The 43,478-nt window shown below is 64.6% G+C and carries 38 protein-coding genes, 1 tRNA gene, 1 pseudogene and 1 riboswitch; of the genes and pseudogenes, 24 read left to right on the top strand and 16 right to left on the bottom strand.

All coding sequences use genetic code 11. The features are described from left to right. Nucleotides 1–168: 168 nt before the first annotated feature. From AQZ59_RS07845 to AQZ59_RS07830, 4 genes and pseudogenes are all read left to right on the top strand, one after another. Nucleotides 169–900, top strand: a pseudogene (locus tag AQZ59_RS07845) (N-acetylmuramoyl-L-alanine amidase); the annotation flags it as partial. 512 nt (nucleotides 901–1,412) lie between these two features. Next, on the top strand, nucleotides 1,413–1,622 hold the full coding sequence (locus AQZ59_RS07840; protein WP_062614106.1) for a hypothetical protein: 210 nt from the start codon (nucleotides 1,413–1,415) through the stop codon (nucleotides 1,620–1,622). Nucleotides 1,623–1,668: 46 nt separating this feature from the next. Next, nucleotides 1,669–2,919 (top strand): recombinase family protein, encoded by a 1,251-nt coding sequence (locus AQZ59_RS07835; RefSeq protein WP_062614105.1) that lies wholly within the window; start codon nucleotides 1,669–1,671, stop codon nucleotides 2,917–2,919. Beyond that, nucleotides 2,916–4,487: a recombinase family protein gene (locus tag AQZ59_RS07830; protein ID WP_062614104.1), complete on the top strand. Its 1,572-nt coding sequence runs from the start codon at nucleotides 2,916–2,918 to the stop codon at nucleotides 4,485–4,487. Before AQZ59_RS07835 ends, AQZ59_RS07830 begins: the two co-directional genes overlap by 4 nt. A 48-nt stretch (nucleotides 4,488–4,535) precedes the next feature. Here the strand turns inward: AQZ59_RS07830 and AQZ59_RS07825 are convergent, their stop codons facing one another. The 4 genes from AQZ59_RS07825 to AQZ59_RS07810 all read right to left on the bottom strand — a co-directional run bounded on the left by AQZ59_RS07825 (nucleotide 4,536) and on the right by AQZ59_RS07810 (nucleotide 6,687). Next, nucleotides 4,536–5,165: an ABC-2 transporter permease gene (locus AQZ59_RS07825; protein WP_236698696.1), complete on the bottom strand. Its 630-nt coding sequence runs from the start codon at nucleotides 5,163–5,165 to the stop codon at nucleotides 4,536–4,538. After that, nucleotides 5,162–6,007, bottom strand: coding sequence for an ABC transporter ATP-binding protein (locus tag AQZ59_RS07820; RefSeq protein WP_022866588.1), 846 nt, complete (start codon nucleotides 6,005–6,007; stop codon nucleotides 5,162–5,164). Before AQZ59_RS07820 ends, AQZ59_RS07825 begins: the two co-directional genes overlap by 4 nt. Beyond that, nucleotides 5,994–6,377, bottom strand: a complete 384-nt coding sequence (locus AQZ59_RS07815; protein WP_026420983.1) for a GntR family transcriptional regulator — start codon at nucleotides 6,375–6,377, stop codon at nucleotides 5,994–5,996. Before AQZ59_RS07815 ends, AQZ59_RS07820 begins: the two co-directional genes overlap by 14 nt. Before the next feature lie 236 nt (nucleotides 6,378–6,613). Next, nucleotides 6,614–6,687, bottom strand: a tRNA-Gly gene (locus AQZ59_RS07810). Between the two features lie 199 nt (nucleotides 6,688–6,886). Between AQZ59_RS07810 and dcd the strand changes: the two genes are divergently transcribed. The 14 genes from dcd to AQZ59_RS07730 all read left to right on the top strand — a co-directional run bounded on the left by dcd (nucleotide 6,887) and on the right by AQZ59_RS07730 (nucleotide 21,787). Beyond that, nucleotides 6,887–7,477 carry a dCTP deaminase gene (gene dcd / locus AQZ59_RS07800; RefSeq protein WP_062614102.1) on the top strand — a complete coding sequence of 197 codons (591 nt, stop codon included), beginning with the start codon at nucleotides 6,887–6,889 and terminating at the stop codon, nucleotides 7,475–7,477. A gap of 177 nt (nucleotides 7,478–7,654) precedes the next feature. Further along, nucleotides 7,655–10,921 carry a Na+/H+ antiporter subunit A gene (locus AQZ59_RS07795; RefSeq protein WP_070808066.1) on the top strand — a complete coding sequence of 1,089 codons (3,267 nt, stop codon included), beginning with the start codon at nucleotides 7,655–7,657 and terminating at the stop codon, nucleotides 10,919–10,921. Next, nucleotides 10,918–11,445, top strand: a complete 528-nt coding sequence (locus tag AQZ59_RS07790) for a Na(+)/H(+) antiporter subunit C (RefSeq protein ID WP_062614101.1) — start codon at nucleotides 10,918–10,920, stop codon at nucleotides 11,443–11,445. The genes AQZ59_RS07795 and AQZ59_RS07790 overlap by 4 nt, the downstream gene beginning before the upstream one ends. After that, a complete protein-coding gene (locus AQZ59_RS07785; RefSeq protein WP_062614100.1) occupies nucleotides 11,442–13,022 on the top strand; it encodes a Na+/H+ antiporter subunit D in 1,581 nt (526 codons plus the stop codon). Before AQZ59_RS07790 ends, AQZ59_RS07785 begins: the two co-directional genes overlap by 4 nt. Then, on the top strand, nucleotides 13,015–13,680 hold the full coding sequence (locus AQZ59_RS07780; RefSeq protein WP_062614099.1) for a Na+/H+ antiporter subunit E: 666 nt from the start codon (nucleotides 13,015–13,017) through the stop codon (nucleotides 13,678–13,680). The genes AQZ59_RS07785 and AQZ59_RS07780 overlap by 8 nt, the downstream gene beginning before the upstream one ends. Then, complete coding sequence (locus tag AQZ59_RS07775; protein ID WP_082661232.1) at nucleotides 13,677–14,114, top strand: monovalent cation/H+ antiporter complex subunit F; 438 nt, start codon at nucleotides 13,677–13,679, stop codon at nucleotides 14,112–14,114. The genes AQZ59_RS07780 and AQZ59_RS07775 overlap by 4 nt, the downstream gene beginning before the upstream one ends. Further along, a complete protein-coding gene (mnhG, locus tag AQZ59_RS07770) occupies nucleotides 14,111–14,470 on the top strand; it encodes a monovalent cation/H(+) antiporter subunit G (RefSeq protein ID WP_068538540.1) in 360 nt (119 codons plus the stop codon). Before AQZ59_RS07775 ends, mnhG begins: the two co-directional genes overlap by 4 nt. Before the next feature lie 144 nt (nucleotides 14,471–14,614). Then, complete coding sequence (locus tag AQZ59_RS07765) at nucleotides 14,615–14,854, top strand: DUF4235 domain-containing protein (RefSeq protein WP_062614097.1); 240 nt, start codon at nucleotides 14,615–14,617, stop codon at nucleotides 14,852–14,854. Nucleotides 14,855–15,065: 211 nt separating this feature from the next. Continuing rightward, nucleotides 15,066–15,166: riboswitch (TPP riboswitch) on the top strand. A gap of 35 nt (nucleotides 15,167–15,201) precedes the next feature. Beyond that, complete coding sequence (locus AQZ59_RS09460; RefSeq protein WP_062614096.1) at nucleotides 15,202–16,215, top strand: thiamine ABC transporter substrate-binding protein; 1,014 nt, start codon at nucleotides 15,202–15,204, stop codon at nucleotides 16,213–16,215. 3 nt (nucleotides 16,216–16,218) lie between these two features. Beyond that, entirely contained in the window at nucleotides 16,219–17,841 is a 1,623-nt protein-coding gene (locus tag AQZ59_RS09455; RefSeq protein WP_062614095.1) for an ABC transporter permease, read from the top strand. Nucleotides 17,842–17,878: 37 nt separating this feature from the next. Further along, nucleotides 17,879–18,583, top strand: coding sequence for an ABC transporter ATP-binding protein (locus AQZ59_RS07750; RefSeq protein WP_062614094.1), 705 nt, complete (start codon nucleotides 17,879–17,881; stop codon nucleotides 18,581–18,583). A 727-nt stretch (nucleotides 18,584–19,310) separates the two neighbouring features. Next, nucleotides 19,311–20,105 carry a hypothetical protein gene (locus AQZ59_RS09605; RefSeq protein WP_160326886.1) on the top strand — a complete coding sequence of 265 codons (795 nt, stop codon included), beginning with the start codon at nucleotides 19,311–19,313 and terminating at the stop codon, nucleotides 20,103–20,105. Next, nucleotides 20,045–21,043 carry an isopeptide-forming domain-containing fimbrial protein gene (locus AQZ59_RS07735; RefSeq protein ID WP_160326885.1) on the top strand — a complete coding sequence of 333 codons (999 nt, stop codon included), beginning with the start codon at nucleotides 20,045–20,047 and terminating at the stop codon, nucleotides 21,041–21,043. The genes AQZ59_RS09605 and AQZ59_RS07735 overlap by 61 nt, the downstream gene beginning before the upstream one ends. Before the next feature lie 99 nt (nucleotides 21,044–21,142). Beyond that, complete coding sequence (locus tag AQZ59_RS07730; protein ID WP_062614090.1) at nucleotides 21,143–21,787, top strand: hypothetical protein; 645 nt, start codon at nucleotides 21,143–21,145, stop codon at nucleotides 21,785–21,787. 125 nt (nucleotides 21,788–21,912) lie between these two features. Here AQZ59_RS07730 and AQZ59_RS07725 read toward each other — a convergent pair whose 3' ends face one another. Beyond that, nucleotides 21,913–23,238, bottom strand: coding sequence for a DUF4921 family protein (locus AQZ59_RS07725; RefSeq protein ID WP_062614089.1), 1,326 nt, complete (start codon nucleotides 23,236–23,238; stop codon nucleotides 21,913–21,915). Between the two features lie 96 nt (nucleotides 23,239–23,334). Here AQZ59_RS07725 and AQZ59_RS07720 point away from each other — a divergent pair, with 96 nt between their 5' ends. The 3 genes from AQZ59_RS07720 (at nucleotide 23,335) to mobA (ending at nucleotide 25,944) form a co-directional block, all read left to right on the top strand. Continuing rightward, nucleotides 23,335–24,615 carry an MFS transporter gene (locus AQZ59_RS07720; protein ID WP_062614088.1) on the top strand — a complete coding sequence of 427 codons (1,281 nt, stop codon included), beginning with the start codon at nucleotides 23,335–23,337 and terminating at the stop codon, nucleotides 24,613–24,615. A 90-nt stretch (nucleotides 24,616–24,705) separates the two neighbouring features. Beyond that, a complete protein-coding gene (locus AQZ59_RS07715; protein WP_062614087.1) occupies nucleotides 24,706–25,134 on the top strand; it encodes a cupin domain-containing protein in 429 nt (142 codons plus the stop codon). A 237-nt stretch (nucleotides 25,135–25,371) separates the two neighbouring features. Then, nucleotides 25,372–25,944, top strand: coding sequence for a molybdenum cofactor guanylyltransferase (gene mobA, locus AQZ59_RS07710; RefSeq protein WP_062614086.1), 573 nt, complete (start codon nucleotides 25,372–25,374; stop codon nucleotides 25,942–25,944). A gap of 292 nt (nucleotides 25,945–26,236) precedes the next feature. On the opposite strand, the gene AQZ59_RS07705 is transcribed toward mobA, so the two are convergent. The 8 genes from AQZ59_RS07705 to AQZ59_RS07670 all read right to left on the bottom strand — a co-directional run bounded on the left by AQZ59_RS07705 (nucleotide 26,237) and on the right by AQZ59_RS07670 (nucleotide 36,097). Continuing rightward, a complete protein-coding gene (locus tag AQZ59_RS07705; RefSeq protein WP_062614085.1) occupies nucleotides 26,237–27,175 on the bottom strand; it encodes an ROK family glucokinase in 939 nt (312 codons plus the stop codon). Between the two features lie 57 nt (nucleotides 27,176–27,232). After that, the gene (locus AQZ59_RS07700) at nucleotides 27,233–28,288 is read right to left on the bottom strand and encodes an ABC transporter permease (RefSeq protein ID WP_070808065.1); all 1,056 of its coding nucleotides are present in this window, start codon (nucleotides 28,286–28,288) and stop codon (nucleotides 27,233–27,235) included. A gap of 69 nt (nucleotides 28,289–28,357) precedes the next feature. Continuing rightward, the gene (locus AQZ59_RS07695; protein ID WP_062614084.1) at nucleotides 28,358–28,999 is read right to left on the bottom strand and encodes a TorD/DmsD family molecular chaperone; all 642 of its coding nucleotides are present in this window, start codon (nucleotides 28,997–28,999) and stop codon (nucleotides 28,358–28,360) included. 33 nt (nucleotides 29,000–29,032) lie between these two features. Continuing rightward, the gene (locus tag AQZ59_RS07690; protein ID WP_062614083.1) at nucleotides 29,033–31,180 is read right to left on the bottom strand and encodes a prolyl oligopeptidase family serine peptidase; all 2,148 of its coding nucleotides are present in this window, start codon (nucleotides 31,178–31,180) and stop codon (nucleotides 29,033–29,035) included. Between the two features lie 162 nt (nucleotides 31,181–31,342). Then, complete coding sequence (locus AQZ59_RS07685; RefSeq protein ID WP_062614082.1) at nucleotides 31,343–32,374, bottom strand: dimethyl sulfoxide reductase anchor subunit family protein; 1,032 nt, start codon at nucleotides 32,372–32,374, stop codon at nucleotides 31,343–31,345. Beyond that, the gene (locus AQZ59_RS07680; protein WP_062614081.1) at nucleotides 32,374–33,012 is read right to left on the bottom strand and encodes a DMSO/selenate family reductase complex B subunit; all 639 of its coding nucleotides are present in this window, start codon (nucleotides 33,010–33,012) and stop codon (nucleotides 32,374–32,376) included. The genes AQZ59_RS07685 and AQZ59_RS07680 overlap by 1 nt, the downstream gene beginning before the upstream one ends. Next, nucleotides 33,012–35,669 carry a DMSO/selenate family reductase complex A subunit gene (locus AQZ59_RS07675; protein WP_236698695.1) on the bottom strand — a complete coding sequence of 886 codons (2,658 nt, stop codon included), beginning with the start codon at nucleotides 35,667–35,669 and terminating at the stop codon, nucleotides 33,012–33,014. The genes AQZ59_RS07680 and AQZ59_RS07675 overlap by 1 nt, the downstream gene beginning before the upstream one ends. Nucleotides 35,670–35,833: 164 nt before the next feature. Continuing rightward, complete coding sequence (locus tag AQZ59_RS07670; RefSeq protein WP_062614080.1) at nucleotides 35,834–36,097, bottom strand: metal-sensitive transcriptional regulator; 264 nt, start codon at nucleotides 36,095–36,097, stop codon at nucleotides 35,834–35,836. Between the two features lie 113 nt (nucleotides 36,098–36,210). Here AQZ59_RS07670 and AQZ59_RS07665 point away from each other — a divergent pair, with 113 nt between their 5' ends. After that, nucleotides 36,211–37,872: an FAD-dependent oxidoreductase gene (locus tag AQZ59_RS07665; protein ID WP_062614079.1), complete on the top strand. Its 1,662-nt coding sequence runs from the start codon at nucleotides 36,211–36,213 to the stop codon at nucleotides 37,870–37,872. Nucleotides 37,873–37,966: 94 nt separating this feature from the next. Then, complete coding sequence (locus AQZ59_RS09650; RefSeq protein WP_162839030.1) at nucleotides 37,967–38,122, top strand: hypothetical protein; 156 nt, start codon at nucleotides 37,967–37,969, stop codon at nucleotides 38,120–38,122. A 125-nt stretch (nucleotides 38,123–38,247) separates the two neighbouring features. On the opposite strand, the gene AQZ59_RS07660 is transcribed toward AQZ59_RS09650, so the two are convergent. Genes AQZ59_RS07660 through AQZ59_RS07650 form a run of 3 tightly spaced genes read right to left on the bottom strand, consistent with a single transcriptional unit; the run spans nucleotide 38,248 to nucleotide 42,382 of the window. Beyond that, complete coding sequence (locus tag AQZ59_RS07660) at nucleotides 38,248–39,273, bottom strand: dimethyl sulfoxide reductase anchor subunit family protein (RefSeq protein WP_062614078.1); 1,026 nt, start codon at nucleotides 39,271–39,273, stop codon at nucleotides 38,248–38,250. Further along, complete coding sequence (locus AQZ59_RS07655) at nucleotides 39,273–39,923, bottom strand: DMSO/selenate family reductase complex B subunit (RefSeq protein ID WP_062614114.1); 651 nt, start codon at nucleotides 39,921–39,923, stop codon at nucleotides 39,273–39,275. The genes AQZ59_RS07660 and AQZ59_RS07655 overlap by 1 nt, the downstream gene beginning before the upstream one ends. 14 nt (nucleotides 39,924–39,937) lie before the next feature. Beyond that, on the bottom strand, nucleotides 39,938–42,382 hold the full coding sequence (locus AQZ59_RS07650; RefSeq protein WP_062614077.1) for a DMSO/selenate family reductase complex A subunit: 2,445 nt from the start codon (nucleotides 42,380–42,382) through the stop codon (nucleotides 39,938–39,940). A 246-nt stretch (nucleotides 42,383–42,628) separates the two neighbouring features. Between AQZ59_RS07650 and AQZ59_RS07645 the strand changes: the two genes are divergently transcribed. Continuing rightward, nucleotides 42,629–43,300 (top strand): TetR/AcrR family transcriptional regulator, encoded by a 672-nt coding sequence (locus AQZ59_RS07645; protein WP_062614076.1) that lies wholly within the window; start codon nucleotides 42,629–42,631, stop codon nucleotides 43,298–43,300. Nucleotides 43,301–43,478: the final 178 nt, after the last annotated feature.

Below are 43,478 nucleotides of genomic sequence, written 5' to 3'. Positions count from 1 at the left end.
CAACGCTCGCAATCGAGGTCTGTTGATCAATCACAATCGAGGCCGCATCCCGCCGAAACTCCGGCGTATACGACTTCCTCGTCTTCTTCTCACTCACGAGTCTTCCAACACCCTTCCCAGCCAGACAAGCCAGCCTCATCAAGTGTCAACAAACACAGGGTAACCCCAATCGATAAGGTCATCATCCACCACAACGCCGGAAACCTCACCATCAGGGGCTGCTACGACGTGTGGCAAACCCGTCCAGCTTCCGCCCACTACCAAGTCCAAACCGACGGCACAATCGGCCAGCTCGTATGGGATCGCGACACCGCCTGGCATGCAGGCAACTTCGCCGTCAACACCACCAGTATCGGCATCGAGCATGCGGATGTGTCCTCGAACCCATGGGCAGTATCCGAGGCGTGCCTCGATAACGGAGCACACCTCGTGGCCGCGATCTGCAAGTTCTACGGCCTTGGCCGCCCGGCCTGGGGCAAGAACGTGTTCGGACACAAAGACTTCTCCGCGACCGCTTGCCCAGCGTCTCTTGCTGGTTCCCAGCATGCCGCCTACATGTCCCGCGCACAGTCTTGGTATGACCAGATGAGCGGTAGCGCACCAGCACCCGCTCCTGCAGCACCGAACATCGACGCATTGGCTGACGCTGTCATTCGCGGTGATTACGGGAACGGGGAGGAGCGTAAGCTCCGCCTCGGAGCCAACTACGCCGCTGTCCAGCAGCGAGTGAACGAGAAGCTCTCTGGCAACACGCCGACGAAGCCAGCAGGGCCCAACATCGACGCGCTTGCCGACGCCGTGATCCGTGGCGACTATGGCAATGGTGAGGAGCGTAAGCGCCGCTTGGGCAACCTCTACGCCGCTGTTCAGGCGCGCGTGAATGCCAAGCTCGGCTACTAACCCCACGTTGCTCCGGCGAAACTTAGCCCCGCTGCTACCCGTCATGGGTGGTGGCGGGGCTTTTCGTCGTTTCATGGATGGATTTAACAATCGGGGGTTTGTCGGCAGTGAGGTGAAGGGAGTGACCCCACTGTGAATGATCTTGATGAACAACGTATCCGCAACCTGCGCACGGCGGGCTGGGGGTATAAAGCGATTGCCGAGTTTTGCGCCCTGACTCGTGACCAGGTCCGCTCGTACTGCACAACCCGAAACCTTGACGCCGCTCCGGTGATGGCCTGGCAGGTATGCCACTGGTGTGCCAGCCCTATACAGGGAGGGGCTCGGGCTCGGTTTTGCTCGCCCGCCTGCAGGCATAAAGCGTGGCGGCATCGACAGAAAACCGAGCCTGTGCGCGAGCAGACCTGTACGCACTGCGGACGCCGCTTCGCGATCGTGGACAAACCAGGTCAAAAGTTTTGCTGTCACGCCTGCTATGTACGTGCTCGCTTCGGCACGCGTGGCGGACGACCATGAACACGCTCGCCGCTCCTGTTGATCAACTGGCCCAACCTGACGTGTTCGCCCGAGAACTCGCCTTCATCACGGACTCTCACACGTTGAGCGTGCTGGCGGGGCGGGGCGTGCTCACACCCGCAGAGTATCAGCGTGCTCACCGGTTGTTATGGAAGGCGTGGACGCCGATCTATCAACCACAGATTGTGGGCGAAACGACTGGATAAACACCGCCTTTAGAGCGTGTATAGACCTAACGCGAAAGGAGAAAACGTGGCACACATCAGTGTGGTGACACCGATGCGGCAGCCTGCCCCGAAACTGGTCAACGTGGCGGCATACGCGAGGGTCTCAACCAACGCCGTCGAGCAGTTAGCATCCCTATCGGCGCAAGTGTCGTATTATTCGCGCCTGATCCAGTCCACACCCGGATGGGCCTATGCGGGCGTGTTCACCGATGAGGGTATTACTGGCACGTCAACAAAATCCCGGCAAGGCCTGGCCGACCTGATGGACACAGCCAGGAGTGGGGGTGTCGATATTGTGTTGTGTAAATCAATCTCACGCCTGGCCCGCAACACAATCGACCTGCTCGCTACGGTCCGTGAGCTCAAAGACCTGGGCGTGGCCGTGCGATTCGAACGCGAACGCATCGACACGCTTAGCGCTGACGGGGAACTGCTGTTAACCTTGCTGGCCTCGTTCGCCCAAGAAGAATCACGCTCACTATCCCAGAACGTGAAATGGGCAATCCGGAACCGATACAAGAGCGGTGGCACGAACTCCTTCGTTGTCTATGGATACCAATGGGCAGACGGCCAGTTCACGATCGTCGAAGAAGAAGCCAAGATCGTGCGCTTACTGTTTGCCAATTATCTCGATGGGATCAGCCCGGAGAAAACCGCGACGATGCTCAATGCTGAAGGTAAACGCTCTCGAGGAGGGGGACGGTTCTACGGATCCGTGTTTCGTCGCATGCTCGAAAACGAGCGGTACAAGGGCTGCCAAATGCTACAGAAAATGTACCGCCCCACAATCCAAGCACCCACACGCTCCTTCAACGACGGGGAGATGCCGCGATACTGGGTCGAGCAAGCCCTCCCAGCGATCATTGATCAGGCGATGTTTGACACGGTGCAAGCAGAAATCGCGCACAGGCGTGAGGCGGGCCCGGCTGCCACCCCGTCAAAGAACACGGGCGTATTCACTGGGCGGATCTGCTGCGCGGCGTGCGGGAAGAACTATCAACGCAAAACCCGCACCTACAAGTCTGGAACCTCATACAAGTTCTGGCGCTGCTGGAGTGCCTGCACCGGGAACGGCAACCCCTGTAGGGGGCACAACCTGCGCGAAACACTCCTCGAACAAGCCTGCGCAGACATGCTCGGCACCCAGGGTTTCGACCCCGTCCAGGTTGGCGAGCAGATCGTGATGATCGAGGCCTTCGAGCATCAGCTCACCTTCCACCTCGCGGATGGAACCATGACACCAGTGGGGTTAACCAGTGAGGGGAGGCTGGCATGAACCGCACCGTCACCGCGATACCCGCAACAAAGAAGCTTCGATCTGCCGCAGCCTCATCTGGCGCACCGGCACGCAGACGGGTCGCCGCCTACGCTCGCGTCTCTACCGAGATGGAAGAACAAACCTCCTCGTATGAGGCGCAAATCGACTACTACACCACCTATATTCGCTCACGTAATGATTGGCAGTTAGCAGGAATGTATTCCGATGAGGGCATCTCTGGCACCTCTATGAAACGTCGCGAAGGTTTCCAAACCATGATCGATGACGCCCTGGCAGGCAAAATCGATCTGATCCTCACCAAAAGCGTCTCCCGGTTCGCACGCAACACGGTCGACTCCTTGACCACAGTCAGGAAACTCAAAGAAGTGGGAGTGGAGGTGTACTTCGAAAAGGAAAATATTTACACCTTCGACGCCAAAGGCGAATTACTCATCACGATCATGTCGAGTCTGGCGCAAGAAGAATCCCGCTCGATCTCCGAGAACGTCACCTGGGGACATAGGAAGCGTTTTGCCGATGGAAAAATCATGGTGCCCTACAAATCCCTACTCGGATACAAGAAAGGCGAGGGTGGCAGCCTCGTCATCGATGAGACGCAGGCACCAACCGTCCGGCTGATCTACCAGCTGTTCCTTGACGGGATGGCGATCAGTGAGATTAAAACCGAGCTCGCTGCCCGCAAGATTCTCACCCCGCGTGGGAAAGAAGTGTGGTCAACCTCGACAGTGCGCTCCATCCTGTCCAACGAAAAATACAAAGGCGACGCCCTGCTTCAAAAGACGTTCACCATCGATTTCCTTACTAAGAAGATGAAAGTCAACGAAGGTGAAGTACCCCAATACTATGTATCAGGTAATCACGAGCCGATCATCGAACCGCGTATTTGGGATCAGGTGCAATACGAGCTCGCCACCAGACATGGCAACATTTCTTCAGCGAAGGTCGGCTTGTTCTCCACCCGGCTGAAATGTGCTCGGTGTGGGGCGTGGTATGGGCGTAAAACGTGGGCGTCGAACACGAAATACAAGTACACAGTCTGGCAATGCAACCACAAATACACAGACGAACATCCCTGCAGCAGCGCGACGGTGAAAGACGAGCAGATCAAGGATTCTTTCGTCCAAGCGCTCAACCAACTGATCGCTCGCCACCGGTACGAAAGCCACCTACCGCAGATACTTGGCGATATGTTCGATACGAGCCGTTTGGAAGAACAAGCCGCCGCCTGCCAGGCGAAAATCGTGGAGCTGACCGAGCAAATCGAGGCATTGATAGCGGAAAATCAACGCCACGCACTCGACCAGGACGCCTACCAAAACAAGTACACAGAGCTCGATACTGCCTACCGTAAGACGCTCGCACGCAAAGCGAGCCTAGAGGCAGATATTGCAGCGGACACCGCCAAGCACGCCGCCATCACCACAACCCTGAATGATCTGGCAGGGGAACCGGTGAGCGAGTTTCACCCCGCACAATGGAGCGCACTCATCGACCACGCCATCGTAGACGAGGATACGATCCGGTTCATTTTCAGAACCGGGAAAGAAATAACGGTGGGGCTTTGAAAAGAACGCAGGGCGCTAACATTGGATGCAAAACCGGGCTCTACTAACTTAGAATTCTTTGCCTGCCATGATCTTTCGACTTATCCATAGGGATACTGCGGTAAGTACGATCGTCACGGTCAGTAGTATTCCTGCGTTTGTGAGTGGGGGTAGGGTTATGGCTTTTGCTACCCATTGGAAGATTGCTTGTTTGTTGGAACCAACAAAGGACGATCCGGCGAATACCACGATGAATACGGCGACCAGAAAAAGCTTGGCTTTTTCTGGACCGAATTTGTAAAACAGCGGTAGCTGAATAATGGTTAAAAGCAAAGTGACCGCAAAGGCACAGCTGGCCACCAAAACGGTATTTTTCCAAGGCATCTCAACCATTAAATAGGCAAGAACACCTGTAACCGCGAAAGCCACTATCCCAAGAGCGAGTGTAATCAGAAAATTTAAATTAACGAGTTCGTTTCTACTGATAGGTCCGGCAAGAATCGTTCGGTTCACCTTGGATTCAGCATCACGAGCAAAGGTGGCCGTAAAATAAAGCATCCCAATCATGCCAAAAATAAACGGAAAGATGATCAACTGGTTTGCATAAATCCCCACAGCGCTGATCGCAACGAGCACCAGAGCTAGAACAGCTATATATGTACGATTGGCAATAAGGTCTTTATAAAATGCAGCTCTCACTGATCTTCTCCTTTAATCGTGTAGACCATGATGTCCTCAATCGTGGGTCTACCAGCTTGCACACCAGCAGGAACTGCCCCGGTGCGGACGATTACTTCTTGACCAAAATCATGACGGCGACGCCCTAACACTTGCGTGGAATCAAGCTGGTTTGCCTGCTCATTGGTCAACGCTACGATTCGCCAAGAATCTAAGAGCTCGTCTTTTTGTTCCATGAACTTCAACTTGCCCTCACGGATGAAAGCAACGTAGTCGGCGGCTTTTTCAATATCGGAAACGATGTGGGAGGAAAATAGAATCGAGTGGGTCGGATCTTCGATAAATTCGAGCATAATATCAAGCACCTGATCACGAATCACCGGATCTAAACCACTGGTGGCCTCATCAAAAATCAGTAAATCTGCTGCATGGGAAAGTGCCATCGCTAGTCCCAGCTTCATCCGCATACCGCGAGAGAGTTCACCAACTCGCTTAGACGAAGTAAGACGAAAACGCTGCTGGTAACTAGCGTATGTTTGCGCATCCCAACTCTTGTACAGGCGCTTGCCGAACTCGCCAGCATTCTTAACAGTAAAACTATCTGGCAGGCTAATATCGTCAAATACTACCCCCACTCGTTCATGCGCTTGTGGGTGATCTGCACCTGCAGGCTGCCCCAACAGGTTTATTGTCCCGGCATCGGGGTGAGCAAGACCTAAAATCAAACGCAGCGTAGTGGATTTACCGGCACCGTTCTCGCCCACGAAACCCACGATTGCCCCCTGGGGAACTTCAAGGTTGAGCGGACCGAGCGTGAATCCCGGATACTTTTTCACTAGTCCGTTGGTTTCAATCACATTCATCGGATCCTCCTAATAAATCAATCAGCTCTTTCAGATCAGAAACAGACAAGCCAGCAACCCGAGCCGAGGCGAGGGCGGATTTCAAATAGTCCTCGACTTTTTTACGCTGCTCTTCCTTGAGCAATTCAGTGTTTTTAGAAGCAACAAAGCTACCTCGCCCCTGTACGGAATCAATGAAACCCTCTAGCTCTAGCTCGTCATAGGCACGCTTAGTAGTAATCACTGACACGCGAAGCTGTGATGCCAAACGCCGGATCGACGGCAGCTTGTCGCCGGGCGCTACCTGATCGTTGATTATTGCCGCCTTGAGCTGATTCTTAATCTGAGCGTAAATCGGATCAGAACTTGCATTACTAACGATGATATCCACGAACACCTCCTAGTGTTTATAGTGTACATGAACACTAGGATGAATTAAGTAGAACACTCCACATTCAGAGAAACATTTCAAACGCCATTGCGCTCAACAGGAAAAAGGCAGGGTCAGTAGTATTTCCGCAAGTCAGAGCTAACGCGCTATACACTCGCTAACGGAAGGGATTTTCTTGACCCCCTTGGGGCATACCCGCTAACGCAAACGCCTACTTATCATTTTCGACGTCATAGTGGAGCGGGCGACGGGAATCGAACCCGCCTCTGCAGCTTGGGAAGCTGCCATTCTACCGATGAACTACGCCCGCGAGGGTGACCCCATCTTATCCATCCATCGCCTCCGACGCCAATCGGCCCATCCCCGTCTCCGCCTCCAAGCCCTCCGGTCGCGTTGCTACCGCCGCACGGGCCGATCCTGGACCGCAGACCGTCGCCCGCCCCAAGTCCGCGCCCACCCACTTGGTGAAATCCGCCGCCCGCCACCGCGGGCCGTGAAAGAATTGGGACATGCTTCTTTCTGATCGTGACATCCGGGCCTACGTCGCTGACGGGCGGATCGCCATCGACCCGTGGGATCCGGAGATGGTTCAGCCGTCGTCGGTGGACATCCACCTGGACCGCTTCTTCCGCCTCTTCGACAACCACAAGTACCCCATGATCGACCCGTCGCAAGCGCAGCCGGAGCTCACGCGCCTGGTGGAAGTCTCGGCGGACAGCAGCCTGGTCCTGCATCCGGGCGAGTTCGTGCTCGGCTCCACCTACGAGCAGATCACGCTTGCCGACGACGTCGCCGCCCGGCTCGAGGGCAAGTCGAGTTTGGGGCGACTCGGGTTGCTGACGCACTCGACGGCGGGGTTCATCGACCCGGGCTTTTCCGGTCACGTGACACTGGAGCTGTCGAACACGGCGACCATGCCGATCATGTTGCTGCCGGGGATGAAGGTGGGGCAGTTCTGTTTCTTCCAGCTGTCGTCGGCGGCGGAGGCTCCCTACGGTCAAGGGGCGAGGGGCTCGCGTTACCAGGGCCAGCGCGGCCCGACTGCCTCCCGCTCGGACCTGAATTTCCACAGGATCGACGTCTCGGACCACAACTTTTAAGGCCAGCCCAAGAGCGGGCCTGCTGCACCGGCGGGCGGGCTCACGCCCGCCCGCACCCGCTGCCCACATCCCTACTCCGGCTTTGCTCTCAGGCTGCACCGCGACATTTCTTATTTCTTTCTCTAGGATTAGTAGGGGAGAAAAGCACCTGTTCGTTGCCATGGTCTGGGGAGACGTATGCTGATTTTGTTGGCCGCTTTCGCGATGGGTGCGCTCGCGGCGCCCGCGATCATGAAGGCGGGCCGACGCGGCTACGTGTACCTCGCGGCGATTCCGGCGCTCTCTTTCGTCTACCTTGCCGCCCAGGGCCCGGCGGTGATGCGCGGTGACTTCCCGTCGGAGAATTACGCGTGGGTGCCGCAAGTGAGCCTGGAGTTGACCTTCCGCCTCGATCACCTCTCGTGGATGATGTCCCTGATCGTCACGGGCGTGGGTACAGCCGTCCTTTTCTATTGCGCCCGCTATTTTTCCGCCTCGGCCCACGGCATGGGCCGTTTCGCGGGGGTCTTCGTGGCGTTTGCGGGCGCGATGCTGGGCCTGGTCACCACCGACAACACGCTTGCCCTTTACCTTTTCTGGGAGCTGACCTCGGTCTTCTCCTTCCTCCTCATTGGCTTCCAGTTCGACAAGCAGGCATCGCGCCGCGCCGCGATGCAGGCGTTCATTGTGACCACTGCGGGCGGCCTCGCCATGCTCGCTGGCCTCATCACGCTGGGTAACATCCCGGGCGGCTCGTATGTGATCTCGGAGCTGGTGGCCTCCGCCAGCAGTGGCACCCTCGGCGTCGCGGCGATCGGCGCGGAGTCGACCCCGCACGCCGTCATCGTCGTCGCCGTCGCGGCAGTCCTCATCGGCGCGATGGCCAAATCCGCGATCATCCCCTTCCACTTCTGGCTTCCCGCCGCGATGGCCGCCCCCACGCCCACCTCCGCCTACCTGCACGCGGCGGCGATGGTGAAGGCCGGCGTCTACCTGGTGGCCCGCCTTGCCCCCGGCTTCTCCGACCTCGCGGCCTGGCGCTACATGATCCTTGCCGGCGGGATCGCCACCCTGGTCCTCGGCGGCTACCGCGCGCTCAAGCAGTACGACCTCAAGCTCGTCCTCGCCTTCGGCACTGTCTCCCAGCTGGGCCTCATCCTCCTCATGGTCGGCTACGGCACCCCGGCGATGCTGCTCGCGGGTCTCGGCATGCTGGTCGCCCACGCGATGTTCAAGTCCACGCTCTTCCTCGCGGTCGGCCAGGTCGACTGGGCCACCGGCACCCGCGACCTTCGCGAGCTCTCCGGGGTCGGCCGCCAGATGCCGGTCACGGCGTCGGCCGCCGCGCTCGCGGGCCTGTCGATGGCGGGCGTGCCCGGGTTCGCGGGCTTCGTGGCGAAGGAGGCCGCCCTCCACGCGCTCATCGGCGGCACCACTGCCGATACCCTCACCTGGCTCGCGATCGCCGCCGGCTCGATCTTCACGGTCGCCTACACCCTGCGCTTCTGGTGGGGCGCCTTCGCGGACAAGCCCGGCGCCCGCACCCCGGTCAAGCGCCGCTCGCCCATGCTTACCGCGCCCATCGTGGTCCTCTCCCTCGCCGGCCTCGTTTTCGGCCTGGCGGGCGGGCTTCTCGACGCCGTCTTCCAGCCCTACGTCCGCGCCCTCCCGGGAGATTCGGGCCACCTCGCGTCCTGGCCGGGGATCGGCGCGCCGTTCCTGGTCACGACCGTGATCCTCGCGGCCGGCGTCGTGCTGTTTGCTGCGCGCACCACGATCGAGCCGAGCCTTCGCGCCCACGACTTCCCCGTCTCAGCCGACCGGGTCTACCACAGGATCGTTTCCGGCCTGGAGGACCTGTCGGGCTCGGTCACGGCCTTCACCCAGCGTGGCTCGCTCCCGGCTTACCTTTCCACGATCTTCACCTTCACCGCTTTCGCGGTCCTGCTCGCCTTCAGTGTGGGCGACTGGCAGGGAAGCATCAGCTTGCGCCCGTACGACTCGGTGTCCCAGGCCCTGGTCGGCGTCGTGACAATCGTGGCCGCGATCCTCGGCGCCCGCGCCCGCCACCGCATGAAGGCCGTGCTGCTGATCGGCGCGTCGGGCTACGGGGTGGCCCTCCTCTACGAGCTCTACGGCGCGCCGGATCTTGCGCTTACCCAGGTGCTGGTGGAGACCATGTCGTTGGTGGTGTTCATCCTCGTGTTGCGCCGACTGCCCGCTTATTTCTCCCACCGCCCGCTGCGCTTTTCGCGCACGTGGCGCATCATCGTGGCCACCGCGTTCGGCGCGATGACGGCGGTCCTCGGCGTCGTCGCCGCCGGCGCCCGCATCCACACCCCGATCTCGGTAAACTTCCACGACGAGGCCTACACATACGGGTACGGCAAAAACATCGTCAACGTGACGCTTGTGGACATCCGCGCGTGGGACACCTTCAGCGAGATCGCCGTGGTAGTGGCCTGCGCGATCGGCATTTCCTCCCTCCTCTTTATCCGCGACCGCGGCGGGCGCATCGACCGCTTCCGCAACCTCCAAGCTCCGCGCACGAACGTGGCCGGCCAGCTCATCGCCCCCGCGCGCGACGACGCCGGCCCCACCTGGCGCCGGACCCGGGCACGAGTGATCGAGTCGTCGGTGGTGGCGCCGGCCCGCAACCGGCGTTGGCTGGTCGGCACGGACCAGGTGCCCTTCGGGCGCCGCTCGGTGATCTTAGAGGTGGGCACGCGCCTGGTCTTCCACACGATCGTGGCCGTGTCGGTCTTCTTCCTCTTCGCAGGCCACAACGCCCCCGGCGGCGGATTCGCGGGCGGCCTGCTCGCGGGCATCGCGCTGGTGCTGCGCTACGTGGCGGGCGGGCGCTACGAGCTGGGCGCGGCCGTCCCCCTCCACCCGGGTCACCTCATGGGCGCGGGCCTAGCCACCGCCGGCGTGGCCGCGCTGGTGCCAGTGGCGCTCGGCGGCACGATCCTACAGTCGGCGAAGATCGAGCTGATGCTCTGGGGTTTCGGTGACGTCAAAATCGCCACCGCGATCTTCTTCGACATCGGCGTCTACCTGGTGGTGGTCGGCCTCGTGCTCGACGTCTTGCGCTCCCTCGGCGCCGAAATCGACCGCCACGGCGAGGTCGAAGCCGCCGACGAGCCGCACTACCAGCTACGCCCCTCCGCCGATTCCCGCCGGGACACCTCCGACGCGGAGCAGGCCCGCTCCTACGACGCCGTCCCAGGCGTTGCGCCCGACGCGCCGATTCCCGCGGGTGCGCCGGTAGTGGCACCCGCGGCCCAGCCCACCACGGCCGGCCCAGCCCAATCTGCTGTGGCCCAGTATGCCCCGGCGCCTGGCCCCGCACACCCGCCCCACACAGAGAGCGAGTTCGACATCGACACCACGGGCCTGACCACCATCGCTTCCGACCCGGCCACCACCTCCACGGCCCTGACCGGACGGGAGGAAACCCGATGAGTTCCTCCCTTGCGCTCGCGATAGTGTCCGGCGTGCTCGTCGCCGTCGGTATTTATCTGGTGCTTGAGCGCTCCCTGTCGCGCATCGTGCTGGGCCTCGCGGCCCTCACCAACGGGGTCAATATCCTCATGCTCATCGCGGGCGGCCCCTCTGGCGCGCCGGCCATGGTGGGGGAGGCCGCGCAAGAAGACATGGCCGACCCGCTGGTCCAAGCCATGATGCTCACCGCGATCGTCATCTCCCTTGCCCTCACCGGCTTCCTCCTCGCGCTCGCTTACCGCTCCTGGCAGCTCAACGCCTCCGACGAGGTCCAAGACGACCTCGAGGATCGCCGCATCGCCGACCGCACCGAGGACGCCAAGTTCGAGGCCCGCACCGACAAGCCCGCCGACCTCGAGCTCGACGCCCCCGACATCCGCGACGAGACCGACGACGACCCGGCCTCTCCCGACGAGCCTGGCCCGGCCGTCGTCGACGCCGCCCCCGCGGCCCACCCCGGCCCTCACGAGGGGAGGCGCTCATGACCTGGGACTTCCTCGTGGCCCTGCCCGTGGTGCTGCCGTTGTTCGGCGCGGGCCTGTCGTTGGCGTTTGCCTCTGTGCGCCGCCTCCAGGGCATCCTCTCGGCCGGCATCCTTGGCATCGTGTGGCTGGTCGCAGGCACGCTACTGGTGATGTCCGCGTCGGGCCCGGTTGTGCTCGACGTCGCGAACTGGGCGGCCCCCGTCGGCATCTCGCTGGTGGCCGACCGCCTGAGCGCCATCATGCTCTTCACCTCGGTCACGGTCACGCTCACGGTTCTGCTGTATTCGCTGGCCCAGGGCGCGGCCGACGGCGACGACGCCGCCCCCATCGCGGTCTATCACCCCGCCTTTCTCCTGCTCTCGGCGGGCGTGTCGAACGCGTTCCTCAGCGGGGACCTGTTCAACATTTACGTGGGATTCGAGCTGCTACTGACGGCATCGTTTGTGCTCATCACCCTGGGCGGTACGCGCGACCGCATCCGTTCAGGCACGGTGTACGTGGTGGTCTCGCTCATTTCTTCGGTGGTCTTCCTCATTGCCATCGCGATGACGTACGCCGCGGCGGGCACGGTCAACCTCGCCCAGCTGGCGCTGCGCCTACCCGAGATCGACCCGGGCGTACGGATCGCGATCCAGGTGATGCTGCTGGTCGGTTTCGGTATCAAGGCGGCGGTCTTTCCGCTGTCGGCTTGGCTGCCCGACTCCTACCCCACCGCCCCCGCGCCTGTCACCGCCGTGTTCGCCGGCCTGCTCACGAAGGTGGGCGTGTATGCGATCATCCGCACCCAGACCCTCCTCTTCCCCTACAACCGGCTCACGCTGGTGATCGGCGTCGTCGCGATCCTCACGATGCTCATGGGCATCCTCGGCGCGGTGGCCCAGCAGGACATCAAGCGCCTGTTGTCCTTCACCCTCGTGTCCCACATCGGCTTCATGATCTGGGGCATCTCGCTGTACTCCGTGCACGGGCTGGGCGCCACGATCTACTACGCCGTCCACCACATCACCGTCCAGACCGCCCTGTTCCTGGTGGTGGGCCTGGTCGAACGACGCGGCGGCACCACCTCGCTCATCCGCCTCGGCTCGCTTGCCAAGCTCTCCCCGATCATCTCCGCGCTCTACATCGTGCCGGCCCTGAACCTGGCGGGCATCCCGCCGGGGTCGGGATTCTTCGGCAAGGTGGGGCTCATTCAGGCCTCCGTCGACCGCGGCGCGATCATCGACTGGGGGCTCATCATCACGGGCATCGTCTGCTCGCTGCTCACCCTCTACGCCGTGTCGCGCGCGTGGAACATGGCCTTCTGGCAGACCGCCCCCGAACCGCTCTCCGCCAAGCCGATCCCGTGGGGGATGACCGGCGCCGCCGGCGCGCTCGTGACGTTCTCGCTCATCATCTCCTTCTTCGCCGGCCCGATCTACAACTTCACCGAAGGCGCCGCCACCGAGCTCAAGGCCCGCTCGCCCTACATCGTGGCCGTCCTGCCCGAGGGCGGGCGCGGCAGCGGGGAGTCGAAGGTTCCCGAAGCCGTGAGGCAGCCCGCGCCCGCGAGCACCGAGGAAGGAGGTCGTCGTGGCTAACGACTACACGCCATCCGCGCGCGCCATTTACCGCGTCGCCCGCCGCCCTGGCCGCTTCCCGCATGCCTCGGTGGGCATGCTCGCCTGGCTGACTGCGGTGTGGGTGTTGCTGTGGGGCGAGTTCTCGGCGGGCAACGTACTGGCCGGCCTCATTGTGGCGCTCGGGATCACCACCGTTGCGCCCTTCCCCTACACGCCGTTCGACGGGCGGTCACGGCCCATCGCCGTCGTCGTGCTGGTCGCGCGCTTCCTCATCGACATCGTCATTTCCTCCGCGCAGATCGCCGCGTTCATCCTGCGCGGCAAGCACCCGCAGGCCGCGATCATTCGCGTCCACCTGCGCTCCCACTCCGACGTCTACCTCGCCACGATCGCCGGCATGACGGCGCTAGTGCCGGGTTCTGTGGTGGTCGAGGCGCACCGCGTGAGCGGCACGCTCTACGTCCACGTGTTCGACACCGAGCTGGCTGGCGGTGTGGAGGGCGTGCACCGCACCGTGCTCGAGCTCGAGGAACGGGTGCTGCGGGCTTTCGCTTCGCACGACGAGCTTGTCGACGCCGGCTACGTGCCCGGCCCCACCCGCCGCTACGGGCGCCTGCCCGTCCCCTACGCGCCGGCCACGGGTGAGCCGCGCGAGGTCCGGGAGGGGAGCTCATGACGTACGTTCTCGGATTCTGCATGGCGCTGCTATTTATCGCGTCGCTGCTGGTGCTCATGCGGATCTTCCGCGGGCCCACGGCCCTGGAGCGGATGGTGGCGCTTGACGTCATGACCTCGGTGGTCATCGGCGCGGTGGCCCTTCTCGCCGCGCTCACCCGCCGCGAGGACCTACTCGCCCTGTTCGTGGCCCTGGCCCTGGTCGGCTTCGTCGGCTCGACCACGCTCGCCCGCTTCATCACCCCCGGGGTGGCCAAGCGCTACCCCGAGCGCCGCGACGACGCCCGGCGGGGTGCCGCCCCGAACGCCCCCGGGCAGAGCGGCGTGGCTGGGCCGAGCGGCGTCGGTGGGCTGAATGACGTCGCGCAGGGCGCTACTGGGCGAAATGGCGCGGCTGACGGCTCGGGCGTCGTCGAAGAGGGGAGGCAGCCGTGAACTGGGCACAAATCGCCGACTGGGTGGGGATCACTCTCATCGTCACAGGCTCACTGTTTACCCTCATCGCCGCGATCGGAGTGTTCCGCTTCCGCGACCTGCTGGCGATCCAGCACGTGGCCACCAAGCCGCAGACGTTCTCGCTCATCATGCTGATGGTGGGGGTCTCGCTCATCGTGCGCAGTGCGACCATGACGTGGACGATGATGCTGGTGATCGGCTTCCAGCTGATTACGGCGCCGATCTCGGCGCACATGATGTCGCGGGCGGGGTATCGCACGGACCGGATCGACAAGAGCGCGCTGATCATCGACGAGCTCGGCGAGGACATGACTGTTGGCGACGACCACGGCTGAGTCCGCCGCCCGACGGATCTGGCTGCCGGATCTGACCGCAGGATCTGGTGGCTGGAATGGTCCTGGCCGCAGACAATTCCGCCTGCCCGGGCGAACGCGCTGGCCAGAGACTAAGATGAGACCAACTAGGTTTTTGGAGGAACAATGAACATCGGCTGGAAACTGATCACGGTCGGAATCGCTGGCGCGGCCGGCGCGGCGTCGAACTTGGTGGTCAACCAGGTGTGGGAGAAGGGACTGGGCAAGCAGCGTCCCACTGACGAGGCGGAGATGATGCAGATGCCGATGCGCGACGTCGTGGTCTTCACCGCCGTCACCGCCGTGGTGTCGGCCGTGGTGTCCACTGCGCTCAAGCGCAAAGCCGCGGAGTGGTACGGGGCGTAACGTTCCCCTTCTCGCGCCCTCGCCCTCTCGGGCCTTCGGACGCAGATGCTGCACTACTCGGCAAGATGCGCCACTACTCGGCAAGATGCGGCACTACTTTACCGTTATTTAGTGCCGCATCTGTCAGTTTAGTGCCGCATTTGCGATAGCAGGCGCCCGCGGGGGCGGCGCGGGCGTGGTCGACGTCGTCGTGGGCGATTTGGTACGGTAAGGCGTACGACAGGGGAGCGCACATGCGCTGAGAGTGCGGAAACGCAGACCCTCGAACCTGCTCCGGTTAGCACCGGCGAAGGAAGTCGAGCTCTCCCCGGGTGCGCCCGGGCCCTCCCGAACACATGGGAGGAAAAATGAAGACGAAGAGCCTTTTCGTTGTGGCGCTTGGCGCCACGCTCACCGCGACGATGGCCGCATGCTCGGCCGTTGACCAGGCAAAGACGACGGGCGACACGGTCACCGTGCTCACCCACGACTCGTTCTCGATCTCCGACGAGGCCAAGGCGGCCTTCGAGAAGGAGACGGGCATGACGCTGAAGACCACCGCCCCCGGTGACGCCGGCATGGTGCTCAACCAGCTCATCCTCAACAAGGACAACCCCACTGTCGACGCCGTGTTCGGCATCGATAACTTCTCCGCGCAGAGCGCGCTGGACGCGGGCGTCATCGCGCCGTATACCCCGGCCTCGGACCCGGGCGCGGACCGCCGCATTGGCGACTTCACCGCGATCGACTACGGCGACGTCTGCCTCAATGCGGACGCGGCCTACTTCGAGGAGCACGGACTGGAGCTGCCGACGTCGTTCGCGGACCTGACCAAGCCGGAGTACAAGGACCTGCTGGTGGTGACGAACCCGGTCACCTCTAGCCCGGGCCTGGCGTTCCTCGTGGGCACGATCGAGGAGGCGGGCAATGACTGGAAGCAGTACTGGACCGACCTACTCGACAACGGCACCAAGGTGGTTGACTCCTGGTCGGACGCCTTCTACACCGACTTCTCCGCTGCCGACGGCAAGGGTGCCTTCCCGCTCGTGCTGTCCTACGCCTCTTCGCCCGCTTACGGTGAGGGCGCCTTCGTCAACGTGCCCGGCACCTGCGTGGCGCAGACCGAGTACGCCGGCGTCGTGAAGGGCGCGAAGAATGCCGAGGGCGCAGAGAAGTTCATCGACTTCATGCTCTCCGAACAGGTCCAGTCCGAGATCCCGGAGACGATGTACATGTACCCCGTGGCCGACGTCGCCTTGCCGGCCGAGTGGGAGACCTACGCCCAGCGCCCCGCGAACTCGCTCACGCCCGACCCGAAGAAAGTGGCGGAGAACCGTGAGACCTGGCAGAAGGAATGGTCTGCGTTGCGCGAAGGCCGCTAACGCGTGAGAGGAAGAGTCGCCCACCTGGGGTGGGGTGCAGCGCTGGCAGTGCCAGCGCTCTTCCTCATCCTCTTTTTCCTCTGGCCCGTGGGGCGCATTCTCAGCATGGGCCTGGGAGACGTGGCCATGTTTGGCGAGGTCCTCGGCCAGGGGCGGACGTGGCGGATTGTCGGGCAGACGCTCGGCATGGCGCTCGCGGCTACCGCGATCTCCGTGGTGTTGGGCGTGCCGGGCGCCTACGTGCTCTACCGGCTGAAGATCCCGGGGGCGCGGGTGGCGCGCGCGTTCGCCACGGCTCCCTTCGCGCTGCCGACCGTGGTGGTGGGCGTGGCCTTCCGTGCGCTGCTCGACGACGCCGGCCCGCTCGGCTTTCTTGGGCTTGGCCAGACGACGGCGGCCGTGGTGGCCGCGATGGTCTTCTTCAATTACGCCGTGGTGGTGCGGACGGTGGGGTCGATGTGGGCGGGGATCGCCGATCTCACCGACGCCGCCCGCACCCTCGGCGCGAGCCCTGCGCGCGCATTCTTCACGGTGACGCTCCCACAGCTTGGGCCGTCGATCGCGGCGGGTGGTGGGCTCGTCTTCCTGTTTTGCTCCACGAGTTTCGGTATCGTCCAGACCCTGGGCCGGCCCGGGTACGGCACGTTGGAGTCGGAGATCTACGTCCAGTCCACCGCCTACCTCGACCTGGGGCACGCGGCCGTTCTATCCGTGTTGCAGCTGGTGATTGTGGTGGTGGCGCTGATCGTGTCCACTGCGCTGTCGGCGCGGACGGAGCGCGCGTTGGACGTGACGCAACGGCCGGCGAAGCGGCCCACGCGCGCGGCCATTCCGGCGATGGTGGTGACCGCGGCCGTGTTGGTTTTCCTGGCGGCGCCGCTGCTGGGCTTGTTGGCCGGGTCGTTGCGCTCGCAGGGCCAGTGGTCCCTGCACAACTACCGGGTGTTGGCTCAGCCCGGCGCCGGCTTCGCCGGTGGCACCTCTATTCTTGACGCGCTCGACCACTCGGTGAAAATTGCGCTCGATGCGGCGACGCTGTCGCTGGTGGTCGGCGTGATCCTCGCCTTCGCGCTGTCACGCCGGCCTCGCACGCGCCTCGTCCGTACGGGGCAGCGGGTGCTGGACGGCGTCGTGCTCCTGCCGCTCGGGATCTCGGCCGTGACCGTGGGCTTTGGCTTCCTCGTCACCTGGGGGCGCGTGCAGTCCGTGCCGACCGGGCTGATCGTGCCGCTAGCCCAGGCCGTGGTGGCGTTGCCGCTGGTGGTGCGCTCGCTCGTGCCGATCCTGCGCGCGATCGACCCGCGGATGCGGGAGGCCGCCGCCACGCTGGGCGCGAGCCCGGCGCGCGTGCTCGCCACCATCGACCTGCCCATCATGGCGCGCGGGCTGGGGATCGCCTTCGGGTTCGCGTTCGCGATCTCGCTGGGGGAGTTCGGGGCCACATCCTTCCTGGCCAGCCCCGACTACCAGACGCTGCCCGTGCTCATTTCGAAGCTGCTGGGCCGGCCGGGCGTCGACAACTATGGGATGGCGCTAGCCGGGTCCGTGATCCTGGCAGGGCTCACGGGCGTGATCATGTTCGTCACCGACCTGGTGCGGCCAAGCGGCACCCGGGGTGCGTTCTAGGTGCAAGTGCCTTCTAGGTGCGAGTGAAGGAGAGAGAATGCTGAGACTCGTCAACCTTGACCTGTCCTACGATCAGCCGCCGGTGCACGCGGTCAACGGCGTGTCGCTGACGCTGCAGACCGGCCAGATCCTGGCGTTGCTGGGTGAGTCTGGCTCGGGGAAGTCCTCGTTGCTGCGCGCCGTGGCGGGCCTGGAGCCGGCGACGGGCGAGGTGTCGCTCGGCGGGCGCGATTTGGCCGGGGTGCCGGTCCATCTGCGTAACATCGGGATGGTGTTCCAAGACGGCCAGCTTTTCCCGCACCGGTCGGTTGAGGGCAACATCGCCTACGGGCTCGAAGTGCAAAAGGTGGCTAAGGCCGAGCGGCACGAGCGCGTGGCCGAGCTACTCGAGCTGGTGGGCCTGCCCGACTATGGCGGCCGCCCGATCTCCACGCTGTCTGGTGGCCAAGCCCAGCGCGTGGCGCTCGCCCGTTCGCTTGCCCCGCGCCCCGACCTAATTTTGCTCGACGAGCCGCTCTCCGCGCTCGACCGCATCCTACGCACACGCCTATCCACCCAACTGCGGGAGATCCTGTCCGCCGTGGGGGCCACTGCGATCTACGTGACCCACGACCGCGACGAGGCCTTCAACGTCGCCGACCTCATCGGTGTCATGGAGGACGGCCGCCTCATCCAGCTCGGCACGGCCGACGAGCTACGCGAGAGCCCGGCGTCGGACACGGTCCGCCGGCTGATTTCCTAGGCCGGAACTGCCGAATGTGAGGTCCGGTTTGGCTAGTGTGAAACGTCGCGGGGGTAGTCTTTGGTTTAATAGGCTTGTGCTTCGTGCACGTGGCGAGCGCCTGTAGGATTGCCCCGGTGAGACGATGAGGTCACCGATGAGTGCTTGCGTTTCTGATTGTTGGAAAAGGAAGGACTTGTCATCGTCGTGATGGATCTAGCTTGGTTGAAGTCGCATGTGCGTCTATGAGTGCTCGCCCTGTTTGCCTTCACGGTCAGTATGCTCCTGGTGTTCCCGCGGGTGAGCTTCGCGCTCGACGGCGAGGAAGAGAGCGCTGGCGGCACGAAGGCCTACGAAATCGAAGTCCAATGGAAAAACCAACCGGAACAGGTGACCTCCGGGCTCGACGTGTTGTCGATGATCTGGTGGATGGACATCAACGATTCTGCCCCCGCCCCTGGAAACGAACCGACCACCGACAACCTGCTGGTTGTGACAGTGGAGAATGCTCATTTTGGCGAGATCCCGAGCCAGTGTCTGAGTGGCGATGCCGGTAAGTCGGCGCTGTCTGAAGACGCCTGCACGTTGACCTGCGACATCGGCACGCGCGACCAGGGCACCGCCCAAATGGTCCTCTCGGGTGTCGAGATGGACGGCCCGGCAGGATCAAACGTGAAGGCCAAGGCGCAGTTCCGTGGCCTTGAGGCTACACTGCCCGAGATCCCGATCATCGCGCCTTTCATCATGGATGCGAAGTTTGACGGCGGGCCCGTCGTCGTTGACGGCCGTGGACCCCAACTTCCAGGACCTGAACTTCCCCTTCTCGCTGGTGCACTCGGCGGGGTCCTCCAAGGGCCCGTCGGAGGTCAGCTACGACATCACGATTAACGGTGTGCGCAACGAGCGCGTGACGCTGCAGGATGTTGCGTGTGCTCCGATCGACCGCGTGCACTCCGGCTACCCCTACTCGGCCGACGGCTTCCCCGCGAATCAGACCGCGCGTTTCCCCACCTGTAAGTTCGAACTGGTGGACCCGGATACCAATACCTTCCGCCTGACGCTCTCGGACCTCGATTACTCCGGTGATCGTCCTTACTTCGACTCGAACGGTGTGCGCCTGCCGCAGGTGAAGCCGAACTATCCGAACTCGGTGATCGCCGCCGGCGAGCTTCGCGTGAAGGTGCCCTATGTGCGGAGCGGTAATAACGCGAATGACAACACGAATGTGACGCTGAAAGCGTCGACACCCACCTACGTCGCTGCAGATGGCTCCGAGTCGGTTGAGGACGCGTCGAACAATCAGAACCGCACTCCGATCGTCCGCGGTAACTGGACAGGCGCCTGGGTGGTAGCCTCGCAGTACCCGAAGGCCTACCCCGGCATCGGTTGGTCGGATACTTCGCGGGCGCCCAAGGGTGCGACCGTGATGTCGGTGTCTGGCATTGTGCCGCAACGCACCGAGGCAACGGCGGACGCCTGGGTGTGCAACACCCCGATACGGAGCGTGTCGACTTCGTGGATGCGCGCGTCGTGGCCGATGTAGATGCCAAGCCGAATGTGTATTACGGTGATCCGGTAGAGGAGCTCAAGATCCTCTACTACACGGGCGAGGTCAAAGATCCTAACCTGTTTGAATGCGGTACCGTCGAGACGAGACGCGACGAGGGTACGGATGAGAAGGACGGGTGGACCTATACAAGGCCCGCTGATCTGTCGACGGTGAAAGCCGTCAAAGTCCGTGTTTCCCGTGAGAATAGTTATCTGTCGAGTCTGCCGCAGTCGCTTTTCTACCTGGTGGTCGAGCAGCGTATTCACGATGACGTCCAGATCGGCGATGACGTGTGGACTTGGACATCGGTTCCCTGGACGGGCATCTATGATGCGGGATGGGAGTTAGACCTGCCTGCGAAACGTTACTACGACCGCACCACCTTTGAAGACGGCGACGTGATTGATGCCCAGTACGCTTCGCCCGGCGTCCTTACCGACGGCGTCCGCTACCCCTACACCGGCCCGGGCCGTGACCTGCTACGCGTGGTCGGCTCGCTGCCGGTGGTCGCCAAGGATGTCGCTCAGCCTGAATATGGCCCCGGCGACGAGGCGGACTACACCATCCGCTTTGGCCTTGAGTCCGAGATCGCGAACATGCCGAACGATACCGTGGTGATCGAAGATACCCTCGCGCCCGGCATGACCTATGTGGAAGGTAGTGCCGCCACCGAGCCGACGGTCTCGAAGGACGCGGAGGGCCGCCAGGTGCTGACCTGGACGGTTGAGGACGTCGTGCCTAATATTGACGTGCTCAAGAACAACCCGTACACCATCAACTACAAGGCCACGATGCCGAAGGACGCCAAGGCAGGTGCCGTGTTCACCAACACCGTGGTCGCTTCGAGCCAGGGCAACTCGCGCCGCGCTGAGGTCAAGGTGACGGTGCCGCGAGCCGGCTACACTTCCATCAAGAAGCATGTGGAGAAGTAGGTTGTCGACACCCTGACCAACGGTGTCGCGGCGAACACCTGGACCATTGATCTGACCTCAAAGGACCCGGAGAAGTCGACCGTCACCGACGTCATCGATGTGCTGCCCTACGACGGCGACGACAAGGGCTCGAAGTTCAGCGGCACGCTGGTAGTGAAGGGTGCCGAGGCAGGGGAAGGCGCGACCGTCTACAGCACGACGGCCGAGGCCTTCACGATCGATGAGGACCCGAACGCCAAGGTGAACGGCAAGACCGGCGAGCCCTCGGACATGTGGACCAAGGGCGTGCAGGAGAACGCGACCGCGATCCGCGTGGTCACGAAGGCCGACTTCCCATACAGCGACACCCAGACCATCACGGTGAAGACGGAGCTGAAGGACGCGAAGTCGAGAGACGTCGTCGTGAACAAGGCCGTGGGGCGCGCCGACCATACGAAGATGCGCATGCGCACGTCCGCCCAGTTCGTGGTGCTCACCCCGGTCGAGCTCACCGTGAAGAAGGTGTGGAAGGATGCCGAGGACGAGGTGGAGGACTTCACCTCGGAGGTGGCTGTGGATAAGGTTGGCGAGAACTACTCGGTTATCGTGACGAACACGGCCGAGCTGGACCCGACGCCTGACCCGACGCCTGACCCGACGCCCACTCCCACGCCGACACCCAAGCCGGATAAGCCCCTGCCTCTGACAGGTGCGCAGACGTCCCGCTCATGGTCGTTGCTGCGGGAGCGATGGCACTCGGTGTGACGTTCCTGCGCTACGCGCGCAGGCGGTAGCACGCGGTAGCAAGAAATAGTGGGCCCGGTTCGGCAGAACCGGGCCCACTGCTACAGGTGCAGCCTGGGTCCATGCCACGCCGGGCGCCCCGGTGGCTACAGCGTCGGGTTGTACTTGAGGCAGTTGACCTCGCAGGAGCATTCGGTAGCCACCGAGATGCCGCCGGCGAGCTTGCCCTCCGCGCGAAGTTCGAGCAGACGGGGGACCACGCGGTCGCGCAAGGTCCACGGGTCGATCGTGTTGACGTAGATCTTCGAGCCGCCCTCGAAGCCGGCCAGGGTGGACACGCGCCACTTGAGGAGGATCCGCCACGGCATGTTGACGTCGGAATCCATGGGCTTCGTGTACCACTCTTCGTTGGTGGGCACGTGCGCGCCGGTGGCGGCGTGCATTGCGTGGACCAGGTCCGACATGGCGCGCTGCTCCTCGCGCGTGTGCTCCCACGGCTGGATTCGCGGCGACTTCGACCAGATCTCCAGCGTGGGGTAGCGGTGGCCGAAGCCTGCGATCGCCACCGCGTGCTTGTTCTCCGCGATCACCAGGTTGTGGTAGCTGGCGTAGTTGACCCCGGCCTCGTTGTACAGGTTCGGATTTCGGCGAACCTTCGCCACTTCCATCCGGCCATTGACCGTGCGCTGGTCGATCGCCACGAGCTGCTTGTGCAAGTGGTCGAAGGACGCGCCTGCGGGCTTGAGCCAGTTTTGGAACACCTGCACGTAGCGAACGTACCGGTTCGTCTCATACAGGTCGCGCATCGCCTCCACGGTCATGCGCATGTACCACTCGTGTTCTTGCGGGGTCAGTGTTCCCGACGCCGCAAGCTGCGTGTCGTCCGTCGCCCCGTCCACGAAGTGGCGACGGCTGAGGATGAGGTCGTGGCCGCCCCCGAAGAAGGAGTAGGCGCCCTTGATCTTGTCGGCCTCCGGTAGCTCCTCAAACTCTTCCGGGGTCATGCTCGAGCAATACTTGTTGCGTAGCACGCGCATGACGTGCGCGCGCCCGGCCGGGTCGGCAATGTAGTGGTCCATCCGGCGCTGGGCCGCCGGCGACAGCTTGTAGTCGTAGTTCGCGGCCCAATAGTCGAAGGACAGGATCTCGAACAGGTTCGGCACCCGCCGAAACTCCCACTGCTTCGACAGCATGTCCACGGAGTCGGTCTGGACGATCTCGGCGTCGTCGCCCTTGCGGATCAGGCGTGACTTTTCCGGCGGGGTCTCGAGCACGCGCTGGGTGCAAAAGGCGCAGTGGAGGCCGTCGTGTGCCGGGTCGAGCGGTTGCGGGTCCGGATACTTGATCCCGAGCGGGCGGTTGCCGCGCCCAGGTACAGTCCACACCTCCGTCCCAGAAAATGGGTTCAGCTGCTTGATTGTGCCATCGGCCATGATGGTCAGCGGTTCAGCGAAGGTTTCGTACGGCTGCATCCATATATCCTTTCAGCGTCCGCCCTATTCTATCAGCGCGGTGGCGGTCTTCACATCGGGCTTTGACCCTACCCGGGTAGGTGGTAGAAAGGCGGAGTGAGTGAGCGCGTTCAACTTCCCCGCGAAATCTGGGTTTTGGTGGCGGCCGCGGTGGTCGTCTCGCTTGGATACGGCATTGTGGCCCCCGTCCTTCCCCAGTTCGCAAAGAGCTTTGGTGTCACGACGACGCTCGCCACCGTTGTCGTGTCCGCCTTCGCTTTCATGCGGCTCAGTTTTGCGCCGGTGTCTGGTGCGCTCGCGGCCCGGTTCGGCGAGCGGTCGATGTACATGGTGGGGATCGTGATTGTGGCAGCGTCTTCGGCGGCGAGTGCGTTGGCGCAGAATTACTGGCAGTTGCTGGTAGTGCGGGCGGCGGGCGGTGTTGGCTCGGTGATGTTCAGTGTGGCGGCGATGTCGCTCATCATCAAGCTTTCGCCGGTGCATGCACGGGGGCGGGCCTCGGCGGCGTATGGCTCCGGGTTCTTGCTCGGTTCGATCCTAGGGCCGGCTGTGGGCGGGGTGCTCGCACCGCTCGGGTTTCGCTGGCCGTTCGCCATCTACGCGGTCCTGTTGTTGATCGCGGCAACGATCGTGTTCGTGCTGATCCCGAGGGAAGGGCAGCGAGGGGCTGGCGGGTCTGAGGGCGAGGCGCGGGCGGCGCTCGCGGGAGCCGCGGCGGACGCAGCCGGGGATGTGTTGCGCGAGCCGGGCGACGGCGTCGTCGGAGAAAACGTGCGTGCGCCGGAGCCGATGACGATCGCCGAAGCGCTGCAACTGCGGCGGTTTAAGATCGTGCTACTGACCGCGTTCGCGCAGGGATGGACGAACTTCGGGGTGCGGGTGGCGGTGGTGCCGCTGCTGGCGGCCGCGATCCCCGGCGCGCCGACGTGGCTGCCGGGCGCCGCGCTCATGGCGTTCGCGGCGGGCAACGGGCTCGCGCTCACCAGGTCCGGCTACCTGTCTGACCTGTACGGGCGCAAGTACCTGGTGGTGGCCGGGCTGACGATCTCGGGCGTGTTCACCGTGCTCATGGGCGTGTGGGATTCGGCGGCGCTGATCCTGGTGGCGTCGTTCATGGGAGGCTTCGGGTCCGGGGCGATCCAGCCCTCGCAGCAGGGAGCCGTTGCCGACATTATTGGGGAGCGGCCGGGGTCGAAGGTGGTGTCCTTCTTCCAGCAGTCCTCGGACCTGGGGCAGATCCTCGGGCCGATCGCCGCCGGGGTGATGATCGATCACTCCGGATACCTGCTCGCCTACGCTTTTTCGGGGGCGATTTTGCTGGTGGTGGCGTTGGTGTGGGTCATGGGCGTGAGGGAAGTCGGGCGGCGGAAGCCTTAGGCTCACCTAATTACTTTGCTAGCGAAGTGCGCGGCCGGGGAGCGGCGCCTGCGGGATAATGGAAGCAATCAAGCCTTTAAGGAGGGCACAATGCAGTACGCAGGCGTTTACGACGATCAGGGTAAGAAGCCATGGGTGATCGACATGGAGGGCGAGACCCTCAATAACGACACCTTCCGCACCACCATGTGGACCGGCAAGCACCTCCAGATGACCGTGATGTCCATCCCGGTGGGTGGTGACATCGGCCTGGAGGTCCACCACGGCATTGACCAGTTCCTGCGCATCGAGCAGGGCAAGGGCAAATGCCAGATGGGTCCCGCGGAGGATGACCTCAATTTCGAGCGCATCGTGGAGGATGACGACGCGATCTTCGTGCCCGACGGCGTGTGGCACAACGTCACCAACATTGGTGACGAGCCGCTGAAGCTGTACACCATCTACGCGGTGCCGGACCACGAACCGGGCACGGTCCACCAGACTCAGGCCGATGCCGAGGCCGATCCGAACGAGGACTAAGACTCACAGACCGAGGGCTTAGGGTACGCCTCAGCGCATAGGCATGGCAATGGCGGGGAGCGGGCGCTCCCCGCCATTTGTGTGCCCGCGGGCGCCGGTACCTGTTCCGGCCGGCCTGGCCGACGGAAGTCGTGAATATATCGGCTGGCGATTGCTATAGGCGCGTGGTGGGTCTTAGGTTCACGAATTGTGTCGGGGGTGGCGCCGATAGCCCGGCGGCCGGGTAGGCTGGAGGGTATGGAACTAGCCGCAGTCATCGTTCAAGCTGGGGGAACGGGGGCGCGCCTCGGGGGTGCTTCCAAACCTGACTATGTGGTGGGCGGCCGGCGCTTGCTTGACATCTTTTTTGACGAGCTCGCCGGAATCGGCTTCTCAGGCAAAGCGGTGGTGATCGCGCCGGACGGCGTGAAAGTCCCGGAGGGAGTCGTGCGCACGTTGGAGGATCCGCCCGGCGGCGGCCCCCTACCGGGAGTCGCCGCCGGCCTTGCCGAACTAGATCTCGGCGACGACGCCGTGGTCGGGCTGGCCACGTGCGATGCTCCCCTCGCGCCGCGGCTCTACCCGTGGTTGCTCGAACGCGTCGAGTGTGACGGTGTGGTTCCCGCGAACTGCGAGGGTTGGCCGCAATACCTGCATGGCGTGTACCGGCTGAGTGCCCTGCGCGCGCTGACCTTCGAGCGGCACGGTTCGATCCGGGGCGCGTTCGGCGGGCTTGACGTGGCGCGGGTCGAGGATCGCGAGGGCTGGTGCATCGATGTTGACACCCCCGAGGATGCGGAGGCGCTCGCGGCAACACTGGCACGACTGTGAGAGTGCAAGGCGAGCGTGGCGAGGCGTGGGCGGAAGTCGTGAATATGCTGGCTGCCGGTTGCTAGAGGGGCCCGGTAGGGCTTAGGTTCACGAGTTGTGTCGGCGCTCGGGGCAGTGACCAGTTGGCGCATACTGATACTGGAACCATGGAAGTCCGGATTATCGGCTCCCTTGCACGCGGAGATTAAAAGAGATTGGAGGTTTTCGGGGCGATCTTCCCACATAGAAGATCGCCCCGAAAACGTCCAGGAAATTCAAATGCGCACGAGCCCACCCGCTCGCGCGGCCCGAACTACTCCCGTGCCAGGTCGGCCGCGCCGATAATGCCGGCGTCGTTGCCGAGGGAAGCCAGGAGCACGGCGGGCTCGGGGCGGTACTCGCGGGCCGTGAGGCGCTCAAGGAAGGCCTCACGCGCCGGGCGAAGCAGGACCCCGCCCGCCTCCGACACGCCGCCAGCCAGAACGAACACCTCCGGGTCGAGCAACGCGGACAGGTCGGCCATGCCCTGGCCGAGCCACTTGCCGATTTCGGCGAATGCGTCGTTCGCTCCCTTGCAGCCCTTCTGTGCGGCCTCGGTGATGATGAGGCCGGTGATCGCCTCCGGGTCCCCGGCGGCGAGCTCGAGCATGCCGGCGGAGCGCTCGCGATCCTGGCGGGCAATCTTGCGTGCCGCACGCAGCAGCGCACCGCCCGACGAGTAAACCTCCCAGCATCCGCGCAAGCCACAGCCACACGGGATGCCACCCTCGACCATGTTGATGTGCCCGATCTCGCCCGCGAACCCGCGCGAGCCGCGCACCAGCTTGCCGTCAAGAATGATGCCACCGCCGATGCCGGTGCCGACCGTGACCACCACCGCCGAGTTGTACTCTCGCGCCGCGCCGAAGCGGAACTCGCCCCAGGCGGCCGCGTTCGCGTCGTTCTCAACCACTGTGTGTAGGCCGGTCGCCTCCTCCACACGCTGGCCAAGCGGCTCGTTTCGCCAGTTGACGTTCGGCGCAAACGTGACTGTTGAGCGATCTTCCTCGATGAAGCCGGCAGCGCCGATGCCGATCGCGTCGGCGTCGTGGGCGCCGAGCTCCTCAATCACTTCTAGGATTGTGGCAACCACGGAGTCGGCCGTGCGCGTATCCGTAGGTTTGCGGGCCATCTTGAGGATGTTGCCATGCTGGTCGACTACACCGGCAGCAATCTTCGTGCCGCCAACATCTACGCCAATAATCTCGCTCATACCTCTATTTTTGCATGATCATTCACGGAATTCAGGCGAGTACGACGGATGGAAGGGCTACTTTCCCAGGTTGCGTTTCCGGCGCGGGAGTGCGTCCTCCGCACGACGACGATCGTCGTCTTCCGCGTCCCCCTCGGCCTCGGCCGGCTCGGGAGATTCGGGAGTGTCGGACGTAGGAGAGCCGGCAGGGCCGGCGGGGTCGGAATCGCCGGAATCTGGCTCTACGGACGCCCCGGAGGTGTCCGACTCGGCCCCGGACTTCTCTGGCTCGGCCCCGGAGTTGGCAGCATCGGCCTGCCTCGGCGCCTCGCCTTTCGCGTGCGTGGCCTTGTCCCGCTTGTGGTCGGATGTGGGAGCCGCCGGCTGCTCGTCCGAGACGATCACCGTGGCGCGCGAGAGCACGCGCGTGACGATGATGCCGCAGATCGTCTGCGCCAGCATGATGGAAACCAGCACCACCACCTGGAAGCGCGCGGCCTCCAGCGGCGAGGCCCCGCCGATTAGCGCGCCCACGAAGGCGCCCGGCATGGTCACCAGGCCGGTGGCCTTGGTTTGGTCGATTGTGGGTAGCAACATCTCCTCGATCGCCGTGCGGCTGACCCGCCCAAACGCCGTGCTCGACGGCGCCCCGAGCGCGAACCAGCCCTCAACCTCCCCGCGTTGCGCCTGCGAGCTCGCAAGGAAGCGCCGCCCGGTCAACGTGGCCGCCGACATCGAATTGCCCGTGATGATCCCACTCATGGCAATGAAGTTCGAGACCGTCAACTCCATCATCCGCACCCCGAACACCAGGGCGATGGTGGTACCCGCGGCGGCGACGATCCCGATCGCCGCCGCCCGCCTGCCATAGGGCAGCTCGTGGAGTCGCTTCCCGGCGGTCAGTGAGGCCACGGTCATCATCACGGCCAGCATGAGCGCGGCTGTCCACGCATACGTGAACACCCCGTGCAACACCAGTGCGAGCACCGCGAGCTGGACCACGGCTCGGATGGTTGCCACCATCGGCTGCCACCCGGCCCTCACACCGGCCCATCGCTGTAGGCCAAGGATCGCCGCCACCGTCACCACCAGCCCGATGCCGGTGGTGACGAACAGCCACGCCGTTTCGTTCACACTGACCTCCCCGCACCCACTAGTCCACGCCAGCCGCGCCGACGCGCGCCTTCACACCACAAATCGCTGCTACTCCTGATCGGCCAGCAGCGCGCCGAGCTCTTCGAGCGCCCCGAGCGAGAGCGCCAGCACCCCGCGGTAGAAGGCCGTGGCGGCGTGCTCCCGTGCGGCGGCGAGCATCTGCGGCGCCCACAGCTCCAGGTGCTCCCGGTAGAACCTGCCCACGACGTCGATGTACCGGTTCGCGTCCGTCAGCGCACTGACCTCGAGCGCACCGAGCGTGCGAACGAGCCCCTGGGCTACGAAGTCGAACTCGAGGCCCACGTGATCGTCCGGCTCCTTGTGCAGGTAGGGGGCTTCGAGCCCCAGCTGGCGGTATTCGGCGCGGACCTGCAGCGTCTCCTCGTCGAACACCAGCCCGTCCTTGCCGCGGTGCACTGATTCGAATGGCGGTACCAGCGCGGTGGCCGTACGGCCGTAGAGGGCGTTGATGTCCGAGCGCAGCTGGTCGGTGCTCTCCCCTTTCTCGAACGACTCGGCCCAGTCGAGCAGGCCGGCCGCCGTGTGCGGCGACTTTGTGCCGGCCAGCGGCCACTCGGTGTACATCTGGCGCAACTGGCCGAGTGTGGCCTCATCCGGCGCGTCGAGGTGCAGGCGCCCCAGGGTGAGGAAGGCGGCCGCGAGGGCGTCGATACGATCTTCGTTCATCATGATGGTCTTTCCGCTCTATTGGTGTTTTGTGCTCTACTTGGCGAGCTTGTGGTCAAGGAAGGAGAAGATGAGGGCGGTCATGAGCGCCACCTGTTCGATGTCAGCGGCACCCGCGTGCCCGCCCTCGGTGTTTTCGTATAGCCACGATTCGTGGCCCATGGCGCTCAGCAGCGCGTGGAACTTGCGGGCGTGGCCCGGGTGCACCCGGTCATCGCGCGTGGAGGTGGTGAGCAGGATTGGCGGGTGCGGCTCTTCGCCTACGTTGTGGTAGGCCGAGTACTGCTCCATGTAGGCCCAGTCCTCCGTGTCCGGATCGCCGTATTCCCCCATCCATGACGCCCCCGCCAGCAGGTGCGAGTAGCGTTTCATGTCCAGCAGCGGCACCCGACACACGATCGCCCCGAACAGGTGAGGGTACGTGGTGTACATGTTGCCCATGAGCAACCCGCCGTTCGAGCCGCCGATCGCCGCGAGCTGCGCCACCGTGGTGATGCCGCGCTCCACCAGGTCCGCCGCCACCGCCGCGAAGTCCTCATACGCCTTGTGACGGCGCTCCTTGAGCGCCGCCTGATGCCAGGCCGGCCCGAATTCGCCGCCGCCACGGATGTTCGCGACGACGTACACCCCGCCCCGCTCCAACCACACCTTTCCGTAGGTGGCCAGGTAGGACGGCAGGCGCGAGACCTCGAACCCTCCGTACCCGTCAAGCAACGTGCGGGTGGGACGCCCGCCCCTCAGCGCCTCCTCCGGCCCCACCACGAAGTAGGGAATCTCCGTGCCGTCCGCCGACGTGGCCCACAGCTGCCGGATCCCCAGCCCCGCGGCCTCAAAGCGCGCCGGTGCCGAGCGTAGCTTGCGCACCGCCAGCTCCTCACGCCCGATCTCACCCATATACAACGTGGTGGGCGTGACGAAACCCGCGACCGTCAGCCACACCTCGTCCGACTCCAGCCGATCCACCGCCGCGATTCCCACCGCGGCGAACTCCGCCGCCTTCGGCGTGACTTCCGCGATCTGCCACGGCTCGACGACGCCTGCGGCCGCCCGCCCCTCAGCACAGAAGAACAGCTTGGTTTTGACGTTGTCGAGGATGGTCATCACCAGGCCCGTGCGGGTGACGGTGAGGTCCAGGAACGACGACGTGGGGGAGGGCGAGTACAGCACTTGCACGTCCTGCGCCCGCGGCTCCGTGATCGACGATGCTGGCATCACCACCACAGCCCCCGCAGGGAAGGTGGCCCCATCGAGCTCCCAATCATGGCGGAGGGTGGCCAGCAGCCAGTCCCGTACGAAGCCGACCTCGGCCGACAGCGGCATGTTGACCTGCGTCAGCGCACTCGGCAGGCCCGCCCTGAGCGCCTCGCCCTCCGGCCCCACCACGGCGCCGCCACCACCGGCCAGCACGCCCTCCAGGTCTGCAACAAACGAGATCGTGCTGCGGAAGTCCGGGTAGCGGAAGGCAACCAGCCGCTCATGCCCCGGCGTGTGGTCGAAGTACGCCCCCGACAGCACGTCGGTAGCAGCACCCTCGATGATGACGGGCGCGCTGGCCAAATCCTGCCCGCGCCGCCACAGCCGGGCGCTCTTGGGGTAGCCCGAGTCGGTCAGCGTGCCCGGTCCGAAGTCCGCGCCGATCACCACCGTGTCCCGATCCACCCAGCTCATTGAGCCCTTCGACTCCGGCTTCTCAAAGCCGCCCTCCACAAAGGCATGCGCCTCCACGTCAAACTCCCGCACGACGTTCGCATCCGACCCGCCCTTCGACATCGTGATCAGCGCCCTGTCATAACTGGGGTAGAGCAACGAGGCCCCGCCGAACACCCACGATTCGCCCTCGGCCTCGCCGAGCGCCCCGATGTCGAGCAACACCTCCCACGCGATCTCCGCCTGCTCCTTGCTCAGGTACTCCTCAAGCCGGGCGCGCCGCCACAGGCCGCGTGGGTGATCCCCGTCCGTATAAAAGTTGTAAATCCATTCCCCGCGCTTGGTGCCGGTATCGAGCTTGTCCGTGGCAGAGAGAATGCCCGCGACGTCATCGCGGTACGCGGAAAACGCCCCGCCGTCAAACTCGGCGAGGGTGCGATCGGACTGTTCGCTCACCCACTCCAGCGAGGCATCGATGTCCTCCAAGTGCAGGTAAGGGTCCGAAAAATCTGTGGCCGTAGCCTGTGGCTTCTTCATGCTTCCATCCTACGAGCGCCCTCCGACAGTTTTCGAACGCACGGTGCCCCCGGCGAAAAACCGGGGGCACCTCTGCTGACGTCTTGCCGTTTTGCCGACGACGACCGCCCAGTCGACTCACGACCGCTCGGCGAGCGTCCGACTGCGCGCGGCCGCTCAGCCTTATCCGATACCGATCAGCTGCTGGGAGTCATAGTGGAGCGAGCGCCCCATGAACTCGGCGGCGAGCAGTACCACGAACCCGAGTGTCACCCAGGCCGCGAGGGGTGTGAGACGAGCGAGGGCGGCGTCGTCGGCCATCTTGTAGGCAACGAAACCGACGGCCACGGCGCCCACGCCCAGCAGGATTAGCCGGGTCCAGAAGAACGCGCCCGTGAACGCGGCGGCGGAGATTGCCGCGGCCGGCTCGGGGTGCATCGCGAGGTTCTGCAGGTGAACGACGTAGGAGATGAGCACGCCCACGGCCGCCAGCGCGGCGAGCGCGGCACACAGCCGGATGATCGACACGGTCCAACGCCACTCCTCGGCGGTGGGCGCGGCGTTGATCTCGCGCTTGTTGGGGGTGAACCCGAGGGTCTCCTTCCAGGTCTTGCCGGCGGCGGGGTCGGTGGTATTGCGCACCGGCACCTCCACGGGCGCGTCCTTAGCGGGCCGCTGACGCACGAGCGTCATGAGCACGAGCGCCATGGTCACCCCGGCGCTGCCCAGCACGATCGCGGTGGCGAAGAACTGGAACGGCACCACCCACGTGTACCAGGCGGGCACGGTGGGCAGGCTCGCGTAGATCATCGACATCGACACGATGAGCGCGACGCCGAATAGCGCGGCCAGCGCCGCCACGCCCTGGCGCAGCCGGAACGAGGCGATCTTGAACCATTGCATGAAGGCAAACACGAAGCCCAGGCCCGCAAAGCCCACGCCGAACACGATCTCGCGGCTCAGCCATGACGTGGCCACGTTGCGGATCACGTTGAGGGTGTGGGTGACGTCGTTCATGTGGAACATGGAGGCGACCAGGCCGAACACCATCACCGGGCCGATGAGGTAGACGATCGGGGTGGTCAGCCGGTCGGCCGTGCGATCGTCGGTGCGGGCAGCGAGCCACATCTGCACAAGACCCAGGATGATAAACATGCCCACGCACATCTGGGCGATGACCGTGAAGATGATCATCGGCAGTTCGTGAAGATTCATCAGATCTCCTTCGGGTTAGCGATCGAGCCGGCGGTGGAGGTCCACGGCTGGGCGTCCTTGTGTGGGTGGATGACCAGGCGCGGCTTGGTGATCGAGGGGTCGGGGAGCGGGGCGACGGCGTCGTTCGTGCCGTGCTCGCTACGTAGCTCGTCGATCGGGCCCCAGCCGAGCGCGCGCGATGGGCAGGCCGCCACGCACGCCGGGTCTTGCCCGGTGGAGCGGTAGTCGTAGCACAGGTCGCACTTGGACATGTGGCCTTGCGCCGCGTTGAACTGCGGGGCGCCATAGGCGCAGGCCCACTCGCAGTAGCGGCAGCCCACGCACTTGGACGAATCGACGTACACCGTGCCGTCCTCGCGCCGGCTCATTGCCGTGGTGGGGCAGACCTGCATGCAGATCGCGTCCTCACAGTGGTTGCACGCGATCGACGTGTAGTAGGTGAACACGTTCTGGGTGAGGGCGTTGCCCTGTGCCGTCCATGTGCCGCCCGAATACTCCACCACGCGGCGCCAATTGACGCCGATCGGCAGGTCGTGCTTGTCCTTGCAGGCGATCTGGCAGGCCTTGCAGCCCGTGCAGAGCTCCTGGTCAAAGAAGAATCCGTAGTTGGCACCCGCTTGGGTTAGCATCTCGCTCATTAGTCCTCCTTGCTCACGCCCGCGGTATCCGCGTTATAGGGCTGGTAGTAGGCCGCCTCGATCCGCTCCAGCGCACCCTTTTCCGCCTTCTCAACCTGTGCCAGCACCGTGTGGCTGGGCAGGCCCTTGGCAAGCGGGGTCGGGTGGAGGGAGGTGAGGGTGTTGACCGAGCCGCCGACGTCGACCGGCCGCTCCCCGTTCGCCCCCGCCGGTAGCGAGAAATCGGCCGAGGGCAGCGGCTTGTACCACGCGCCCTGCGGGATCGACACGGTGCCGGGGATGATCCTCGGCGTGACGAGCGCGCGCAGCTGGACCGTGCCGCGCTCGTTGAACACGTAGACGGCGTCCCCGTTGGCGATCCCGCGCGCCTCGGCGTCGATCGGGTTGAGCCACGCGGTCTGGGTGTGTGCCTCCTTGAGGAGGTTGACGTTGCCGTAGCTGGAGTGTGTGCGGCCCTTGAAATGGTGGCCGATCACCTGCAGCGGGTGATCAGCGTTCTCGCGGGCCTCGAGCGCACCCTCCCAGGTGGCCACGAACTCGGGCAGCGGCGTGAGGACGTCGCCGGCAAGGGCCGGGCGGAAGACGCCGAACTCCCAGGCCTTTGCCAGGTTCGCCAGGCGCTCGGAGTAGATCTCGATCTTGCCCGACGGTGTGGGCACCGGGTTCGCCTCCGGGTCCTCGCGGAAGTCCTTCATGGTGATGACGGGGCCGTCGTTACGGCGGTAGATCCCCATCTCCTTCCACTCGTCCCACGTGGGCAGGGCCGGGTCGTCCTCGCGTGAGCCGTTGATCGCCTCACGCAGCCAGTCCTCGCGGCTCTTGCCGCCGGTGAACTCCTGCTCGAGGTCCAGCTTCGCGGCGAGCTCGGTGCAGATGTCGAAGATCGACTTCGTCTCATACATCGGCTCGATCGCCTGCTGGGAGACGATGCCGTAGGCCATGGGGCCGCCGTTCGCACCGGCGTGGTAGTCGAACTCCTCCGAGGTGGAGGTACCGGGCAGCACGTAGTCGGAGTAGCGGGCCGAGACCGTGTACATGATGTCCGTGGTGACGATGAGCTCGCACTTGGACTCGTCCTCGAGGATGCGCACCGATTCGTTGTTGTCACCGGTCTGGTTGACGAGCGAGTTACTCGCGTACTGGAAGACCGCCTTGATCGGCACCTCTAGCGAGGTGTTTTCGGGCTGCATGTTCTCATCCACCGGGATCTTCAAGCCGCGCACCCCGGGTTCGGGCTTGACGCCCACGCCCGCGTTGAACGTATTCATCTCCGGGCCGTGGTCGATCGCATCGAGCCAGGAGAAGCAGGAGATGATCTTGTTCGAGGGGTTGACGAACTCCGAGTAGAACGACGTGCCGACCCCCAGGCCCCTCGCACCCTCGCGCGCGCCCGTGCCGCCGCCGGGGATGCCGGGGTTGCCGGTCACGCAGGCGAGGAGGAAGATCGCGCGGGCGGTGTTCTCGCCGTTCGCGTGGCGCTGCGGCCCCCAGCCCTGGGTGATCGCGGCGGGCTTGGCGTTGGCGATTTCGCGGGCCAGGCGCCGGATGTCGGCTGCCGGGACGCCGCAGATGTCAGAGGCCCACTCGGGGGTCTTCGCGACCCCGTCCGCGCCCTTACCCTCAAGGTAGGCGCGGTAGGAGGCGTTCTTCGGGGCGCCCTCGGGCATGTGGTCCTCGTCGAAGCCGAGGCAGTACTTGTCGAGGAACGCCTGGTCGTGCAGGTTCTCCTCAACCATTACGTAGATCATGCCGGCGATCAGCGCGGCGTCGGTACCGGGGCGAACCGGCACCCACTCATCTCCGAGCGCCACGGAGGTCTCCGAGTAGCGCGGGTCGATGATGATCGTGCGCACGCCGTGCTCGCGCTTGATGTTCTGGGTGACGAACGTGTGCCCGCCGCCCGACATGCGGGTCTCGATCGGGTTGTTGCCGAACATGACCTGCAGCTTGGAGTTGGCGACGTCGTCGAACGAATTGGAGTTGACCCACGTGCCGTAGAAGTAGGGATAGGCCTGCGTGATGGCCGTGGTGGAGTAATCCGAGTAATGGTCGAGGTAGCCGCCGAACGCGTTGAGCAGGCGAGCCATCGGCGTGTTGTTCGGGGGCCACGAGCAGGACATGACCGCGCCGAGCGTGCCGGTGCCGTACTGGATGTAGAAGGCCTCGTTACCGTAGCGGTTCTTGATGTCCTTCATCTTCTCCGCGATCTCGGTCAGCGCCTGATCCCAGGAGATTTCCTCCCACTGCTCCTCGCCGCGCTTGGTGCCTTCCTTGCGCTTCATCGGCTTCTTGAGACGGTCGGGGTTGTAGATGCGCTGGCGGATCGAGCGCCCGCGCACACACGCGCGCACCTGCTGGTTGCCGAGCTCGTCGGTGCCGGTGTTGTCCGGCAGGACCCGGACCACGGTGCCATCCTTGACCTGCAGGCGTAGCGGGCAACGCGAGCCGCAGTTGACGGTGCAGGCCGACCACACGGTGCGGTCGGCGTCGGCGATCCCCTCCGCGTCTGCGGCCGCGACCTTCGGCGTGCCGAGGCTAGTGGTGGTGGCCGCCAGGCCGGCAACTCCCGCGGCGACCCCGGACCACTTGAGGAATGTGCGGCGCGAAGGGCCGTGCGGCTGCGCGGTCGTGCCGGGTGAGAGAGTCTGAGTCATCATCGCCCCCAAAAACTGAACAAAGAATGCCGGAATTTCCGGCTGTCAATGCCAGTATTCGAGCTAAACGACGAGTGTTCGTTAGACCAAGGTCCCAGATGATCTCAAAAGCGGGAAAACCGCCTCTGACACGGGAAAAGTTACGTGATAATAAAGTTTCATAATGCCTAGGCGAGCGAGGTGAAGGCCTTTTCCAGCTCCTCGGGCGTGGTCAGCGGCTCGTCAGAAAAAGCGCAATTCTTCATCGCGGCGGCCACGATCGTAAACCCTGCCCGGTTGAGCGCGGACGTCACGGCGGCGAGTTGGTGGATGACGTCCACGCACTCCCCGCCGTTTTCAAAATTCTCGATGACGGCGTTGAGTTGCCCGCGGGCGCGCTTGAGTCGGTTGAGCGCCTTGCGCTGCTCGGCCTGGAGCTCTTCGATGCCCATGATGCTACCTCTTCTGTTCGGGCCCATCCTACGCGGCGGGGAGTGGTTGCGCGACGTTGTCGTCGACACTACCCTATACCCCAGGGGGTATCGAAGGGGATGGAGGTCACCCAATGAGGATCGTTGTTGTTGGTGGAGTTGCCGGAGGGATGTCGGCCGCGGCGCGTTTGCGCAGGTTGCAGGAGGGCGCCGAGATCATTGTGCTCGAGGCGGGCCCCGAGGTGTCGTTCGCCAATTGTGGCCTGCCCTACTTCGTGTCCGGCGAAATCACCGACCCGGGCGCGCTCCTCGTCCAGACCCCGGCCTCGCTCAAGGCCTCACTCAACCTCGACGTGCGGGTCAACAGCGCCGTTACCGCGCTCGACCCCGCCGCGCGCACCGTCCGCGTGAATGGTCCCGACGCCGACTACGAGCTCACCTACGACGTCCTCGTCCTCTCGCCCGGCGCCGAGGCCTTCCGCCCTGACGTGCCCGGCATCGACTCTCCGCGTGTCACCACCTTGCGCACCGTCTCTGACGCCCACGCGCTTCACGACGCCGCGGCCGGCGCGTCGTCCGCCGTGGTGATCGGCGCCGGCTTCATCGGGCTTGAAGCCGCTGAAGCACTGGCCATGCGCGGGGTGAAGACCACCGTGGTCGAGTTCGCCGACCACGTGCTGCCCCCGCTCGACACCGAGAGCGCCTACTACGTGGCCCAAGAGCTGGCCGAGCTCGGGATGGATGTGCGCACCTCCACCGCCGTCACGGCGATCGAGGAGCCGGGCGCGGGTGGGCCGGCCGACGTGGTGCTCTCCGACGGCTCGCGCGTGAAGGCAGACGTGGTGGTGCTTGCCGCCGGCGTCCGCCCCCGCACCAGCATCTGGGAGGATGCGGGAGTGGAGTGCGAGCGCGGGGCCATCGTCGTCGACGAACACGGACGCACCAACCTCGAAGGCGTGTGGGCCGTGGGCGACGCCGTGGTCTCCACGGACCTGGTGACCGGGGCGCGGCGGCCCGTGGCGCTCGCGGGCCCGGCCAACCGTGCCGGCCGGCTCGTGGCAGACGCGATCTCCGGCAACCTGTCCCACCCGATCCCGGCGGCCGCGGGCACGGCGATCGTGCGCGTGGGCAAGCTGACCGCCGCGATGACCGGCGCGAACGAGCGCGCGCTCGAGGGGATCGCGCACCACACGATCTCCCTCCACCCGGCCGACCACGCCGGCTACTTCCCCGGCGCCACCCAGATGCACATGCGCCTCCACTTCGCCGAGGATGGCAAGGTGCTCGGCGCGCAGATCGTGGGCCGCGGGGGCGTGGACAAGCGCATCGACGTGCTCGCCACCGCGATCAAGGCCGGCATGACCGTGGCCGACCTCATCGACCTCGACTTGGCCTACTCCCCGCCGTACGGCTCGGCGAAGGACCCGGTCAACATGGCCGGCATGATGGCCTCCAACGTGCTCGACCGCACGATGGACGTGTGGCACACCGCCGACCTGGCGCGCCTGCGCCAGACCCACCTCATCCTCGACGTGCGCAGCCGCGCCGAATACGAGGGCGAGGGCCACATCGACGGCGCCCTCAACATCCCCCACCTCGAGATCCGCGATCGGATGGACGAGGTTCGCGCCTCTGCGGCCGGGCGCCCTATCGCCGTACACTGCAAGTCCGGCATGCGCTCCTACCTCGCACACCGCCAGCTGGTCCAGGCCGGCAACACGTGCGTCAACCACTCCGGCGGCATGATCACCATGCTGGCCGAACTCGGCGACAGCGCGGACGGCGTCGTCAAGTAAAGGCGGCCCTGGCCGTCACCATGAACAGCTGGGAGCACAGCCGCTCTCAGGAAAAATCCTGGGGTGAAGGCCCGGGAAGAAAGAAGGAAGAACCATGTGCCAGCGCGTTACCTGCCCCAAGTGCGGCAAGCCCACCTGGGCCGGCTGCGGCAACCACATCGAGCAGGCCCTCGCCGGCGTTCCCGAATCGGAGCGCTGCCAGGGCCACGCGAAGGAGGGCGGCTCCTTCCTGTCGAGGCTCTTTGGCTAAGCCGGGGCGCGATAGAAGTCCGGGCAGTTTAAAAACACTGGACGATTCCGGGGCGATCTCCTCAAATAAGAAGATCGCCCCGGAATCGTCCAAAAAATTTCACTCCGGCTTCGCGCCGGGGTGCCTTAGCCGATGCCGATCAGCTGCATCGAGTCATAGTGCAGCGACCTGCCCATGAACTCGGCGGCGAGGATGAGCACGAACGCCGCGCTCACCACCCAGGTCAGCGTGGCCGGCTTCTCAAGCGTGGCCGAGGAGGCGTACTTGAACGCCGCGAAGCCCACGCCCACGGCGCCCAGGCCGAGCAGCACCAGGCGCATCCAGAAGAACGCGCCGGAGAACGCCGCCGCGGAGATGGCCGCCGCCGGCTCGGGGTGGGTGGCCAAGTGCTGCACGTGTGCCACGTAGGAGATGAGGATCCCCACCGCCACCAGGGCGACCAGGGCCATGCAGGCTTTGACGATCTGGGTGGTGAGCTTCCATTCCTTGTCCGTGGCGGGAGCATGAATCTCGGCCAGGTTGCGGTCGATGCCGAGGCGGGTCTGCCAGGCGGGCGGCGTCGTCGTGCGAGACGGAACCGCAACCGGGCCGCGCTCGGTGGCGGGCGTGCGCTGCCGGATCGCCGTCATTGCAACGAGGGACACGACGACGGCGGCCGCGCCCAACATCAACGTGGTGGCGAAGAACTGGAACGGGACAACCCAGGTGTTCCACGCCGGGACGGTGACGAGCGAGGAGTAGATCATCGACATCGACCACACGAGCCCGATACCGACCAGGCCCGTCACCATGCCGAGCGCAATGCGCGCCTTGGCCGGGCCGACCCGGAACCACTGCAGGAGGGCAAAGAGGAAGCCCAGCCCGGCGAAGCCGACGCCGAACACGATCTCGCGGCTCAGCCACGATGAGCCCACGTGGCGGAAAACGTTGAGGGTGTGGGTGACGTCGTTCATGTGGAACATGGAGGCGACCAGGCCGAACACCATCACCGGGCCGATCACATACAGGATCGGGGTGGTGAGGCGGTCGGTGGTGCGCTCGTCGGTGGTGGCGGTGAGCCAGAGCTGGATCGCACCGAGCACGAGGAACATTCCCACGCACAGCTGGGCCACCACGGTGAAGATAATCATGGGTAATTCGTGGAGGTTCATCAGATCTCCTTGGGGTTGAGGATCTCGCCGTTGGCGGAGTTCCACGGCTGGGCGTCCTTGTGCGGGTGGATGACCAGGCGCGGCTTGGTGATCGAGGGGTCGGGGAGTGGGGCGATGCCATCCTCGGTGCCGAACTGCGCGCGCAGGTCGTCGATCGGGCCCCAGTCCAGTGCGCGCGACGGGCACGCCGTGACGCACGCGGGCTCCTGGCCGGTGGAGCGGTAGTCGTAGCACAGGTCGCACTTGGACATGTGGCCTTCCTCCGCGTTGAACTGCGGGGCGCCATAGGCGCAGGCCCACTCGCAGTAGCGGCAGCCCACGCACTTGGAGGAGTCCACGTAGACCGTGCCGTCCTCGCGCCGGCTCATCGCCGTGGTGGGGCAGACCTGCATGCAGATCGCGTCCTCACAGTGGTTGCACGAGATCGACGTGTAGTAGGCGAACACGTTCATCGAGAACGCCCCGTCACTCATCGTGGTGGTGCCGCCCGCGTACTCCACCACGCGGCGCCAATTGACGCCGATCGGCAGGTCGTGCTTGTCCTTGCAGGCGATCTGGCAGGCCTTGCAGCCCGTGCAGAGCTCCTGGTCGAAGTGGAAGCCGTAGTTACCCCCGGCAACGGCGTAGCTTGCCGAGTCCTTGTCAGTCATGATTCCCATCGAGATCACGCCTTCTCAACTTGAACGAGCGCCGTGTGCCCCGGGTTCCCCTTGGCGAGGGGGGAGGGGTGGTACTTCATGAGCGTGTTGATACAGCCGCCTTCGTCGACGCCGTCGGCGTTCGGCTTGTACCACGCGCCCTGCGGCAGGGACACGACGCCGGGCACGATGCGCGGAGTCACGCGCGCCTCGGTCTTGACCTTGCCGCGGTCATTGAACACGTAGATCGTGTCGCCGTTGGCGATGCCGCGAGCCTCCGCGTCTGCGGGGTTGATCCACAGCATCTGCGGGTGCAACTCCAGACCCTTTTCGAGGTTCGCGTAGCTGGAGTGGGTGCGGCCCTTGTAGTGGTGAGCGATGCACTGCAGCGGGTACTTATCGTTCGTACGGGCCTCGGCCTGGCCCTCCCACGTCTCGAGGTACTCGGGGATCGCGGTGACGCGGTCGCCCGCGCGCTCGCCCTCGAAGACCCACGTCTTGGAGTATTCGTACAGCGGCGCGGAGAAGATGTCGATCTTGCCCGACGCCGTCTCCAGCGGATTCGCCTCGGGATCCTCGCGGAAGTCCTTCATGGCCACCCGGTGCTTGCCGGAGTAAGCGCGGAAGACGCCGACCTCGGGCCAATCCTCCTCGGTGGGGAAGCCCTCCACGTTGGCGCGGGTCTCATCGATGAGCCACCGGCGCCACTCCTCCTGGGTGCGGCCCTGGGTGAACTCCTGCTCGATGCCAAGACGGCGCGCGATCTCGGTGCACATTTCGTAGCCGGTCTTCGCGTCGTACAGCGGCTCGATCGCCTTGTCGCCCCAGATCGCCCAGCCCATGTCGCCACACGAGGCGCCGGGGATGATGTCGATCTCCTCGAAGTTTGTGGTGGAGGGAAGGACGATGTCGCCCCAGTCGCAGCTGGCGGTCCACTGGTGGTCAATCACCACGATGAACTCGCATTTCGTGTCATCCCGCAACGCCTCTTGGGTGTAGTGGATGTCGTTGTGCTGGTTGATGAGGGTGTTGGAGGCGTTGACCACCATGAGCTTGATGCCCACGTCCAGCTTCTTCTTGCCGCGCACGCCGTCCTTTTCGGCCGTCATCGACGGTCCGTCCATGATGGCGTCGGGCCAGTTGAAGCAGGAGATCTGCGTGCTCACGGGCGGCTTTTCGCCGTCGAAGAGCGGGAATGCCTTGACGGGCAGGGTGGTGTTGCCCTCGCGGGCGCCGTTGCCGCCGCCCGGGATGCCGATGTTGCCGGTCACGGCGGCGAGGGTGAAGACCGCGCGCGCGCCGTTCTCCCCGTTCGCGTGGCGCTGCAGGCCCCAGCCCTGGGTGATCGCGCACGGCTTGGCGTTCGCGATCTCGCGGGCGAGGCGGCGGATGGTCGTCGCCGGAACGCCGGTGATGTCCTGCGCCCACTCGGGGGTCTTCTCGATGCCGTCGGCCCCCTTGCCCTCGATGTAGGAGCGGTAGGAGTTGTGCGGCGGGATGCCCTCAGGCATGTGGTCCTCGTCGAAGCCGACGCAGTACTTGTCGAGGAAGTCCTGGTCCTGGAGGTTCTCGGAGAGGATCACGTGGATCATGCCGGCCACGAGCGCGGCGTCGGTGCCGGGCTTGATTGGCACCCACTCGTCGCCCACGGCCAGCGCAGTCTCTGAGTAGCGCGGGTCGATGATGATCGTCCGGATCCCGTACTCGGACTTCGTCTTTTGCACGACGGCGAGCTCGCCGCCGCCCGACATGCGGGTCTCCAGCGGGTTATTGGCGAACATGACCTGGAGCTTGGAGTTCTTCACGTCCTCGAGCGAGTTGGACGGGATCCAGCCGCCATAGTGGAACAAAGTGCCGGCCGTGAGCTGGGCCGTGGAGTAGTCGCCGTACTGGCCGAGGTAACCACCGTAGGTGTTGAGCAGGCGCGGCCAGGTGCCGCGCTTCGTGATGTTGCCGCCGGTGGAGCCGGAGCCGTAGTGATACCACAGGGCTTCGTTGCCGTAGGTTTCCTTCACGCGCTTGAGTTCGGAGGCGATCGTGTCGAAGGCCTCCTCCCACGTGATCTCCTCCCACTTGCCCTCGCCGCGCTGGCCCACGCGCTTCATCGGCTTCTTGATGCGATCGGGGGAGTAGATGCGCTCGCGCTGGTTGCGACCGCGCACGCACGCCCGGATCTGGAAGTCGCCAAATTCGTCCGAGCCCGTGTTGTCCGCGAGCACGCGAACCACGGCGCCGTCCTTGACCTGGAGGCGCAGCGGGCAGCGGGACTGGCAGTTGGCCAGGCAGGCGTTCCACACCGTCTTATCCACGCCTTCCATGCCGTCGGTCTGAGCGGCCACGGCAGGAGTGGGGAGATGAGAGGTGGTCGCAGCGAGGCCAGCTACTCCGGCAGCCACGCCTGACCACTTGAGAAATGTTCGGCGAGACGGGCCAGTCGTCCCGTCTAGCTTCGGGGGCAGAGTCTGAGTCATGCCGGTTCTCCTTATCGAGTCGGTCCGCCCCGGGGTGCCGGGGTCATGTTCCGAATCTATCTGCTAAAAGACAGGTGTTTAACAGTGACGACCCGCCTACCAGGACTTTTGTGGCCCAATGTCTGATTTGCCCGAAATAAATAGGTGATAGTTTGGCTTCTAATATGCGGCTGCGCCGGGGCGGCAGGGCCGAAGGGACGGGGCGGCAGGGTGTCGTCGTCGGTATAATTCCTGCCAGGAGGCGCGATGGAGATGAACAACGACCCGCGGTACGTGCGCGTGCGCGGGCAGCTGTGTGACGCGGCGCGCCGGCTCGCCCTGACCAAGCCGGCGGATTCCATCACGGTGGCGGAGCTAACGCGCGAGGCCGGGGTGTCGCGCACTACCTTCTACCAGCACGGGGATTCGCCGGCGCAGTTCGTTGCGGACATGGTGGTCGACGTGCTGCAGCCCTACCTTGACGAGCTGATCGACGCCGTTGCCACCCCGAACGAGAACTACCTCCTGCGCTGGCGGGAGACCTACGTGCGGATGCTAACCGAGCTGCGCGAGCACCGGGAGTTCCTGAGCGCGCTGTTCGCCCCGAATCAGCCGGTGGTGGTCGGGCACATTACCCGCCGTCTGGCCCTCATCTTCGACGCCTACGTGGACGAGTTCACCTCCCACCTGCGCGAGGAAACCGTGTCGAACCTGTGGACGGCGATGGCCACCACCCAGCAGGTGTACAACCTCATCGCGGTGCTGGTGGCGTGGCTTGGCACGGACATGAAGGAGAGCCCGGACGTGGTGGTCAACACCTACCTCTCTCTCGCGCCGCCCTGGCAGCTGGCACGCTTCCAGGATGATGGCACGGTGTCGCTACGCCGCCTGCGCGCCATTTCCGACATCGCCGCCGGCGCCCGGGGCCGCAAGCTGTAAGTGGTGCCACGGCGCGGCGGCTCGACACGTGCCGCGAGGCGGGCTAGGCTGTGGGTAGTCTTTAAGGCGGTCAGAGAACCGGCAAGACGCCTCGCTTCTGCCCTGCCTTCTGGCGGGGCTTTTTACTGCCAGGGGTACGGGCGCGGCACCGCGGCAACGCGTGCCTGAACGACGCGCG

Source organism: Trueperella bernardiae (assembly GCF_001469025.1).
Lineage (GTDB): Bacteria > Actinomycetota > Actinomycetes > Actinomycetales > Actinomycetaceae > Trueperella > Trueperella bernardiae.
The sequence above is the reverse complement of the archived record's forward strand: the minus strand, read 5'-3'. Positions and strand labels throughout refer to the sequence as shown.

Coding starts and splice junctions, on each gene's coding strand:
- AQZ59_RS07685 (WP_062614082.1), bottom strand. CDS start 32,374: ATGAATCTTCACGAACTGCCGATGATCATCTTCACGGTCATCGCCCAG.
- AQZ59_RS07785 (WP_062614100.1), top strand. CDS start 11,442: ATGACCTGGGACTTCCTCGTGGCCCTGCCCGTGGTGCTGCCGTTGTTC.
- AQZ59_RS07675 (WP_236698695.1), bottom strand. CDS start 35,669: ATGATGACTCAGACTCTCTCACCCGGCACGACCGCGCAGCCGCACGGC.
- AQZ59_RS07645 (WP_062614076.1), top strand. CDS start 42,629: ATGGAGATGAACAACGACCCGCGGTACGTGCGCGTGCGCGGGCAGCTG.
- AQZ59_RS07840 (WP_062614106.1), top strand. CDS start 1,413: ATGAACACGCTCGCCGCTCCTGTTGATCAACTGGCCCAACCTGACGTG.
- AQZ59_RS07750 (WP_062614094.1), top strand. CDS start 17,879: ATGCTGAGACTCGTCAACCTTGACCTGTCCTACGATCAGCCGCCGGTG.
- AQZ59_RS07660 (WP_062614078.1), bottom strand. CDS start 39,273: ATGAACCTCCACGAATTACCCATGATTATCTTCACCGTGGTGGCCCAG.
- AQZ59_RS07655 (WP_062614114.1), bottom strand. CDS start 39,923: ATGACTGACAAGGACTCGGCAAGCTACGCCGTTGCCGGGGGTAACTAC.
- AQZ59_RS07715 (WP_062614087.1), top strand. CDS start 24,706: ATGCAGTACGCAGGCGTTTACGACGATCAGGGTAAGAAGCCATGGGTG.
- dcd (WP_062614102.1), top strand. CDS start 6,887: ATGCTTCTTTCTGATCGTGACATCCGGGCCTACGTCGCTGACGGGCGG.
- AQZ59_RS09605 (WP_160326886.1), top strand. CDS start 19,311: ATGCGAAGTTTGACGGCGGGCCCGTCGTCGTTGACGGCCGTGGACCCC.
- AQZ59_RS09460 (WP_062614096.1), top strand. CDS start 15,202: ATGAAGACGAAGAGCCTTTTCGTTGTGGCGCTTGGCGCCACGCTCACC.
- AQZ59_RS07695 (WP_062614084.1), bottom strand. CDS start 28,999: ATGATGAACGAAGATCGTATCGACGCCCTCGCGGCCGCCTTCCTCACC.
- AQZ59_RS07650 (WP_062614077.1), bottom strand. CDS start 42,382: ATGACTCAGACTCTGCCCCCGAAGCTAGACGGGACGACTGGCCCGTCT.
- AQZ59_RS07725 (WP_062614089.1), bottom strand. CDS start 23,238: ATGCAGCCGTACGAAACCTTCGCTGAACCGCTGACCATCATGGCCGAT.
- AQZ59_RS07765 (WP_062614097.1), top strand. CDS start 14,615: ATGAACATCGGCTGGAAACTGATCACGGTCGGAATCGCTGGCGCGGCC.
- AQZ59_RS07705 (WP_062614085.1), bottom strand. CDS start 27,175: ATGAGCGAGATTATTGGCGTAGATGTTGGCGGCACGAAGATTGCTGCC.
- AQZ59_RS09650 (WP_162839030.1), top strand. CDS start 37,967: ATGTGCCAGCGCGTTACCTGCCCCAAGTGCGGCAAGCCCACCTGGGCC.
- AQZ59_RS07690 (WP_062614083.1), bottom strand. CDS start 31,180: ATGAAGAAGCCACAGGCTACGGCCACAGATTTTTCGGACCCTTACCTG.
- AQZ59_RS07830 (WP_062614104.1), top strand. CDS start 2,916: ATGAACCGCACCGTCACCGCGATACCCGCAACAAAGAAGCTTCGATCT.
- AQZ59_RS07790 (WP_062614101.1), top strand. CDS start 10,918: ATGAGTTCCTCCCTTGCGCTCGCGATAGTGTCCGGCGTGCTCGTCGCC.
- AQZ59_RS07680 (WP_062614081.1), bottom strand. CDS start 33,012: ATGAGCGAGATGCTAACCCAAGCGGGTGCCAACTACGGATTCTTCTTT.
- mobA (WP_062614086.1), top strand. CDS start 25,372: ATGGAACTAGCCGCAGTCATCGTTCAAGCTGGGGGAACGGGGGCGCGC.
- AQZ59_RS07820 (WP_022866588.1), bottom strand. CDS start 6,007: ATGAATGTGATTGAAACCAACGGACTAGTGAAAAAGTATCCGGGATTC.
- AQZ59_RS07795 (WP_070808066.1), top strand. CDS start 7,655: ATGCTGATTTTGTTGGCCGCTTTCGCGATGGGTGCGCTCGCGGCGCCC.
- AQZ59_RS07665 (WP_062614079.1), top strand. CDS start 36,211: ATGAGGATCGTTGTTGTTGGTGGAGTTGCCGGAGGGATGTCGGCCGCG.
- AQZ59_RS07670 (WP_062614080.1), bottom strand. CDS start 36,097: ATGGGCATCGAAGAGCTCCAGGCCGAGCAGCGCAAGGCGCTCAACCGA.
- AQZ59_RS07775 (WP_082661232.1), top strand. CDS start 13,677: ATGACGTACGTTCTCGGATTCTGCATGGCGCTGCTATTTATCGCGTCG.